The sequence below is a fragment of the Pseudoduganella rivuli genome, from assembly GCF_009674485.1.
GTDB lineage: Bacteria > Pseudomonadota > Gammaproteobacteria > Burkholderiales > Burkholderiaceae_D > Rugamonas > Rugamonas rivuli_B.
In genome coordinates, this window is record NZ_WKJJ01000007.1 from 1 (window position 1) to 56684 (window position 56684).

The window sequence follows — 56684 nt, forward strand, 5'->3', positions numbered from 1 at the left end:
GCCAGCAAGGCTGGCACGTCGGCCAGCCCGGCCAGCGCGGCGGCCTGCGCCAGCACCGCTTGCAGCGCATCGGCTACCGGGATGCCCTGCGCGCGGGCCAGGCGGCGCGCGGCGACCTGCTCATTGTGGAAGGCGAAACTGTCGGCGCTGGCGGTCATTAGGCTTGGTTCGGGCGAAAAAAAACCGCCATCGTAGCAGATGGCGGCAAGGGCAAAGAATGCGGACGCAAAGGATCCGGACTTAACGGCGGCGCGGATTGTCGGGATGCTCGTCGTAACGGTTCGGTACGCCGTCGCCATCGCGGTCGCGGTCATAGCGGTTCGGGACGCCGTCATTGTCGCGGTCGCGGTCGTGGCGGTCGGGGATGCCGTCGTGATCGCGGTCGCGATCGCGGCCATGGCGTTCATAGCGGTCGGGAATGCCGTCGCGGTCACGGTCACGGCCGTTGTAGCGGGCATGGCGCTCATAGCGGTCCCAGCGGCCATCTTCACGCACCCAGCGGCCATCCCGTTCGGTCCAGCGCGGCGCCGTATAGACAAAGCCCGGGCGTTCCGCCAGCCAGTGGCCTGGCACCCATTCGTGGCGGTTGCCGCGCCATTCCCAGAAACCGGCGCTCCAGACATAGCCCGGGCGCGGTGCCGGAATCACTTCATAGCGGGGCGGTGGCGGCGGCACGGTCGCGTAGTCGACGCGGACGTTGCCACCGTTGAGCGAAATCCACGTGCCTGGTTCCATGCGCCAGCCATCGGCTTCACGCACCCAGGTGCTGGGACGGTATTGGTAGCCCAAGCGCTCCGGTTCCCAGTGGCCGGACGTCCAGACGTGGCGATGGCCGTTCCAGTTCCAGTAACCCGGCACCCACACGTAGCCACGGCGCGGCTGGGGAATGCTCTCGAAGCGGGGTGGCGGCGGCGCGTTGCCGATGACAAGGTTGACGTCGACCTGGGCCAGCGCCTGCGCCGGCGCAAACGCTGCGGAGCTGATTGCCAGCAACGCGCATGCATAAAGGGTTGGCTTGATCATAGTCTTCTCCAGTGTGGTTGACGCTAAGTTCAATATAGCAAGCCACAATCCCGCAGAGAAAAAGTGATGCAACTTATTACAAAAGACACAGCGGCGCCACAAACATGTGTGCGCGTGCGAACAGACGAGTTGGGGAGGGGAAACCGGGGAGCGGACGGGAAATCAGGTTCGCCTGCTACGCGCGCTGTGGCCGGGCGGGCAGCGGTGCGTGCAGGCGAATGTCTTGGCGCATCATCGTTCAGATACGGCTGGTTGCCGGCGCGGAAGCCCTGCGTTCTTCTTGCAGCGATTGCATTTTTTGCTCGGCAGTCAGGCGTTTGGCGCTGACCACGATCACTTGCGTCTCTTGCGGCGCGGCCATGGCCAGCGTGGCAGGCGCTGCGGCGCGGGCCGTGACGGGCTGTTCCGCCGGTTCGCTGTCGATCACGTAGTTGGCGGCACAGGCCAGGCCCAGGGTCACGACAAACAGGGCTTCAAAGTTTTTCAGGACGTTCATGATGATTCCTTCCGTGTGGGTTGATTAATGTCTTGCTTGCTGCTGCGTTGCCGTCTTTCGATGGTTGTACTTTAGCGAGCGCAACCTCCAGTCGCCACGGGATTGCGACGAGCTGCAAATTTGACGGAGCGAGTTGCACGTAACGCAGATAAAGCGCTTTTTTCCTCCCCCCCCGCTAGGCAGGGAAAACATCCACGCGGGCGGGGCGCATGCGACATCCATTCCATCGACTGACAGCGGCGCTGGCCGCATGGGCCGTGCGTGCGCGGCGCTATCGCAACCGGCCTGCCGGGGCGCCGCGCCAAGCGGGGCCGTTACGCATCGGGCCGCGCATCCGGCTGCCGCGCTGGCCCGCCGCGCTGGCGCTGTTGCTGGCTTGCGCCGGCGCCGCGGTCATCGTCAGCCATGCGATGCGGCTCACCGCGATTGACGATACGGCGGTTGGTCGTGAAGATGGTTCGCCGTATCGGAATGCGTTGCCGGGCGCCGTCATCGACGTGCCCGCGCAGCCCGGGGCACACGTGGCGGCGGTGTCGGGCGGCGCGGTGCTGGCGCTGAACGGCATGCAGGGGCAGGAACCGGTGCGTATCGGCCTGTGCGGCCAGTTGCGCGCGGATGGCCGCTTGCAGGTGCTGCGGGTAGGACGCCGCTTCGACGAGCTGGCTGCGCGCGGCATGCCGCTGCACCATCCGCTGCTGGCGGCCGATGACGTGCCGGCCGTGCGGGTCGATGGCGCCGGGCTGGATGCGCCATTGCGGCTGAACTGGCGCGGGCAGGAGGCGGCGTGGGTGTCCGATGATGCATCCACTGCCGGCCAGATGCGCCGGCACGGCTGGCTGGCGTGGCGCGGCGGCGCCTTGCATTTTGAACGCCGTGCCGTGGCTACCTGTCCGCAGGCGGGTGAACTGGTGGTGCAACTGTACCGGCCGGCTGCTCCGGCAGCGGCGCGCTGCTGCATGGTGATGGCGTTTCCCGAACATGGCGAAGCCATCGCGGGTTGGCTGCCGCCTGGCCGCCACCGTATTCCCGCAGCCGAGATCGCGTTCGCCCGTGCGCAGGAAGACCAGTTGTTGTTCGATGCGCTGGTGGCGCACGGTTTGCTGCGGGTCGATGCCGGCGGTGCGCTCGACGTGGCGCCGCGCGATTTGCCGGCGTGGGTGGCGGCGGCGCCGCAGGACCGGGCCGCGTCCACCGCGCCATGGGAAGCGGCGGCGCGCAACGCGGATGCGATGCGGGTGCTGAAGCGGCTGTACCGGCAAGCCGATGGGGCGTATGTGCTGCGGCAAATCGCTGTCTATAACAGCGAGCTCCAATGGCTGGGCTGGCGCGTGCCTGCCGCCGGCGTCAACACAGCCACGACGCCAACCGCTGCAGTCACCAAGATGGCGGATGGCTGGCAATTGCGGGCCGATGGCGCGCCGCTGCCCGTCACCGGCGCCATGCCCGGCGCTGCCGCGCGCCTGTTCTCCGAGCTGCCGGCCGGGTGGGCGCCGTGGCGGCGCGCGGCGGGCTGGGCGCAGGGCGCGTCGCTGTCGCTGGTGCATCCCGGCGGTGGCGGCCCCTTGCGGGTGATGGTGGCGGGACGTATCGACGCGGTGCGCGGCGCGCGGATACTGGCGCGGCGCGACGCGTGTACCGGCAATGGCTGCACGGCGGCGGGCGACGTGACGGAATGGTTGCTGGAACCCGACGGCGGCGGCGACGTGGCGCTGGCCGTGCGTCCGCTGGCAGGCAGCGTGGCGCAAGGCGATGCGCGCTATCGGCACATCGTCATCGAACAGGGCAAACCGGCCTGGCGCACCTTGGCGGAGCGAAGCACGCGGCACGGCGCGCTGGCGGCGCGGCCGGATGCGGCGCCGCAGGCATTGCCTGCCCGGCAGGTGCGCATCGCGGACCGCAATGGCGTCGTGCTATGGTCCGATGGCGCGGCGACGCCGGAGGCGCGGGCAGCGGGACTGTCACCCATGCTGGGCGTGGCGCCGGAACACGCATCCGGCGTTGCCGGCATGCTGGCCCGTATCCCCGGCGGCGGGCCGCAGATGGCCGGCCTGACACTGGATTTGCCGCTGCAGGCGCGGGCGCAAGCCATCGTCGATTGCGTCGCGCTGCGGCGCGGCCGCTGGGATGGGACGGCGTGCAGCGGCGGCGCGGCGCCGCCGCCCGGGCGGCAGGCGGGCCTGGTGCTGCTCGATGCGCACAGCGGCGAGATCCTGGCGGCGGCCGGTGCGGGCAATGCGCCGGCGGGCGCCTTCAACTGGGCGGAAGTGCGTGACTTCGACCGCGCCAATCCTGCGCGCAGCCCACTGCGCATTCCAGCCTGGCAGCATGACGGCGGCGTCCACCGCAGCCCCGGTTCCACGTTCAAGGTGGTCAGCGCGCTGGGGCTGGAACTGGCGGCGCGCAACGACCGGCAACTCGATGCGCTGCTGGACGGCATGGCGCCGTCCGAGATCAACCGCATGGCCCGTGGCCGGGGTTATGACTTTGGCACGGCGGCGCCGGTCTATCCGGTCAACGGACGGGCCCATATCACCAATTACCGCGAGCAGGGCCTGGAACACCGCGCGCAGGATGGCAAGCTGGGACTGCGGCAAGCGCTGGCCTACAGCCAGAACACGTGGTTTGCATGGGCTGCGGAATGGAGCGACGGCACCCTGCTGGGTTTGCCCGAGGGCGGCATGCCGGACGTGCAGGCGCTGGAACCGGGCGCGCTCGATGCCGTGCGTCCCGTGGCGGCCGCCGCGCGCAGGCTGGGCTTCGGCGCCGCCATGCGCCTCGACGGCGGTTTGCTGCCGCCGGACTTCCGCTGGTCCGCCTACGATGCGCTGCAATCGACACCATCGCATATCGATCCCGTGCAAACCCGGCATGAGGTGCGGCAAATGGCAATCGGCCTGCGCATGCAGGCCACGCCGCTGCAAATGGCCGCCGTCGCGGCGGCCATCGGCGAAGGGGCGGCCGCCGCGCCCCGTTTGCTGGCCTCGCTGAATGGCCGGGACGCGCGGGCGCCAACGCCTGAGCCGCTGGACGCGCGGCTGGACCGCATCCGCGCCGGCATGAAGGGCGTGATCGACAGCGGCACGGCCGCCGGCGCGTTCGGCGGCCCCGCGCTGGCGTCGGTACGGCGTGGCCTGTATGGCAAGACCGGCACCGCGCCCACGGGGGAGGACACGGCCACGGTCTGGTTCACCGGCTGGCTGGAGCCGGGGACCTTGCCCGGCCAGCAACACCGGCTGGCGTTTGCCGTCTTCGTCAGCCATTCGGCAGCCAGCGGCGGCGAACACGCCGCACCCGTGGTGGCGGCCCTGCTGGCGGATGGCACAGTGCGCGCCCGCATCGCCCATGGCGAGGCCGGGGCAAACCCGGGAAAAGAAGGGAATATTGCCGTGTATCCATAGCATCGGCGCCGTGGCCAACATGGCATCATGGTGCAGACTCCGCCGCAGTCTGCGCGCCTCGCGCATGCCGGCGGGGCGCAAGGACAGGACATGCGGTTGCCGGGGACACGATATCAGGAACATGGATGGGAGCACGTGCGCAAGTTGCTGGGCCGCTGCTCGCTTGCCGTGTTTCCCGGCTTGCCGATGGAAGCGCTGCTCGATGAAGGTCGCCGGCAGGACGCGCTGGACGATTATCTCGATGCGATGGCGGTGCAATTGCGTGCGCCGCGCCACCTGGCACAGGCGGCCATGCCCGGCAACAGCTATGGCGATACGGCGGGCGAACTGGCTTGCGCGCTGCTGTTTGAATTGCGCGTCCAGCCCGCGTGCTGGGACAGCCTGTGCATGGCCGTGACGGCGGAGCATGCGCGGCATGGCGCGTTCTGGCGCACGGAGGCGGGCGGCGCCATGCTGCGAAAAAAAGCCAACGACATGTACGCCGTGTTGCGCGACAAGGCCGATGCGGATGCCTGCCAGGCCGCCACCGGCCATCCCTGTTCGGCGAACCGCATGTACACCTACCGCATGCTGGACATGGCGTACGCCGACATCGCCCGCGTGTTTGCCAACTGGCGCCATTGCGAAGCGCAGGTCGCCGACATCCTGGACCGCGCGCCCGGCGGCATGCTGATCGAGGCGCGCCAGATGCAATCGATCGCCGATTGCCGCGCCGAGTGGGTGATACGGTGGAGCGCATCCCTGGAACGCCACACCGGCAAGGCGGGGCCGCTGCACACCCGCTCCAAGCGCTTTGCCAGCCTGAAAAACCAGCCGGAAGCCATCGCCGCCATGCTGCAGGAAATCGGCGGCTATGAAGCGCTGTCGTCCAACATGGATGCGCTGGGCGCGGCGCGCCGCGACGAAGGAGAAGCCGCGCTGTGGCTGGAAGACTATTGGCGCGTGCTGGCCGAATCGGAAGCGGCCGAGGCGGCGGGGACATCCGACCCGGAAGAATTGCTGGAAGCCCCGGAGCCGGACTTGCTCGATTGCTTGCTGGCGCCACCCGATGGCGGCTTGCCGCACGATGACGGGGACGAGGACGATGGCGAGGCTGATGCGGTCGATGCCGCCGTCACGGAGGACGCGCCGGAAGACGATGTTTCCCATTCCCCCAGCTTGATTGACCGGGAGGAACCCGGCGCGGCGGGACCGGTGGCGGCCATCCTGGCGGGCGTGTCGCTGCCGGTGCGGCTGGCCGTGTACCACGCGCTGCTGGGGCCGCGCGATGACAGTTATCCGGACGCGTGGATCGATTCCGCGACCGGAGAATTGCCGGCATTGCGCCACCTGGCCGACCTGGACGGCATTTCCATGCCGACCCTGCGCAAGCGCCGCAACGAAGCCATGGCGCGGTTGCGGCATGTGGCGGCCAGTGGCGCGTTTGGAAAAGGACGGATGTGATGAGTGACGACAAAGTGTTGGAACAGGCCTTGCTGGCGCGCGCCGTGCCGGGCGACCGGCTGATGCTGGCGGACGCCGTGCTGCTGGCGGCGCTCGACGGCAGCCGCCCGCTGGCGCCGGCCGAACGGCGCGCGCTGCAAGCGTCGCCGTTGACGCTGCGCCGATTCAAACACCTGGCGCTGCAGCGGCGCAATGCCGCAACGTTGCGGCCATCCGCCGCCAACGATGACGCGTGGGATGGCAGCGCCGGCATGTTGCGCGCGGCGGCCAGCGCCATCGCACTGGAAGAACTGGCGACCGATGACGGCCATTGGGCGCTGCACTTCGTCCCGGACGATGCCGGCGGCTGGCAACTGATCCTGAAGCTCGATGCACAGGCGCCGTTTGCCGGACGCCTGCTGCGCGAACGCCCTTTGCTGCGCGTGGTCGACGGCGGCGGCGCCATCCTGTTGCAGGGGCGGCTCGACGCGGATGGCGAATGCGAACGCCCATGGCCTTTCGATTCGGCGCCGGTCGCGCATTTCCAGTTATACGGCGCGACGTTTGCGATCGAGCCATGCAAGTGAAGTGGGCCATGTTCGGTGCGGCTAAAGCCGGCGCCTCAATGCAGGCGACGCAGGCTGCGCAACTGGGCACGGCGCTGGTGGCGCTGCGGCTGGAAGGCCCGGCGCGCCTGCCGCCCGGTTGCGTCGAGCTGGTATTCAGCGCGGCGGGACAGGCGCGGCGCGCGCCTTCCAGCCGCGCCGGCAGAGGCGAGACCGCCTATGCCTACCATCCGGGGCCGTACGAGACGGCATTCGCACCATTTGCCGCCGCGCCGGAAATCGGCTTGCGGCTGCGCTATGTCGCCGACGCCACCGATCCGCGCGTGGCGCAGCAGCGCTTTGACTTGTTCCTGTTCAGCGAGGCGGGGGCGGCGCTGGCGGTGGATGCGCTGCATGGCGCCATTGCGGGCGCGGTCCGCGATGCGCTGGCGCAGGGGGGGCTGGAACTGCCCGCCTGCACGACGCTGGACGAATGGCATGCGTTCCGGGCCGGACTCAATGAATTGCTGTACGTGCGGTTCGGGCTGACAGTGGACGATTGCGTGCCCGTCGACCTGGGGGAGGCGTGCGATTATGCGGACCTTTTGCGGGCGCGGCCGGCGCAAGTGGGCGCGCCGGTTTGCATGCCGGTCGGGACGCCGCTTGCCATGCCGGGCGCTGCCACGCTGCGCACCGACGCGCTGCCGGCCGCGGCGCATGCGGACTCCGGCGCAGCGGGCGCCTCTGCCGCGAAAGACGCGGCAGTCCCAGCGGCCAATGCGGCACCCGCCGCCACTGGCGCCGCGGCCTCCGCAGCTTTCCAAGCGCCCGCCGGCCGCGACCCGGCCGTTGCCTCGTTCCGTGGCGCGGCGCACAGCGGCCACCACATGACAATCTCCCCCAATGATGCTGCCGGCGCGGACGCCCGTGCGCTGCGCCGCCTGTTCCTGGAATTACCCGCCTGGTCCGCCGGACTGCGCGCACTGGCGCTGCCTGCCGGGCAAGCGCTGTTCACCGCACGGCGCGACTTGTTGCAGCGCTGCGCGCTGGCCGCGCTGGATGTCAATACCGTGCCGGCCCTGGCATGGGCGGCGCCGGACCGTCCGCTCGCGCCGGCAATCCAGGCGCAGCGCGCCACGCACAGCATGGCGGCGGCGCAGGTGCTGGACCAGTTGTGGGGCTTGCTGGCGCAGTGGCGCATTGCCGCGCAGGACAGCGCGTCTATCGCCAGCGCCCACGCGCCGCTGCTCGATGACGCCGACCGCCTGACGGCCAACCTGGCCTTTCACCTGGCAGGCCGGCGCGCCATCGTTGAAGAGGCTGCGCCCACGGAACAACGCAGGGAGCCGCACCTGTGACGACCGCCACGCCGATACAGCGCCCCGCCAGCGCCGAATGCCGCACCGTGCTGGCGGACGGACGCATCGCAATCGTGACTGCCAGCCGTCGGCCCCGGGCCAACCGTGCCGATGTCAAATGCGCGGTCCCCGGTTCGCCTGCGCTGGCGGCGCGCATGCAGCAGGTCATCCGGCTGGCGCGCCACACGGAAGCGCGCTTTGACAGCCGCGAACAAGTGGTGGTCAGCATCGATGGCGCGCCGGCCGACAATGACCGCGGCTGGGAACTGGCGGCCGTGCTGGCCGACCGCCTGGTGCGGGGCATCTGGCAACCGGGACCGGGCGCGATTGCCGCCCATGGCTGGTCCGATGCCTGGCACGAAGGCACTGGCATTAGCGGCGGCGCGCACGCGGCGGCAGCGCTGGCGCGCGCATGCCCGGACGCCTTCATCGTCACGGGCGCAATCGCTGGCGCTATCGCGGAGGACGCCGGCGCCAGCGTGGCAACCGGCAATCCGGCCCCAGACTCGCCGGCGCTGGTGCTGCCGCACCTGGGCGCGCTGTCGGGTCACACCGATCCTGCATCCGCCGTCTCCACGGCCCGCGCCTGGTTCCCGCTGCACAGCGGCGGCGTGCACGATGCGCTGGCGTGGGTGGAAGTCAGCGTGGCGCCATGGCCGGCGGATGCGCCAGGCATGGACGAGGAAGAAACCATTGCCGCGCCGGAATTGAATGCCGTGGGTCAACTTGCAATCCGGCAAGTACTGGCCGCCGCGCGCCACTTCGATGGCCGGGCGCTGGGCCGCTGGCGCACGGTCGTGCGTTTCAGCGAAACCCGCTTCCATGGCAATTCCTACGAACTGGCGCTGGTAATGGCGGACCGGCTGGCGCGGGGACGGGAATTCGTGCCGCGCGGCAGGTTGATTGCCACCGGTTGTTCCGGCGCGTGGCACACGGGGCGGGTCGATCCGGTGCAGGAATTGCCCGCCAAGCTGGCGTTGATCGTACGGCAGGCCGGTGCGGGCGACCGCATTTTGCTGCCAGAAGGTAACATTCCCGGCGAAATTGCCGATACAGTACTGGCCGGGACGATGGCCGCGATACGGGCACAGGGCGCCACCATGGCCCGCATCGCACGCATCGGCATGATTTGAAGCTGCATGCGCCTGCTAAAATCGGAACAGGCGCGGCACGAGATAAAGTTGCAACAGGGAGACAACATGTTCCGTATGTTTGGATTTGGCGGCGCCAGGTGCCCGCGCTGCGATCACAAGACCGCCGGGGGACCTGACGGCGGATACTGCGCCCATTGTGGCCTGAGCCTGGGGGCGCCCCGCAGCGAACCGGTGTTGCGCGACAACCGGTGGATTCCTGCCGACGATGAATTGGCTGTTTATTTCGGCGTGAACGCGCTGTCCGGCCTGTTCAATAAAGTCTTGCGGGTGCCGGCCGCAACCCGCGCTTATATCCTGCAAGGCGACAAAGCCACCGAAGTGCCGCAGGGTGAATACGAACTGGAAAGTTTCTTTGCGCGCCTGAACAACCTGTTGCGCGACCAGCATGCGGAAATCCTCATCACGCGCAGCGCGCCGCTGCCCGTCGATTTTTCGTTCAGCGACCTGCATACGGCCGAATACCTGAAAATCTCGGCCCGCTTCACGGTGGCGGTGCGGGTGGAAAACGTGCCCGCGTTCGCGCAGCATTTCATGACCACGCCGGGCGCCGTCACCACCTTGCAATTGCATGATTTGCTGGCGCCCTCGGTGCGCCAGGTGGCGGCCGAATTCATTGGCGGCCGCTCGATGCGCGACATGGGCAAGGATGCCGACCTGCGCGCGCGGCTCGACGAGCGGCTGCAATCGGCGCTGCGCCTGCGGCTGGCCGATTTCGGCCTGGCGGCGGTCGAAGTGCATACGCTGGCGCTGCGCCACGATAAATTCGACGCCAACCGGGAACGCATCGGTTCGCTGTGGCTGGTGGCCGATGAACGCCACGTGCAGCTGGAACACGTGAAACAGCTGGACGAACTGTATGACGAAGAAGAATGGCAGGCGCTGCAGCGGGAAGAGCAGAAAATGCGCACCGATTACCGGCGTGCGGAATTGCGCCAGGATGCGGCCGTGGGCAAGGCGGAACTGGCGCTGCAGGAGGCCGAGCGCATGCAGGCCATGCGGGCGCGCGAACTGGACTTGTATGCGCGCATCGCCGAATCGGACAACCGCAAGGCGGCCATCGACAAAGGCGCCGGGGCGGAACTGGCGGCGCTCGAGCATGAACTGGCGCGCAAGAAAATGGGACGGCTGGGCGAAGCCGCGGCATGGGAACAGGTGCGCCAGCTGGCGCAAATCAAGCTGCGCACGGAACTGGAAGTGACGCAGCAGGCGTCGCACGAAGAACGCCAGTTGGCCAAGCAGCGCTTCCATCACCAGCTGCACATGCAGCAAATCCAGAACCAGGTCGCGCAGGCGCTGCTGGTGGAGGATGAAGCGCACCGCCGCGCGCTGTTGCAGCGCTTGCGCCAGGAAGAGCTGGCGGCGCGCGCCCGCGAAGCCGAACTCGACGCGGCGCAGCACATTGCGCGCCTGCAGGGCCTGGAATTCGCCAACGCGGCCCATAAGCGCGAAGCGGAGCGGGTGCAGGAATGGGAAGACCGGCAGCACCTGGCGCACATGCGCGAACTGGCGCGGGCGGAAGAGGTCAAGGATGCGTCCGGCGCCGTCCAGGTGGCGGAAGTGCAGCGACGCCTGGACCAGTTGCGTCGTGAAGGGGCCTCGCAGGATGCGATTGCGCAGCACGAAAAGCTGTTGCGCACCATCGATGCCGACGGCATCCACGGGCGGCAAAACCAGGCGCTGGCGCACCAGGCCATGCTGGACCAGCTGGCCATCGACGAGCAGCGCCAGGCGCTGGCCCAGCGCGAACGGGAAGCGGAATGGCAGCGCGAATTGCGCATGCGCGAACACGAGCGGGAAACCCAGTTCGCGCAATGGAAAGGGGAACACGATACCTTGCTGGCGCGGCAGGCGCACAGCATGGAACTGGCGCGGCTGGAAGTGACGCGGGTCGAGACCATCGGCGGCCTGTCCGACAGCGGCAAGCTGGCCGCGGCGCCGGCCGAAAATGCGGCGGTGCTGGTGCAGTGGATGAAGGAACAGGTGCGCGCTGGCATGAGCCCTGAGCAATTGCGCGCGATGGCGGAAGTGGTGAGCGCGGAACACAGCGTCAGCCCGCTCGATGCGCTGCGCATGGCGCAGGAACATGCCGCCGCCGAACGCAGCCACCGCGACGCGCAGGAAGCCAAGGACCGCCAGCACCAGTTGCACCTGCTGCAACAGCAAAACGCCGTGCAGGTCCACGCGCTGCAGGCGCAAATGCAGCTGGGTGTCGGTATCGCGCAGGGTGTTGGGGGCGCATCCGGCGCCGCGCAGCCGGCCGCGCCGGTGGCTGGCTATGTCCCTGCGCCGGCGCCGGTTTCCTATGCACACCAGGGTACGCCGCACGGCCAGTTCGTGCCGGCGCACGTGGTCTCCGGCCAGTTCGTCGCCACCCAGTCGGTGCTGGCAACCACGGCGGCCGCCGCCGCGCCGGCAGTGGGGGCGGGACAGCGCCTGTGCGCCCATGGCCACGTCACGCCCGCCAGCCGTCCCGATGCGAAATTCTGCGCCGAGTGCGGCGCGCCGCTGCCGCCGGTGGCATAAACGATGCAGACTGCCAGGGAAAAAATCCGCGAACTGCGTGCGCTGCACGAAGACGGCTTGCTGAGCCGGCAGGAATTCGACCGCCGCAGGAATGCGATCCTGGATGCGGAGTATTCGCCATTGGGGGGCCATTCCGCCGCGCCGGGCGAAGGTCAGTCCGCGCCGCCGGAACCGGCAGCCGCGACGGCGGCGCGTGGCGGCGCGCATGCGGGACAGGCGCCCGGCGTGCCCGGTGTGGCGCCAGCCGGCGCGTATGGCGATGCCGTCGCTGTCGCGCGCGCCCACGCGCAGCCCCGCCAGGGCACGGAACTGGGTTTGATGGCGGGCCAGGAAATCGGCCCGCAAAACCGCCGCTACCGGCTCGAGCGCCTGATCGGCGTCGGCGGCATGGGGCAGGTATGGCAAGCCACGGACCTGGCGACCCATGCGGAACTGGGCCACAGCGACCAGGTGGCGTTAAAAATCCTGCCGCCGCAATTGACGCAAAGCGCGTCGCTGGCCAAGTTGCTCATCGAAGAGGCCACGCAGGCGCGCCGCCTCGCCCATGACAGCATCGTGCGCGTGTACGACTGGGCGCAAGATCCCGCGACGTCCAGCTATTTCATCATCATGGAATGCCTGGAAGGGCAAGACCTCGACGCGTGGCTGGCGCACAGCGGCAGCGCGCCATGGGAGCGCATCGACCAGTTGCTGCGTCCCGTGGCCAATGCACTGGACTATGCGTGGGATAAATTCCGGCTGGTGCACCGCGACATCAAGCCGGGCAACGTCTTCCTGACCAGCCGGGGCGACGTCAAATTGCTGGACTTCGGTATTGCGTTGCGGGCGCGCAATGCGGGCAGCACCGTGGGCGTGCAAACGCCGAACGCGGGCACCAGCGGTTACCGCGCGCCGGAAGCGGGCGCCAGCCAGCGCCAGCCCAGCCCGAGGCTGGACGTGTACGCCGTGTCAGTGATGATTTACCAGATGCTGGAAGGGCGTATGCCGTTCGACGGCGCGCGCACCGCGCAATTCCTGCCGTCGCCGCCGGCCGGGTTGAATGCCGCCCAATGGCAGGTGCTGCAGCGCGGCTTCGCCTACGTGCAAGACCAGCGTCCTGAATCGGTGACGGCATTGCTGGACGCGCTGCACGCCGCCAGCGACGCGGCCGCCGCCCAGTCCAGCGCACAGGCCGAGCGCGAGCGTGCCCTGGCGCAGGAACAGGCCCAGGCGCAGGCTGCCGCGCAGGAGCGGGCGGAACGGGAAGCCGCGCAGCGCCGCCAGCAAAGCGAACAGCAGCAAGCCGAACGCGCCGCGCAGGCGCAGGCGGCGGAACAGGCCCGGCAAGCCGAACTGGCCGTCCGGCGCAAGCTGGAAGCGCAGGCCGCCGCCGCGGAAAAAGCGCGGCTCGACCAGTTGCGGCGCGAACAGGAACGGGAACAGCGCAAGCGCGCCGAACAGGAAGCGCTGGAGCGCAAGGCCCGCTTGCGCGAACAATTGCTGGCGCGGCGCGACGCCGATGCGGCGCAGGCGCGCCAGGCGCAGGAAGAACAGCAGCGCAAGGCCGCGCAACTGAAGGCCGATGCCGCCTACCGCGCGGAACAGGAACGCCACCGCAAGGAGCAAGCCGCCCGCAATGCGGCGGAACTGGCGGCATTGATGCCGTCGCCGGGCAGCGCCGTGGCCGACGCTTCCGGCGTGCTGCGGGACCGTTTCCTTGATGGCGCCGGTACCGGCCCGGACCTGGTGCTGATTCCCACCGGCCGATTCCAGATGGGCTCGTCGGAACATGAACGGCAGATTGCCGTCAAGGCCGGCTCCAGCAAACAGTGGCTGGACCGGGAAACGCCACAGCACTGGATCGGCATCGATTACCCGTTTGCGCTGGGCCGTTATCCCGTCACCGTGGGCCAGTGGCGCCAATTCGCGCGCGCCACCGGCTGGGAATCGCAGTCCGATACCGACTGGTCCGCGCCCGGCTTCGCGCAGCAGGACGACCATCCGGTGGTGGGCGTCAGCTGGTTCGACGCGCAGCGTTATGTGGCGTGGCTGTCGGAAAAAACCGGCCAGCAATACCGCCTGCCCAGCGAAGCGGAATGGGAATACGCATGCCGCGCCGGTTCCAAGAGCGCCTTCAGTTTTGGCGACGACATCAGCACGGACCAGGCCAACTTCGATGGCAATTTCACTTATGGCAGCGGGGTGAAAGGCGTGTTCCGGCAAGGCACGACGCCGGTCGGCAGTTTTCCGCCCAATGCGTGGGGCTTGTTCGACATGCATGGCAATGTATGGGAATGGATGCAGGACGTCATGCACGCCACTTATGAAGGGGCGCCGCTGGATGGCAGCGCCTGGATGGAAGGAGGCGACCAGGCGCGCCGCATGCTGCGCGGCGGCGCCTGGCTGTATCCGCCACGCTATTTGCGCACGGCGCTGCGCAACGCGTATTCCGCCGTGCTGGCCAATGACGTGGTGGGCTTGCGTGTCGCGCGCAAGCTGGTGTGATGCTGACGCGTGCGCTTCATGCCAGCCGGCGCAGCTTGTCCAGCATGGCCAGCGCGGGCGCATCCAGCGCATCGACCGCCACCCGCGCGCCGCGTCCCGTGAAGCGGTAGCGCCGCCCGGTTGATTTGCCGGTGACGACGAGTTCGCCGGCGCCATCGTGTACGAATACGGCGCTGCCGCGTGCGCCGCGTTGCACCGCTGCCGCCGTCGCCGCGGCGGCTGCGCTATCGGTCGGGCCGGACAATGTGGCCGGGCCGGCAGTTTCCCGCGGCGTGCGCGGCGCCGCTTGCGCATAGGCGGGGGCGGCATTGCGCGCCGCATCGAGTCGTTTGCTTCCACAGCACATGTCAAGGCTCCTTGTGTGACAGCGCGGCGCGCGCCGCTTCCAGCATGATGGCGGCGCCGGACAGGGCCAGCCACAGCAGCACGCCGCGCCGCCAGTCCGGCGCCAGCACAGCGGCGAATGGCGGCGCCACCCACAGGCTGAGACAATAAAAACAATCCATGGCGCGCCCGGCGGCACTGTCGCCGGCCAGGCGCCGCAGCGCGGCGATGCTGTCCCATGGTCCATCCTCGGCATACAGCAGGTGGCATACCCGCCATACGCCGAGCACCGCCAACAGCAGTTCGTACCATGGCGTCATTGCAGTGTCATCCCATGTTCCCGGCCGGCGCGGGCAGGGCCGGCGCCTGGTTGCGGTCGCGGCAAATGTCGGGACACAGTTCCGGCCGCAGCACCGTGAACGCGAACTCGAACGTATTGTGGTGCACGTAGCGCGGATCGCTGCAGCCATCGGTGGTGCGTTTCCAGGCCCGCAATCGCAGCAGGTAGGCGCAGCACACGGGGAAGTCGCTGCCCCGCAGCGTGACCTTGTAATCGCCGCCATACCAGTGCGGCCTTGGCGCGCCCTGGCCCAGTGCCGACAGGTAGTCCGGCCCCACTTCGAACGTGGGGTCCGGCGCAAAGGCGCCGTGCAGGCCGGTGCCGATGTCGAACGCCAGCGATACGCCGTATTCCGCCGCCAGCGTATAGCCGCCAAGGTGGCCATCCTGCGCGGTGGCCGGCACGCTGACCGTGAAGTGGATGGTCAGGGTATCGGACTCGGCCAGGCGCAGGATGTCGCACGCGCTGATGCAATACTGGGCCGGCGTGCCTTCATTGATGCAAATCTTGCGGATATAGCAGTCCGGCTCGTTCGTGCACAGGTGGACGCTGCCGGGGCCGCACGGGTGGAGCGGCGTGGGCGGCATGTGCGCCATGGCCTGGTTGTCGATGCGGATGAACACGGATTCCGTGCCGTGCTGGCCGCAACCGGGCAGCAGGCGCGCGGACGACAGGATCAGGTCGTCCGCCGCGTTGGCGGCATAGCCGACAAAGCGCAATTCGTACAGCGCATCGGGCGTCAGGGCGCCGCTGGCCAGCGTGTTGAAATAGAACAGCGTGTCGTAGTCGAACCAGATCACGCTGCCGCCAAAGCGGGGCAGGGCCGGATGCAAGTCTTCGTAATGGCGGCGCGTGATGATGACGGTTTCGCCGTTTTTCAGGATGGGCGTGAAGGCTGGCGCGGGCGCCGGCACCGGATTGCTGCCATCCCAGTAACTGCGGGAAAAACCGGCAAACGCGGGCACCGGCAAATCGTTCCATGGCCCGCCGTTGCGCGACACCTGCACCTTGAAGTAATCGACGTCGCTGCCGACCGCGCCCCGGATTAGCAGGTTGCCAAGGAACGGGCGGTCCCCGGCGCTGGCGGCCAGCGCATAGCCGCGCAAGTCGGGCGGCCCGGCCGTCACCCCGATCTGGTTCACCGTGGTGCAACCGACGAACGTCACTTGCAGGCATTCAGGGCATTCCGGGTCGCGGCATACGGGCAGGCAGCACGCCAGCTGGTTGGCCAGCAGGGTCACGTGCAGGCTGGTGGGGATATCCCAGCGGGTTTGCGCATTGGTTTCACTGTGAATCACGCGCACCTGGCCGTCGCACAATTGCGTGACGCGGAACACCACGTCGGGCGCGCAGTCGGCGCGGTCCCACCACGGCCACACGTGCAATGCCGCCAGTTCCGCCGATGGCGGCAGCACGGAAAGCAAGTTTTCCGCCGAGACCGGTTCGCCCGCCACGCCCGGCACCATGGCGGCGGGCGCGCGCTGCGCCAGGCCGGCTTGCGCGGCGATCTGCTGCAGGTACACGGGGTCCGGGTCGGGGCCGGGCGGCAGCGGCGGCAGCGCAATGCCGTGCCGGTTCAGCAACGCATGGACCTGCGCCACGAGGTCGGGGTCGATGGCCCAGTGCTGCAACAGCCACGGCCACCAGCGCAGGCAGCACCAGCGGAACCGTATCGTGAAGTTGCCATTGATGTCGGTGACGGCGGAAGCGATGAAGTCGCGCCGGTACCAGATGAAGAAGCGGTCGACATCGTAGGCTTCCACGGTGGCGCCGGGCACCGGCGCGTCGCAGAAGCGGTAATGTCCCGTGTGCGGATCGTAATACCAGTGGCGGCAAACCATGCGGCCCCGGATCGTGTACGTGCGGCAGCAGAACAGCCAGCAAAAGTACAGCGCCGGCGTCACGGCCAGCGCACCGACGGACAGCGGGGCAAGCGCAATGTCTTCCGCGGCGCCGTCGTTGTCAGATTCCTTGCCGGATTCCGTGGCGGATGCGTCCGCCCGGTCCCGGGCCCGTGGCGGACCGAGGTCGACCTCGATGGCGACGGTATCGATGGCCATCAATTCCATGTCGCTGATGTCCGGCCCCACCAGCAGCCGCACGGGGCAAGGCCAGCGCGCCCCCGGCAGCCGCACCGGCTCGAAGCGGACGGAAAACGGCAGCGCCGCGTCGGGTGCTTGCGCCGTGACCGTGGCTGAACCCAGCACCATGCCGTCGCGCACCACGGCCACGCGCAGCGCCAGCGTGGCGTCGAAGTCGCCGGGGGGAATCCCGCTCAGGTCGATGGTCCCGTTGATTTCCAGTGTTTTGCTCATGGCCCGCTCCCGTCAATGGCTGTCGATAACTGGAATCTAGGTGGGGCGGTGCGGCGCGGCCAGCCGATTCTCGCGGGCGCTTGATGCGGGTCATACGCCAATCTGTCGAGTTCGCTTGCCGCACTCCCCTGGATGGGGTAGGCGGGAGCGGCGCAAACGGTGTACATTGTGGTTTCTCAGACTTAAGCTTGCCAGGATCACCATGACCATTACAGTGAAACGCGACCAGTCGCTGGCCATGCGCCATATTGCCCACGTGCGCAATCACATCATTTCCGTGGACGGTACCGTGGAAGAGGGCGGCGATGACGCCGGCCCCGGCCCGCACGACCTGTACGACGCCGCGGTCAGCGCGTGCAAGGCGCTGACCGTGGTGTGGTATGCCAAGCGCAAGGGCTACCCGGTGGAAAACGTCGAAGTCACGACGGAGCGCGACGCGAGTGACGAGCGCAAGGGCGTGTACCGCCTGGCCACCACCTTGCACCTGACGGGCGACCTGACGGAAATCCAGCGTGCGGAATTGCTGTCGGCGGCGCAAAAGTGCCCCGTGCACAAGCTGATGACGGCCGTCACCACGGAAATCACCACGACGCTGGCGGAGGCGCCATGAGCGTATCGACCGTCCTCAAAGGCCACGAAAAAGACCTCGGCGGCGGCATGATGGTGCGCCGCTATTTGCCGTCCGGCGCCAAGCAGGCCGTGGGCCCGTTCATTTTCTTCGACCATTTCGGCCCGATGGATGTGGCCCCCGGCGCCAACCATGACGTGCGTCCGCATCCGCATATCGGACTGGCCACCGTCACGTACCTGTTCGAAGGCGCGATGGACCACCGCGACAGCCTGGGCACGTTCCAGCGCATCGAGCCGGGCGCCATCAACCTGATGACGGCCGGTAAAGGCATCGTGCATTCGGAACGCACGCCGCAAGACCTGGTGCAGCAGCCGCACCGCACGCATGGCCTGCAATTGTGGCTGGCGCTGCCGAAGGCGTTCGAGGAGTGCGAACCGTGCTTCGAACACACGCCATCGTCGGCGATTCCATCGTTCGACGTCGATGGCGCCAAAGTTCGCGTGCTGATCGGCACCGCGTTCGGCAAGACTTCACCCGTGAAGACTTATGGCCAGACGCTGTACCTCGACGTGGCGCTGCAGGATGGCCAGCAACTGGGCCTGGCGGGCTTGCCGGAAGAAGCGGCGATTTACCCCATCAGCGGCGAGGTCGACATCGACGGCGTGCCGCTGGCCCTGCACACGATGGCGCTGCTCGATACCGGCACGGCGCAGCGTGTGACGGCCCGCTCCGGCGCGCAATTCGTCATCATCGGCGGCGCCGCGCTGGATGGCCACCGTTCGCTGTTGTGGAACTTCGTGTCGTCGAGCAAGGAGCGGGTGCTGCAGGCAGCCGAGGATTGGGAAGCTGGCCGGTTCCCCCAGGTGCCGGGTGAAACCGAGCGGATTCCGTTCCCGAGGCGGACGCCTGCCTGATATCGGCTTCGCCGTACTGCAGGGAAGTGCGGGAAGTGCGGCGGTCAGGCCGCCGTCATGTCGGACGCCGCCACGGTGCTGTGCAGGTCGTCGGCGCCGGTGCAGATGATCCAGCTTTCCGGATACGGTTCGGCGGCAAAGCGCGTGTGGCGGGGAACGCGGCTCAATTTATCGAGCGTGGTGGCGGGCGCCAGCGCGGTTTCCTTGCCGGACAATTGATCCATGTGCCAGAAGCCGCCGTTATGGTGGACGATCAGCGGCAGCGCGCCGGCCTGCGGCGTGGCGATAAACGGCGGCATCGGGTAGCCGGGATGGGTGTCCGGCATCAGGATGTAAAAGCATTCCGCATGGCGACCATGGTCGGTGCGGTGCAGGATCACGCCGTGCGGCATGATGGCCGACACTTCCAGCGTCACCACGCCCTTGATGCTGGCCGTCAGTTCGATGCGCATGCCCTGGCGCAGCCGCACGGGCTGGTGCTTGCCGGGCCAGACGCCGTCCAGCAGCACGCCATAGCGCGACACGTCCTCGATGTCGAAGCCGCCCTGCACGGCGCGGCGGATCACCGCATGGCGGCCGGACACGCGGCGCGTCAATCCGTTGGGGTGCTGGCCGTCTTCGGCATAGTGCGTCAGCAGCACATGGGCTTCCGGATCCACCAGTTCGAAACGGCCGATCACGCATTCGTCCATTGCAAACAGGCGGATATGGCGCTGCGCGCCCGCATCCGGCGCCGCGTTGACGAAACTGGCCATCCGGGACGGATGCGGATGGGCGGGCGCCATGCGGGGCATGGCGATTTCAATCAGATCCTCGTCCCACGCGATGGTGGAAAAGCCCAGGTCGACCTTGCCCTGCGGGGCATCGAGGTTGACATGGGCGATGCCGGCGTTGCGCGCCGTGACGTCGATATCGAGACTGTCGCCGCCTTGCGCGTGCACGCGCGCAATCGATGCGTCGTCGGCCATGACGCGCACGTTTTTATGCGTGCTGAGGAAAATGCGGTGAATTTCCGTCAACGTGGCGTCGGCACGGGGGACCAGGATGACAAACACGGATTCCCAGCGGCGCGCCGGCACGCCATCGGCCATGCTGGTGACGGTCACGCTGATCTGGTACTGGCCATGCTCCTTGCCGCGCGATGAAAATTCGACAAAGACGGGCCGCCAGCCGCCGTCGGCGGCGCGGGAGAATTGCTGGCGCGTGGCGCCGGCGTTGCCGGTGTTCTGGATCAGTTCCGAGCGCACTTCGATACCGAGTTCCGTGCCCGGATGCTGTGCGCAATCGGCGGGCATGCCGCGCAACTCCATCTTCAGCGTTTGCCGTCCGCCGGCTGCGCGCGGATCGAAGCCGCTGATGTGCAACAGGGAACGGGCTTGTGGTTTCGCCATCAGGCCCGGCATCAGGTCGGGCGGGGTGGTGGTGGCCAGCGGCGTGGCCTGCATCGCCTGGACGTGACCGTGCGCCGTGGCGGGACCACGGGAACGCATGGCACTGAGTAATTCGTAACTGGTTGGCGCGGCGGGCGCAGGTTGTGCGTGTCCACCCGCGCAGGCGGGATCGCCTGGCAAGACCCAGTACGTGCAGTGCGGATGATCCGGGTTACTGCATTTGTTCATGGCTGTTCGACCGACGACATACCCCAGAGTGTATGTGGTTTATGCGGCCGGTGGCAACAGCAACAAGGCCGTTTTTCTCCCGTTGTTCCACGGATTGACGCGAGACCGCCACGTTCGCGCGCCGATTGCCATGTTGGCAACTCTTGTCAGCGCTGATTATCGTGTTCGGCCATGCGCCGCAGCCACAGGCTGCTGACCCAGCCCGTCAGTTCGCGATCGCCGCTGTGCGACCTGACTTGCCACCAGTCGCCATGCCTGGCCCCGGTGGGCGTCAGCAGCGCGCCGGCCGGGATCACCGCCAGGCGCACCGATCCGACATCGGCGTCGGCGCGCAAGTTCAGGCTGCGGTGGACGCGGAACGGGCGATTGACGGCGGCGTTGGCCGGCGCGGACAGGGCGGCGGCATCCGCCATGGCTGGCGTGACTGGTTGATGTGACAACGCCGGCGCGCCCAGGCCCGCCGCCAGCGCCAGCGCGCTGCCGCACGCCCACGTGCCGCCCGCCACGATGAACAGGCCGCGCACCGTGGGGCGGCGCCACCAGCCGGCCGGCGTCACATGCGCGGCCAGCACCAGTGTCAGCGCCAGCCCGGCGACGTAGCACAGCGCGGCCATCGGCTTGGCCCATACGGCGCCGCACAGCATCAAGAGCAAAAGCAGCAACATGGCGGCCTCACGCGTCGAACCGCAGCACGTAGTGGCCCGCCGCCACGTGGTGGCCGGGCGGCAGCAGGTAGGGCGCTTCCGCGCTGGCGGCGCCGATCGATGCGACGAATTGCAGCTGGCCGTCCAGGTGGTACAGTGCCTGGCTCGCGGCCAGGCGGGCGATGCGCACGCCCTGCGGCGACATTTCAAAGCTGAACGCTTCGCGCGACAGGCCGATGCGGTCGGCGCTGGCCTGCGTGCCGCCGCAATGCAGCAGGCGCGGCGAATCGAGCAGGCGGAGTGGCGCCAGCGCAGGCGCCTGGCGGCCAAAGCGGTGCCGTCCCGCCAGCGGCAATTGCACGCTGGCCTGTTGTGATAATGGCAGCAATGCGCAATAGCGGTCCGCCATGGCGGCGGGCGGCGCCAGCACGTGGATGGCGCGGCCGCCCGGCTGCTGCAGGGTGGCGGGCGCCGTCACGGCCTGGTGCCCGCCCGGCGTCACGGCATGCAGGGCGTCGTCGGCATCGATGGCCAGGGCAACCCCGTGCTCCGGCCCCTCACCCAGCGGGCCCAGCGGGATGTCGAGCCGCCGGGCGCCCGTCTCGCGGTAGCGGCTCAGGCGGGGCAGGGCCAGCGCCGCCAACGTCACGCGCTGGCGCGCCATGGGCACATAGGTGGCGTCCGATGCTTCGGCCACGGCTGCGGCGGCGCGGGGCGCTGCCGGGGACACAGGTTGCGGCAGCGCGGTGGCGTCGGCGGCCGCTTGCCAGGTCGGGACCTGGCGTGCCAGGGCGCCGTCCGGCTGGTCCGCCGCAGGGCGCGGCTGCCAGACCGCATGGCCGCGCTCCGGCGCACTGCGCGCCGGACCCGTCGCCGCGTCTTGCGCTGTAACTGTGGCAACGGCGGCCGGTGTGGCGGCCGGGCTGGCAATGCCATTGCCCGCAGCGTTATCGCGTCCGTCAGCATGTCCACTGGCGGGAGTATCCGCCATGCGGTGCGCGGCAGCCGGCACGCTGACCCGCAGCAGCAACTGCCCGTCGGCGCCCTGGCCAGCCGCCATGCCGGCACGGGGACGGACCGCATAGTGGCCGTGCGCGGCGTCGAAGCGGCATTCAAAGGCGTCGCGGGGGCGCGCCTGGACGATCGGCTGGGCGCCGGGGCCGTCGTTGAGCAGCAGGATGGCGCCGCCGGGCGCCGGCGGCGGTTCGCCGGGGCAGACGGCCCATCCGGCATCGGTGCCCAGCAGCGCCAGCCGCTGGCCCGCATACACGGGGCACACGGGTTTCCACGTCACGCCGTCGCGCGACACGCTGGCGCTGAACGCGATTTTTTCCCCCTGCGCCGGCAGGTAGACGGCATGGCCGAAGCGCACGGACACGGCGCCCGGCGGCACATCGTCGCTGCCTTGCACCAGGTAGCGCACGGCGTCGCCGCCCAGCAGGTCGGCGAAATCGCGCTGGTGCAGCGCCGCCAGCGCCTGTTCCAGTTCGCGCGCGCGGGCGCCGCGCGCCAGGTGGTAATCGTCGTCGATGTCTTCCTGTGGCAGCGTGACGATCACATGGGCAAAGCAGCGCGTGGCGGCGCGTCCACGCTGTTCGCGCGGGCTGCGCTCGAGCAGGTCGCGCAACAGCGGGCGGCGCGAAAACAGCGCGAAACCGGGCGCCTGCCAGATGGCTTCCGCGCAAAACAGGTCTGGAATCGCTTCCAGGGTGGCTTGGTGGGCATAGACAGGCATGGCATTCTCCTTACGACGGTTGCACGGCATCCATGCTGACCGCTAGCAGGGGGCACAGGAAAAACAGGACATGGCTGCCGCCGGCCGACATGAAACTCATCGGCTGGCCCATGACGGGGAAGATCGCCAGGTTGGTGCCCCACGACAGCAGAAAGTGGCCAAACAGGAAAGCCGCGCCGCCGCACAGCAGGAAACAGTGCAAGCGCTCGCGCCACGCGGGGCGGAACCCTTGCGCCAGCACGGCGCGCCGGTGGCAGGCCATGGCCTGGCGCAGCAAGCCGCCTAGCAGCGCGGCTTGCACGGCCCACAGCAGCAGTGCGCACAGGAGGCCGTGACGGTACATGAAAAAGGACGGTGCAAAATCGTCCTGCACGGCGGGGATGCCGGCTGCCGCGCCATCGGGCATGCCCGCCGTGCGCAGGCCCAGCATCCGGTCGGCGCCCAGCCAGCCGCCCGCCGCGATGGCGCGCGCGCCTTGCAGCCACTGCTGCCCCGTGTGCGGGTGGTCGGCGGGCGCCAGCCAGACCTGGAAGCGGTCTGCATAAAAACTTTGCGGCAGGCGCGCCAGCACGCCGGGGCCGCCGCTGTGCAGCGCCCAGATGCCAACTGCCAGCGCCAGCGCAGCCGCCACCAATCCGCACCCGAGCAGCACGCGCCGTGCGGCGGCGGCATAGGCCAGCCCGATACAGCCAGCCCATACGGCCAGCAGGATCAGGGGAGAATAATCATCCACATACACCAGCGCCATGGCCAGCAACGCGCAAAACAGCAGCGCGGGCGCGGCCAGCGCCAGCCAGCGCCAGCCCCGCTCCGGCCGTCCGCCCAGGTGCAGCGCCAGCCCGTGCGCGGACAGCGCCGCCAGCGCCAGCTTGGCCAGTTCCACCGGCTGCACGTCGAACACGCCTGTTTCATCGCCCCACAGCGCTTGTGCTCCCAGCGCGGCCAGCGCAATCGCGGTCAGCGCCGCCAGCGCCCATTCGGCGCTGCGCTGGTCCAGTGCCCGCGCAAAGCGACGACGCCACAGCCGCCACAATGCCGCGATGGCGCTGCCGACGGCCAGCAAAGCGGCGGTTTTATGGTAATGGCGCAGCCCCGCCAGGTCCGGCGCCGCCAGCCCCAGTTCCAGTTGCATCAGCAAGCCCGCCATCGCCAGCACCAGCGCGGCGCCGACCGGCGCGGTGATCCGTCCCGGCGGCGCCAGCCACAATGCGGCGCCGGTCACCGCCAGCAGCAGCGACAGGGCGGGGGCGGGCGGCGCGCCGCTGCGCTGCGCCGCCATGGCTGCCACGCCCGCCGCCAGCACGGCGATGGCTGCCGCCGACAGTACAGCCATCCGCTCCGCCATCGGGCCGATGGCGGCGGCAGATGACGGGACCCCGGCCAGTGCAGTGGCCGGCGCAATGACCAATGCAATGACTATTGCAACGGTCAACGCACCGGCGGCCAGTCGTCCCTGCCCGGTCCCGGCTTGCCACCATGGCGTGCGCTGCCGCCAATGCCAGCTGACGGCGGGCGAGGCGGTATCCGGCGTGCGCGCTTCGCTGTACAGCGCAACGTGGCGCGCCGGCGCCAGTGTCAGGACCTCGCCGGACAGGTCGCTGACGGTATAACGGGTCCCGGCCACCGACAACGACGCCACGCCGGCCAGCGGGACTTCGACGCGCCGGGCATCGGTGACGCCGGACGGGCCATGCGTCAGCAATGCCGCGCCGCCATCGTCGAACGGCCCGGCGGCAAACCGCAAGTGGCCGTTGCTGCGCGCCACGGTGGCGGCGCCCGGCGGCAGTGCGGGCACGCCGATCCGGTTGCCGCAATGGACATGGCCGCCGACGGCCAGCGGCGTGGACAAGGTGGCAAAACGGGGAACGGCCCGGTTCCACAACGCTGCAATGCGCGAACCCAACGCGGCATCTGCGCACGGCGGCTGGGCGCCGCCATCGCGGTACAAAGTGGCGCCGTCATAGCGCCATCCATGGCCGGCATACTGAAAAATGATGAATGCGGGCGTCGCCTGCTCGACGGTAAATACCGCGCCACCCGCCTGGAACGCCGCCGCGCCCGACAGCAAGGCGCCCGCCAGCCTCACGTCAACGCCGACCCGCTGGACGCCTGCCGGGCGCCCGGAGCTCAGGTTCAGCACATGCCACGCGCCAGCCGCATCGCGGCGCAACTGGAGGTGTGCAGCGTCGGCGCGGGTTGCCGCCAGGTCGGCCGCACCCAGTGTGACGGCGCCGCCCGGCGCAAGCCGGACCTGGATCGCATCGGGATACCAGGCGGCAGGCGCCTGCCACAGGGCCCAGGCTTGCGCCAGTATCAATGTGCCCAGGGCGGCGATCAGCGGGGCGCGCGCGATGCAGGATGCCATTCCCCGGGCGGCAGCCATGGCAATACCGAAGGCTGGCCGCGCCGTGACGGGGAAATTGCGGCGCTTGCCGATGCCGGTGGCCTTTGCTGCAGGCATTGTCGTTACGGCAGGCAGGCGCACCATGCGCCCGTTCGGCCGCATCCGGGCCAGGCGCGATTGCAGTGATTGCAGCAACGCGGCGCATTTCGCATGCATGGCGTGGCTGCCAGAATGACCCCGTGCAGCCGCCCTCACAGCGCGCTCCCGCGGGCCAGGGCCTGGCGGGCCGGCGGCATGGCGTATGCCAGATTCGCTATCGCTGTCTCGGCCATAGCGCCCGAATGCCCGGCCGCAGCGGCAATCGCGGCCAGCGCGCGGCTGATGTCGAGCGCATGGCGGGGGCGGGCGGCGGGATCGGGATCGAGCAGGCGGCGCAGCAAGTCCAGCGCTGGTTGGGCGGCCGCACCGCAAGCCTGGGCAAACGCCGCCATTTCATCGGGAAGCAGGGTAGGCGGCGCCACGCCGCCATGGCGCGCCAGCACGATGTCCGCCGCGGCCCGGGGATCGTCGCGCCGGGCCTGCCCGCATTCGCTGCCGTATTGCAGCGGCACGCCACCGGTCGCCATGTAATAGAACAGCGCGCCCAGCGCAAAATAATCGCTGGCGGCGCCGGTGCGGTAGCCGCCTCCGGCGGCGGGAAAGAATTGTTCCGGCGCCTGCCAGTTGGCGGTCCCCGCATAGCTGTGTTCCTGCGCGGCGGCCAGCCGCCGGTTGGTGCCGAAGTCGGCCAGCTTGACCAATCCCAGCCCCGTATCGGCCAGCACGTTGCCGGGTTTTAAATCGAGGTGGCGCCAGCCATATTGATGCACTTTCCCCAATGCCTGGTTCAGTTGGCCCATCCATGCCAACACCGTCGCCAACGGCGGCTCGTCGCCGGCGTGGCGCAGCGCCTGCATGTGGCGGCCCAGGTCGCAGCTCATCAGTTCCAGCGCCATCACCGGTAAACCGCGATGGCGGCCGCAATCGAGCAGGCGCACGATGTGGCGCTCGTCCCACGGGGCCAGCGATTCCAGGAAATCGATTTCCGCTTCCGCGCTGGCGATCCACCGTTGCCGCAGCGCGGGGTGGGCTTGCGCCATGTGCGCTTCATTGACCAGCTTCAGCGCCACGTCGCGCGTGCCGGCGGGGGCGGCGGCGCGCCATACGGCGCCGTAGGCGGAGCCGCCGATCCGTTCAATCAGCCGGTAATGTCCCAGTTCCAGGGGGATGATGGTGCCGCAGCCGTCCATGACGCTCCTTTTGCGGCGGTGCGCCGCGCATGGCAATGGCTAGCGGGGGGAATGAAAAACGGCCTGGCGCTCGAAAGCGGCAGGCCGTAATTGCAGTATCGACGGTCCTGAATGGACCGGTGTCAATCAGTCGCCGTGGCGGCGGTGACCATAACCGTGACCATGGCCACGGCCGTGGTGGTAGTAGTAGTCGCGGCCGCGGTACTCGTTGTAGTACACGACCGGGCGGGCCGGTTCCACATAGACCACGCGGGGCGCCGGACGGTAGTAATAGCGGGGCGCCGGTTCGTAGTAGACGGGGGCCGGCTCATAATACACCGGCGCCGGCTGGGCATACACGCGGGTCGACACGTAGCCACGGCCATGGCCGCCGCTCAGGCTGTTGCCCACGGCTGCACCCACCAGGCCGCCGACCACGGCGCCGCCGGAACCGCCATTCTGGCTGCCGATGGCGGCGCCGATGACGGCGCCAGCGGCGGTATTGAAATCACGGTCGCCCGCAGCGCTGGCGGTGGACGTAATGGCAACGGCGCCCAGCACGGCAACTGCACTCAAAAATTTCTTGTTCAGCATGATGGTTTCCCCTTTTGCGAGGCCCGGCGGGCCCATTGCTTTCGTCGATGAAAGCACTTTACCTGCTGTAGGAAAATTCGCCCACACCTAATACATATTCTTACAAAGCATCGCGGCTTTGTAACGCCAGTTTTTCCCACTCTTGCCGCAGCAGGCTGAACACCTTGACGTCCTGATAATGGCCCTGAATGAAGAATGCCTGGCGCAGGATGCCTTCCTCGGTAAAGCCGCATTTTTGCGCGATGCGCACGGAACCCGTATTTTCCGGCGCCATCAGCAATTCCAGCCGGTGCCACACGTGGACGTTGAACAGGTAATCCACCAGCAGCTGCGTCGCTTCCGTCATGTAGCCGCGCCCGGTCAGCGCGGGATCGAACAGCCGGTAGCCGATTTCACGGGTGGTTGGCGTGCGGCTCTTGAAATGCGTGATGACGCCGACGATGTGGTGCGCCAGGTCTTCGACCACGAACAATTCGCTGTCTTCCGTGACGAAGCCGTTTTGCATGAATTCCTTGCGCATGGTTTCCGGCGACTTGAATTGCGACGAAAAATAATCGCCCCGCGACGGCAAGTCATTGGCCAGCGCAATAAAGGTATTCAAGTCGGCCGTCAGCAGGTGGCGCACCGTGCACAGCTTGCCTTTGAGCATGTCGTGATCCGCAGTAGAACGTGACTTTATAGTATGACAACGGCGTGCCGCTGGCAACGCGGCGATTTTTCAAGGGGCCTCTGCGCAACATTGATAAATCGGTTATTGTTTTGGTCCCTTTCACTAAGGAATCCCATGAAATACGCCGTATTGACCACCGTCTTATGCAGCACGCTGGGCGCCGCCACCGCAGCCCCGGCCATTGACCCCGCCACCCTGGGACAGATCCGCGATACCGCCATGAAAAGCGATTACGCTTTCGAGCGCCTGGCCGACATGACCGACCTGATCGGCCCGCGCCTGTCCGGTTCGCCGGGCGCCGCCGCCGCCGTCGAGCAGGTGGCCGACGCCATGCGCAAGCTGGGCGCCAAAGTCACCCTGCAACCCGTGAAAGTGCCGCACTGGGTGCGCGGCGTGGAAACCGCAGAACTGGTCGACTATGCGGGACGTCCGGCCGGCCTGTCGCAGCGCGTGGTGCTGACCGCGCTGGGCGGCTCGGGCGCCACGCCCGCCGCCGGTATCACGGCGCCGGTACTGCTGGTGAAGAATTTCGATGAACTGAAAGCGCGCGCGGCCGAAGCCAAAGGCGCGATCGTGCTGTTCGACGTGCCGTTCGACCAGGGCATGGCCGACCGCGGCCTGGCCGGTCCGGCCTATGGCCAGGGTTCCAATTACCGCACCAACGGTCCGCGCGAAGCGGCCGCGCTGGGCGCGGTGGCGGCGCTGGTGCGCTCGGTCGGCGGCGCCGATTACCGCATCCCGCATACGGGCGCCACCCGCCTGAACGACGACCAGCGCATTCCCGCCGCCGCCGTGACGGCCGAAGACGCCATGCTGGTAGGGCGCCTGCTGAAGCGCGGCCCCGTGAAAATGCACGTCACCCTGACGCCGCAAAACCTGCCGGACGCGGACAGCTACAACGTGATTGCCGATTTGCCGGGCACGGAATTGCCGGACGAAGTGGTGATTGTTTCCGGCCACCTGGATTCGTGGGACCTGGCCACCGGCGCGCACGACGACGGCACCGGCGTTGCCGGCGCCATGGGCGTGCTGCAAACGATTAAACAACTGGGCCTGAAACCGCGCCGCACCATCCGCATGGTGGCGTGGATGAATGAGGAAAACGGGTTGCGCGGCGGCCAGGCGTACCACGCAGCCTACAAGGATGCGCTGGGCAAGCAGTTTGCGGGCATCGAAAGCGATAGCGGCGGCGGCCGTCCGTTCGGCCTGCGCGCCAGCATCGCGCCGGAATCGGTCAAGTACTTCGCGCCGCTGCAGCAGGCGCTGCAACCGATCGGCGCCGGCGTGTTCCAGCGCCAGGATCACCTGGGCGCGGCGGACTTGAGCTACCTGGAAGCGGGTGGCGTGCCGCTGTTCGAACCCGTGGTCGATACCCACAGCTACTTCCACTTCCACCATACGCCGGCCGATACGCTGGACAAGGTGGAGCCGGACAGCCTCAAGCGTCATGTGGCCGTGATGTCGTCGCTGACGTGGTTCCTGGCGAACATGGAGCAGCCGCTGGGCCGCGCGCCGGCCCTGGTGAAGTAAAACCCGCGTGTAAGACTCAGATGGCGTTCAGCGGAATCTTCAGGTAGCGGACGCCATTGTCTTCCGGTTCCGGCAAATGTCCGGCGCTGATATTGACCTGGATGGCAGGCAGGATCAGCACGGGCATTTGCAGCGTGGCGTCGCGGCGCGTGCGCATGCCGACGAATTCCTGTTCCGTCACGCCGTCGCGGATGTGGATGTTGGCGTCGCGCTGCGCGGCCACCGTGGTTTCCCATGCCGCCGGACGCTGCGCCGGCGGATAGTCGTGGCACATGAACAGCCGCGTCTCAGGCGGCAACGCCAGCAGCCTGCGCACCGAGTGGTACAAGGTGGCGGCGGAGCCGCCGGGAAAGTCGCAGCGCGCCGTGCCCACGTCCGGCATGAACATGGTGTCGCCGACGAACACCGCGTCGCCCACCTGGTAGGCGATATCGGCCGGCGTATGGCCCGGCACGTGCAGCGCGCAGGCACGCAGGTCGCCGATCATGAATTCCTCGTCCGCTTCAAACAAATGATCGAATTGCGAACCGTCGCGGGCGCCCGCGTGCTTGAAGTTGTAAATGCCGGAAAACGCATGCTGCACGGTGCGGATGGCCGCGCCGATGGCAATCCGTCCGCCCAGTTGCTGTTGCAGGTAAGGGGCGGCCGATAAATGGTCGGCGTGCGCGTGCGTTTCCAGCAGCCACGCGGTTTGCAGGCGGTGCGCGCGGATGAAGGAGATGACCTGGTCCGCGCTGTGCGTCGCCGTGCGGCCGGACTTGGGGTCGTAATCGAGCACGGAATCGATCACGGCGCATGCGCTGCCTTCGCCCGCGTGGACGACGTAGGTGACGGTGGATGTGGCGGGATCGAAGAAGGCCTGGACTTGTGGGTTCATATGAGTTCTGCGGTTTTGTGGCCGCGTCATTATAATGAAAATTCATATCGCCACGGTAGTGGCTGGGTTGCTGCTGCTTCTGCCATGATACCCCGCGTGCTATGCTGCGGCCATGCCGACCGAAGACGACTCCCTCACATTCCCCTTCCTGTATGTCGCGAAATGGACGCTGATCGCCAGCCTGGTGGCGGGGCTGGCCGGCAGCGCGTCCGCCCTGTTCCTGTTCGCGCTCGATGCCGCCACCGCGGCGCGCACCGCGCATCCCGGGATCATCTGGCTGCTGCCGCTGGCGGGCTTTGTCGTCGGCTGGATTTACCTGCGCTTCGGCCGCTCGGTGGAGGCGGGCAATAACCTGCTGATCGACGAAATCCACGATCCGAAACAGGTGGTGCCGCTGCGGCTGGCGCCACTGGTGCTGGGCGCCACCGTCGTGTCGCACTGGTTCGGCGCCTCGGTTGGGCGGGAAGGAACCGCGGTGCAAATGGGCGGCGCGCTGGCGGACCAGTTGACCCACGTGTTCCGGCTGCGTCCGCATGACCGCCGCATCCTGCTGATGGCGGGGATCAGCGCCGGTTTTGCATCCGTGTTCGGCACACCGCTGGCCGGCGCGATCTTCGGGCTGGAAGTGCTGGCCATCGGCCGCATGCGCTATGACGCGATTTATCCGTGCGCGGTGGCCGCCATCGTGGCCGATCTGGCCGCCACCGCGTGGGGCGTACACCATGCGCATTACAGCGCCGGCCCGGTGCCGCCATCCGGCGCGCTGGCGCTGCTGGCCGTGGCGTTCGCGGGCATCGTGTTCGGACTGGCGGGCATGGCGTTTGCCCGCTGCACCCATGCCTTGTCCGCGCAATTCAAGCGCCGCATCGCGTATGCGCCGCTGCGGCCGCTGCTGGGCGGGATCGTGGTGGCCACCGCCGTGTGGGCATTGGGGACCGACCGCTACATCGGCCTGGGCTTGCCCGTGATCGTGGAATCGTTCCACGTGCAGCAGCCGCACTGGGACTGGCTGGGCAAATTCGTGTTCACGGTGGCTTCGCTGGGCAGCGGCTTCAAGGGCGGCGAGGTGACGCCGCTGTTCTATATCGGCGCCACCTTGGGCAATGCGCTGGCGCCGCTGCTGCATTTGCCGTTCGCCATGCTGGCGGCGCTGGGTTTTGTCGCCGTGTTCGCGGGCGCCGCCAATACGCCGATCGCCTCGACCGTGATGGCGCTGGAATTGTTCGGGCCCGCCATCGGGCCGTATGCGGCGCTGGCGTGTGTCGTGGCGTACCTGTTTTCCGGCCACACCGGCATCTATCACGCGCAACGGCGCGAGCATGGCAAGACCGCCACGCCGCCGCTGTAGGGCATGACTGATCAACCGGCGCGCATGGTCTGTGCGTCGGGCGTGCTGATGCCGGCAACTGAGCGGTATGTCTACTGGATGTGCAGGGCGGCCGGGTCAGGAACGGTCAGCTGCGTGACCCCCGCCGGTTCCGCGCTGCATACTGATGCCATCAGGGGCATCAGTAGCACGGGAATATACTTCAAGACAACTCCGCATGTTTGACCTATGCGGACGCACTCTTCTGTCCGGGACAAATCCCGGCGAAGAGCTTAATTGGAGGCGATGGTGCGCGCCACCAGATTGGTGCTCTTGCAGGCGCCGATGGAGGCGGCCTTGGAGCCTGTTTCAGCCGTCATAGCTTCTTGACATGCACCGCTTTGCTGCTGGCGGGCGGCATGACCCGGAGCCATGAGACCGTTAAGTACATAAAAGAAGTAGAAGGCAATAGCTGAGATGGCAAATGTTTTCATTTTTACTCTACCCGTTGCGTCATAGAAAAAATTCTAACAGAAGAGCACTGAGAAGTGTCAAATAAAACGTAAATTTAGTTAACACGGAGAAACTTACGGTGGGAAAAAGCAACACAATTGCCCATCGTACACTCGGTACTTTGCTGCGGCGCAATATTTTTGATTGTAATGGAGCATTTTTATTGCCCCAAAGAACGTTACTGGCACAACACCTGCTTTACCCTTGTTCACGCAGTCAACTGCGTTTGTCTGCGGCTAACTCATCCGCTGCAAGTATCATGGTGCGCACGATTGAAAAATGCAATCTTTACAATTATGCACAGGCTGTTTGATGGGTTGTATTAGACAGACTGATGCGTGATTGCCACGTTGCTTAGAACAAATGCTGCTGTGCAATAGATTGTGGCAATTGTCATTTGCAGGGGAATTGCAATTTGCGATCCGCATCATGCCATAGTTGCTGCCGCGAAAGGTGCGCGTGCGGAAATAGCGGTTATGGCTGTCTGAAGTGCCGGCCGGCGCAGCGCGGAGTGGCTACGCCGCCGAAGGTGGGAGATGGGGTGGTTACGCCAGGGAGATGGCCACGTCGATGTTGCCGCGGCTCATTTTCGAGTAGGGGCAGATCTGGTGCGCGGCATCGACCAAGTCCTGGGCCGTATCGGCTGGCAGGCCAGGCAGGCTGACTTTCAGGCGCGCCTGCAAGAGGAAACCGTCACCGCCGGTCCCCAGGTCGACTTCGGCATCGACTGCGGTGCCTGCCGGCAGGGAAAGGTTCCTGTCTTTGGCGGCGCGTCCCATGGCGCCGATGAAGCAGGCCGACCAGCCGGCAGCAAACAGTTGTTCCGGGTTGGTCCCCGCGCCATGGCTGCCCGGCGGAGACAACTTGATGTCGAGACGGCCATCGTCGCTGTGCGCGGCGCCGTCGCGGCCGCCGGTGGTGCGGGTCTTGCCGGTGTAGAGAACGTTGTCGATCTTGTTCATGGTATTTCCTTTCAGTGGTTTGGTTATTTGTTGGCGGCTGCTGCTTCGATCACCCTGGCCACGGTATCGGGCCGCGACACCATGACGACGTGGGAGGCGCCTTTCACTTCGACGACATCTTTGGCGTTGCTGCGCCTGGCCATGAAGCGCAAGCCTTCCAGCGGAATGTTTTTGTCGGCCGTGCCGTACACGAAATACGACGGCAACTGCTTCCAGGCCGTGCCGCTGGACGTTTCGTTGAGCGCGGCGACCGTCACCGGACGCTGGCCGGCAGCCATCAGCGCGGCCTGTCGCGGCGGCACGTCGGCGGCAAACTGTTGCGCGAATTTGTCTTGCCGGATGTACAGATCCTTGCCGCCATCGGCCAGGGAAACGGGTTCGGCCAGCGCGTCACCCAGTGTGCCGCCGGGGAATTTACCAGCCAGACCGGCGACTGTTTCACCCTGCTCGGGTGCAAAGGCGGCGACGTAGACCAGCGCCTTGACGTCGGGATTGCCTTCGGCGGCCTTGGAGATGACCATGCCGCCGTAGGAGTGCCCAACCAATACCAGCGGCCCCTTGACCGACCCGATCACGCTGGCGGCATATTGCGCATCGCTGGCGACGCCGCGCAGTGGGTTGGCGACACTCAGCACGGGAAAGCCGTGGGCAGTCAGTTTCTTCGCCACGCCATCCCAGCTGCTGGAATCGGCAAAGGCGCCGTGAATCAGCACGATCGTGGGCCTGGCGGCGGTGCCGTCGACGGCGGTAATGGCGCCGCCGGCATGCGCCTGCGGCAGCATGGTGGCGAGGGACAGGGAAGCGGCAATCAGTAATTTCTTTGCAATCATGTTGACTCCAGGTGGGGAACGTTAGAAACAGGTGCAGTCGATCGGCGGCCGTGATCAGAGACGGCCGACTTCGAGCACGGCATTGGCGAAGGCGCGCGGCGCTTCCTGCGGCAGGTTATGGCCGATGCCGCCGGTGACGTGTTCATGCTTGTATTTGCCCGTGAAACGCTTGGCATAGGCGGCCGGGTCCGGGTGCGGCGCGCCATTGGCGTCGCTTTCCATGGTGATGGTCGGCACCGTGATGGCCGGGAACTTCGCCAGCCGCGCTTCCAGTTCGCTGTATTTCGCTTCGCCATTGGCCAGGCCGAGGCGCCAGCGGTAATTGTGGATGGTGATGGCCACATGGTCGGGATTGTCCAGGTTGGCGGCGCTGCGCGCGAACGTGGCGTCGTCGAAGCGCCATTGGGGCGACGCGGTTTGCCAGATCAGTTTGGCGAATTCGCGGTGGTTCTTTTCGTAGCCGGCGCGGCCGCGCTCGGTGGCGAAGTAGAACTGGTACCACCATTGCTGCTCGGCGGCCGGCGACAACGCTTGCTTGCCGGCTTCCTGGCTGCCGATCAGGTAGCCGCTGACGGACACCAGGCCCTTGACCCGCTGCGGCCACAGTGCCGCCACGATACCGGCCGTGCGGGCGCCCCAGTCATAACCGGCAAGGACGGCCTGGTCGATCTTCAGCGCATCCATCAGCGCGACGACGTCGACCGCCAGCGCGGCCGGCTCGCCATTGCGCAACGCATTCGGGTCGAGGAAGCGCGTGGTGCCGTAGCCGCGCAGGTGGGGCACGATCACGCGGTAGCCGGCCTTGGTCAGCAGGGGGACCACGTCGATGAAGCTGTTGATGTCGTACGGCCAGCCGTGCAGCAGGATGACGACCGGGCCGTTGGCCGGGCCTTCGTCGACGTAGCCGACGTTGAGGTCGCCTGCATTGATTTGTTTGATGGACTGGAAGCCGGCCACACCTGGGCTTGCCGTTGCGGTCACGCTTGCCGCGGCGGTGGACGCCTGGGCGTGTGCCGGCAGTGCGAATTGCGCGCCGGCAACGGCGAAGGCGGCGGCAAGGGTGAGGCGGCGAAGGGTGGGGTAGTGGCGCATGTGCTTTCTCCAGTGAACAGTGGGTGGGTTTCGGGTTCCTGCTGCGTTCAATTACTTATCGTCGTAATCATTATTGAGATAACTTTATCCGAGCTTTCGCCAATTTTCAAGTACGATAATCATTATCGTGATAAATAAATTTTTGGGGATATCAAATGAGTAACACTTCCACATCCAGGCAAGACGTTGCCAGGCTCGGCGACTTCATGTGTTTTGCCGTCTACTCGACCAACCTGGCTTACTCGCGCGTCTACAAGCCCGTGCTGGAAAAGCTGGGACTGACGTACCCGCAATACGTGACCATCATTTGCCTGTGGGAAGAGGACAACCAGACCGTCAAGGGCTTGAGCGAAAAACTGTTCCTGGAGCCGAGTACGATGACGCCCATGCTGAAACGCCTGGAAGCGATGGGCTACGTGCAGCGCACGCGCGATAGCGAGGACGAGCGCAGCGTGCGGGTGTCGCTGACGGAGGCGGGGCGCACGTTGAGGGAAAGCGCGTTTGCGTTCCGCGAGGTGACGGCCAGGGCAGCCGGCCTGGCGCCGGAAGAATTCCGCGTGCTGCAGAAAGCCATCGTCAACCTGCGTACCAACCTGATGCAGGCGTCCGGCCAGTAAGTCGGCCAGGACGCCGGATCGCTATAACACGACGACCTTGTCCGGCAATTCGTTCCGGCCGGCGCCGTGGGCGGGAAAGTGTTGCGACAGCAGTTCGTTCACGGCGCGGATGCCGTCGATGACGCCCTGCTCATAGCGGCCGGCGCGAAATGCGGCTTCCATGCCGCGGCAAATCCGCTCCCACTCCGCCGTCCCTGCCTTGGCATGCACGCCGCGGTCCGCCACGATTTCCACCGCATGGTCTGCCAGCAGCAGGTAAATCAGCACGCCGTTGCGCGCATCGGTATCCCAGATCCGCAATTGGGCAAACAAGTCGATCGCGCGCTCCCTGGCGGGTTGATCGAGGTAGAGCGCCGGACCGGGCAACGCGGCTTCCACGGCAAAGCGGATTTCACCGGTATGGCCCGCTTCGCTGGCCTTGATCGCCTGTTTGATCGCGGACAGGGCCGCTTGGGGAAATGCGCGCCTGACTTGCCAGTGGGTCGACATCAGGTGGCGGACGATGCGCTTGACGTTGAACTGCATGATTACCACCGCCCCGAGGCGCCGCCGCCGCCGAAGCTGCCGCCGCCCCCGTGAAAGCCACCGCCGCCTCCGCCACCGAATCCACCCCCGAAGCCGCCACCGAATCCCCCTCCGAATCCGCCCCGGTGATGCCCGCCAACCAGCCCGCGCATGCCCCCTCCAAACAAGGTGAACAGGAGTGCCAGCACCCCGGCAAGCAAGGCAAGGGACAGCGCGCCCGCCAGGGTCCAGGCAACAAGGGCGACCAGGCCGCCCGTCACCAGTGCGCCGGGAAACCTTCCCAGCAGCGACCGCAGGATGCCCCCCACGATCAGCGACAGGATGAGGATCACAGGAAGATACGATCCGAGACCGGAAGCGCCGGCATCCTGCCCCCGCGACGGCGATTGCGCCGGCGCCGGCAACGCTTCGCCCCCGGCCACCCGCATCATGGCGCCGACGCCGTCCCGGATGCCGCCATAGAAGTCGCCCTGCTTGAATTTGGGGGTAATGACGTCACTGATGATGCGTTTGCTGACCGCATCGTTCAACGCGCCTTCGAGGCCATAGCCGACTTCGATGCGCATGACGCGATCGTCCTTGGCGACGATCAGCAATGCGCCGTCATCCACCTTCTTGCGGCCCAGTTTCCATTGCTCGACGACGCGCAAGGAATACTGCTCGATGGTTTCCGGCGCGGTCGACGGCAGCATCAGCACGCCGATCTGGCTACCCTTGCTGGCTTCGAAGTCCCGCAAGCTGGTTTCCAGCGCAGCCTTCTGCTCTGACGTCAATGTTGCAGTCATGTCGGTGACGCGCGCCGACAGTGGCGGGATGGTCACCTGCGCGCCCGCGATCAACAGCCACCCCAGCGCCAGGGAAGCGAGCAGGGCCCTGGCGAAGTGCAGCGCTTTCACTTGCCGGCCCCGGGGGCAGCGGGCGGCGCACTCGCGGCCGGCCCGAAATCGACTTTGGGCGCCGTGGAGATGGCCCGCTCGTTTTCCACGGTGAAGTTGGGCTTGACCTTATAGCCGAATGCCATCGCTGTCAGGTTGGAGGGGAATGAACGCACGGTCACGTTGTAATCCTGGACCATCTTGATGTACCGGTTGCGCGCCACGGCAATGCGGTTTTCAGTGCCTTCGAGCTGGGACTGCAAATCGCGGAAATTCGCATCGGCCTTGAGTTGCGGATAATTTTCCGACACGGCGATCAACCGGGACAAGGCGCCGGCGAGTTCGCCCTGCGCGCGCTGGAATTTCTCGAATGCCTGCGGATCGTTGAGCACTTCGGGCGTGACCTGCATCGAACCGACCCGCGCCCGCGCTTCCGTGACCTGCGTCAGCACGTCCTTCTCATGCGCCGCGTAGCCCTTCACGGTATTGACCAGGTTGGGGATCAGGTCAGCGCGCCGCTGGTATTGATTCACGACTTCCGACCAGCCCGCCTTGATCTGTTCATCCTGCGTTTGTATCGTGTTATAGCCGCAGCCATTCAGGCTGAGCAGCAGGGCCGCCACCGCGATGATTTTCCCGTTGTTCATGTGTTCCTCCGGCCAAGTATTCCGAATTACACCAACCGCGCAATAAGCGGCTTGCCCATCCTACCTGCGCGTGGCGATGTTCGGCGCAGCATTCAATTGCTTCATGATATTGATGCAGATCCAGGAATTCTTTGATGCAAGTCAAGTACTGCACTGGCCTTGCCAGCGCCAGTGCAGCACTTCCGGCATGTCCACGCCATGTTGCTCGATGTAGCAGCGGTGCTCGGCAAGTTTGTCCGCGACGAACGACGTGACACTGGCATGGTGCGGCTGGAGCGACGGAATCCGCCGCACGGCCGCGGCAAACAAGTGAAAGCGGTCCAGTTCATTGAGCACGACCATGTCGAACGGCGTGGTGGTGGTGCCTTCTTCCCGGAAGCCGTGCACGTGGAGGTTGGCGTGGTTGGTGCGCCGGTAGGTCAGCCGATGGATCAGCGTGGGGTAGCCGTGGTAGGCGAAGATGACGGGCTTATCGGTGGTGAACAGAGCATCGAACGCCGGGTCGCTCAAGCCATGCGGATGCGCGTGGGGCGGCTGCAGCGTCGCCAGGTCGACCACGTTGACAAACCGGACCTTGACGTCGGGAAAATGCTCGTACAACAACTGCACGGCGGCCAGCGCTTCCAGCGTGGGAACGTCGCCCGCGCAGGCGATCACGACGTCGGGTTCGGCGTTGCCGGCGTTGCCGGCCCATTCCCACCGTCCTATGCCGGCGCGGCAGTGTTCGGCGGCGGCGGCCAGGTCCAGCCACTGCTCGGCGGGCTGCTTGCCGGCCACGATGACATTGATCAGGTTGCGGCTGCGCAGGCAGTGTTCCGTCGTGCACAGCAGCGTATTCGCGTCGGGCGGCAGGTAGACCCGGACCACCTCGGCTTTCTTGTTCATCACATGGTCGATAAAGCCCGGGTCCTGGTGGCTGGCGCCGTTATGGTCCTGGCGCCATACATGGGAAGACAGCAGGAAATTGAGCGAAGCGACCGGTTCGCGCCACGCCAGCGCGCCTGCCGCCTTGAGCCACTTCGCGTGCTGGTTGACCATCGAATCGACGATATGGGTGAATGCCTCGTAGCACGAGAACATGCCGTGGCGGCCCGTGAGCAGGTAACCTTCGAGCCAGCCTTCGCACTGGTGCTCGCTCAGCATCTCCATCACGCGCCCGTCCATGGCGACATGGTCGTCGCCCGGAAGAATGTCGGCGACCAGGCAGCGCCCGGTGACGTCGAAGATGGCGTCCCACCGGTTGGACGCGGTTTCGTCGGGACTGAAGATGCGGAAGTTGTGCATATTGGCGCGCATCACGTCCCGCAAGTACTGACCCTGGATACGGGTGGATTCGGCCACCAGCGCGCCGGGACCGGGAAGCGCGACGGCGTACGGTGCGAGCGGCGGCAATTGCAGCGCGCGCAGCAGGGCGCCGCCATTGGCGTGTGGATTGGCGCTCATGCGGCGCTCACCTATCGGTGCGAGCGCCCGCAAGTCGGGCCGCAGGCGCCCGCCGGCATCGAACAAGGACTGCGGGGCGTAACTGCGCAGCCATTGTTCAAGCAGGGCAAGCCGCTCGCGGCTGACGATGTTGCCGATCGGGACCTGGTGCGCGCGGAAGGTCCCTTCGTTCGGCTTGCCGTCCACCTGGCGCGGGCCGGTCCAGCCCTTGGGCGAACGCAGGATGATCACCGGCCAGCGCGGCCGCTCGCGCAGGCCGTGCAGACGGGCTTCGCGCTGGATGGCGCGGATGCGCCCGAGCGCCGTATCGAGCGTATCGGCCATCAGGCGATGCATGGCGGCCGGATCGTCGCCTTCGACGAAGAGCGGCTGGTAGCCGTAACCCGTCATCAGCGCGGCAAGTTCCTCGCGCGGGATACGGTCCAGCAGCGTCGGCCCGGCGATCTTGTAGCCGTTCAGGTGCAGGATGGGCAGGACGGCGCCGTCATGGACCGGGTTCAGGAACTTGTTCGAGTGCCAGCTGGTGGCCAGGGCGCCGGTCTCGGCTTCGCCGTCGCCCACCACGCAGGCGACCACCAAATCAGGATTGTCGAACGCGGCGCCAAAGGCATGGACCAGCGAATAGCCGAGTTCCCCGCCTTCATGGATTGACCCCGGCGTCTCGGGCGCGACGTGGCTGGGAATGCCTCCGGGGAAGGAGAATTGCCTGAGCAGGCGGCGCAGGCCGTCGGTATCCTGCGTGACTTGCGGGTAGATTTCGCTGTAGGTGCCCTCGAGGTAGGCGTTCGCCACCATGGCCGGCCCGCCATGGCCCGGCCCCGCGATATACAGCATGGACACGTCATGGGCGACAATGGCGCGGTTCAGGTGGACGTAGATGAAGTTCAGCCCGGGCGTGGTGCCCCAGTGGCCCAGCAGCCGCGGCTTGACATGGGCCAGGTCCAGCGGCGCCCGCAGCAGCGGGTTGTCCAGCAGGTAGATCTGGCCCACCGACAGGTAGTTGGCCGCGCACCAGTATTCGTGCATTTGTTGCAGCAGTGCGTTGCTGGCGGGGAGGACGTCGCTCATGGAAAGATTCCCTGTTCAGGTGAGATGCGCTTGCGCATAGGTGGCAAGCATCCGTTGCTCGTCGGCCGGCATGACCCGCACGCGGACCCTGGCGGCGGGCGCCGAGATGACTGCCGCGTGTGCGGCGTTCCGGGCCGGATCCAGCACCACGCCCAGGTGTGACAGGCCGGCGCAAACCTGCTCGCGCACGGGCGCCGCGTGTTCGCCGATGCCGCCGGTGAACACCAGCGTATCGAGTCCGTCGATGGCGCCCGCCATGGCGCAGATGGCTTTGCGCGCGTGGTAGCAGAACAGCGTCACGGCTTCGGCGGCGTGCGCATCGGTGGCTTGCCGGTCCAGCAGTGTGCGCATGTCCGCGCTGGTTCCCGAGACCCCCAGCAGTCCGGATTCGTGGTTGACCAGATGGTGGAAGGCGTCGGCATCCATGCCCTCACGGCGGGCCAGTTCCCATGCCAGCGCGGGGTCGAGGTCTCCCGAGCGCCTGGCCATCATGATGCCGCCCGCCGGACTCAATCCCATGGTGGTGTCGCGGCTGCGCCCCTGTTCGATGGCGGTGATGCTGGACCCGCTGCCCAGGTGCGCCACGACCAGCTTGCCCTGCGCGGCCTTGTGTCCCGCCACCCTGGCCAGTTCGCCGACGACGTAGTCGCACGAAATGCCGTGGAATCCATGCCGCTTCAGGCCCAGGGCCTGCAGGCGGCGCGGGATGGGCAGCATCGATGCGGCCGCGGGCATGGTGGCGTGAAAGCCGCTGTCAAAGCAGGCGACGTGGAGCGCGGACGGATAGCGCCGCTGCAGCGTTTCGATCAGCGCGGTTTGCAGCGGCAAGTGGTCCGATGCGCTGTCCGACGTGGCGCGCAACGAGGCCAGCATGCCGGCGGTGACGATGGCCGGCGCGGCAAAGTCCGGATGGGTGGATACGACGCGGTGGCTGACCGCCCGCGGCGCGATGGCGGGGAAGTGTGCGTCCAGCCAGCCGGTCAGGAATGTGACGGCGCACGACGTTGCCCCGGTTTCGGGCGCGCCACCGCCCCGAAGGGTCAGCGTCAGCTGGCCGCTGCCGCTGGTATCGATGGCGCCTTCGGCAACCGCGGCGAGTCCCGCCGCATGGCGGTACAGGCTGAATTTGAGGCTGGAAGAACCTGCGTTGATTGCCAGGATCAGGTTGTCGATTGCACGGCTCATGCGCCCCCCCTTCGGAATTGCACCGCTCATGCCGCGTTCCGCATGCGCACGCCTTCCGGCAGGCGCAGCGACGGTACCTGTGCCAGCACGACCACGCTCAGCAGGGCGGCGAAAAAGCACCATACCGACACCAGCCAGGTGGCATAGGCCCACCATGTCAGGATGAATGCGGCCAGCACCATCAGGCCGAACCTGCGTACGCGGGGCCAGGATGAGGCGAACAGCGCACCCGCCGTAACGGCAACGTAGAGCGCCATGCCCGTGCGGGGGAAGTAACGCGTCATCCGGTATTCGATATGGCCGGCGCTGGGCACCGCGCTGACCGGGACGATGGCCATGCGCAGCAGGTAATACGCCGCCAGGGCAGTACCGGCCAGGACCAGGCAGGCCAGCAGTGTCTTGCGCCTCGGCTGCGGCTCCAGCAGCAGCACGGTGAGCGGGATGTACAACGGCCACAGGACGTGGGCAGACAAATTAAAGACCAGGCTCATGGCGGCCGCGAGCGACGGCATGTCGTGGGCCAACGCCAGCCAAAGCAATCCCTCCGCCAGTTGCTGGGCGGAGAACAGTGCGGGAAGGGCCGCATAGGGGAGCATCCGGGGTTCCTGGCAACGGATGATTGCACCCGCGCCCAGTGCGCCCAGGATGGCCGCGGCGCTCAGGCTGGCCGTTGCGGAAAAGCACATGGCACAGGGCGGCGGAAGGAGGTGGCCGCCGCAGGAACTGGCATGACGGCGCCGGCACGGTCCTGGCGGGGCTGTTGCGGTTGGGCTGGCACGTGGCACCTCCTGAGTGAGTGTTTCTTCCAGCTTAAGATCACTGGCGCCCTAATGCCATGGCGCAATTTGATCCAGATCAAGAATGGCTGGAAATCGCCTCATGACAACCTGGACCGTTGATTAAGTAATGCTTGATCTGGCGCAAATTCATTAAATAAAACGTCGTTATACTCCGGAGGGGAGATTTTCGATGTTTGCGAGGAATACCCACATGAAGCCATTGCAACGCCATGTCGCCGCCAGCAGTTTTTATCACCTGGCCGGCAAGACCCTGGATGGCTGCGCCTGCAACGGCCTCGCATGTTTCGCGGCCCGCGCAGACGACCCCGTGCGCTGGGCAACCGCCAGCCGGCAGGCCGTGCCCGTATATTGCCTCGGCAAGTGCTATGCGTCGCCCGCCGATGCCGACCACGATGTCCGCCCCTATGTCGCAAGCCACAGCCGTGGCAGCGTCTTGCTGGAGAACGTCCGCCATGGCGGCGTGCGCGCACTGGCAGAATACCAGCGACGTGGCGGCGGCGCGGCGCGCCTGGCCGCGCTGGCCATGGCGCCGGCGGACGTGGTGCGTCTGGTCCAGGCATCGCAATTGCGCGGCCGTGGCGGCGCGGGTTTCCCCGCCGGGCGCAAATGGCAGGCGATGGCGGCGCAGGCGGCGCCACGTAAATACCTGGTGGTCAACGCCGACGAGGGCGACCCCGGCGCATTCTCCGACCGCTTTTTGCTGGAAGACGACCCGTTCCGGCTGATCGAAGCGGCCATTATCGCCGCCCATGCCACCGGCGCCACGCACGGCTACATCTACCTGCGCAAGGAATACCCCGCCGCTGCGGCAGTGCTCGCCAGGGCGCTGGACGAGGCGCGCGCGGCGCGCTGGCTGGGCGCCGCATTCGATCTGGAATGCGTGATCGGCGAGGGCAGTTACCTGTGCGGCGAAGAAACCGCGCTGCTCAACGCCCTGGAAGGCCGCCGCCCGGAAGTGCGGCTGCGGCCGCCGCAACTGACCGAATGCGGCCTGTATGGCCTGCCGACGCTGGTCCAGAATGTTGAAACGCTGTGCGCCGTGCCATGGATCGTGGCCAACGGGGCGCACGCGTATGCCGCGCTGGGTTTCTCGCAAAGCCGGGGCACCAAACTGTTGTCGCTCAATTCGCTGTTCAACCGGCCGGGTCTCTACGAAGTGGAGTTCGGCATGCCGCTGGCGGCGGTCGTCGATGAACTGGGACTGGGCTTGCGGCGCGGCCGGCTGGCGGGCGTCATGGTCGGCGGGCCGCTGGCCGGCATCGTGCCGCCGCCGTTGCTCGGGACCCGGCTGGGCTACGAGGAAATGCAGGCCATTGGCTGCGCCGTCGGCCATGGCGGCGTGATCGCGTTTGCCGACGACACGCCGCTGGCGGCCATCGTCGCCGAGGTATTCCGCTTCGGCGCGCGCGAATCCTGCGGCAAATGCACGCCCTGCCATCTGGGCACGCCCAGGCTGGCCGCGCTGTTCGGCGCCGTGCAATCGGGTACGGGGCGCGCCGGGACGGGCGAGATGGCGCAATGCGATGCCTTGCTGGACGCGCTGGAGGCGACCAGCTTGTGCGGGCATGGGCGCGGCTTGGCCGAATTCGCCCGCGCCGTCCAGTTGCATTACCCTGGGGAGTGGTCGGCATGGCTCGGATAACCATCAACGGCACGCCCCATGACGTCGACGCCGGCGCCTTGCTGCTCGATGCGCTGGCGCAGGCCGGCGCGGCGGTGCCCCATGCCTGCCATGATCCGCGCCTGGCCCCGGGCGGCGCCTGCCGGCTGTGCGTGGTGGAAGTCGAAGGACAAGGGCGCCCGGTCGCCAGTTGCGCCGCCACGGTGGAAGAGGGCATGCAGGTGCGCACCCACACGCCGGCGCTGGAGGCGTTGCGCCGGACTAACCTGGCGCTGATGGCCGCGCACTATCCGTCGCAAGCGGCGGCGTCGGAGCCATCGCGGCCATTCCACCAGTTACTCGCGCACTATGGCGTCCAGGCGCAGGACGAACCCCGCCATCACCAGTTCCGCGATGACAGCCATCCGTACATCGGCGTGGCGATGGACCGCTGCATCCATTGCGCGCGCTGCGTGCGCATCTGTGAAGAAGTGCAGGGGCAGTTCGTCTGGGAGACGCTGCAGCGCGGCGAACACACCCACGTCGCGCCCGGCAAGGGCGCAACCCTGCTTGAAGGCGGTTGCGTGAGCTGCGGGGCGTGCGTCGACACTTGCCCGACCGGCGCGCTGTTCGACAAGCGCAGCCCCGCCGTCCCTGAGACGTGGACGCGCACCACCTGTGTCTATTGCGGCGTCGGTTGCCAGATGGACGTGGCCAGCGCCGGCGGCAAAGTCGTCGCGGTACGGCCGGCCGACCATCCAACCAACCGGGGCCACCTGTGCGTCAAGGGGCGCTATGCCTACGAATTCAACCACGCGCCGGACCGCGTGACGACACCGATGATCCGGCGCGATGGCGCGTGGCGCGAAGCCAGCTGGGACGAAGCACTCGATTTCATCGCCGACCGCCTGCGCGCGATCATTGCCGAATCGGGGCCGGATGCCGTCGGCGTGCTGGGCTCGGCCCGCGCCAGCAACGAGGAAAACTACCTGGCGCAGAAATTCGCCCGCGTGGTGCTCGGCACCAACAACGTCGATTGCTGCGCCCGCGTCTGCCACACACCCAGCGCCAAGGCGCTCAAGGCCATGCTGGGCACCGGCGCCGCCGCCAACTGTTTCGATGACATCGAGATTGCCGGCGCCTTCCTGCTGTGCGGGGTCAACCCGACCGAGAACCATCCGGTGGTGGGCGCCCGCATCAGGCAGGCGGTTTTGCGCGGGGCCAGGCTGGTCGTGGTCGACCCGCGCCGCACCGAGCTGGCCGAACTGGCCGACGTGCACCTGGCGCTCCGGCCGGGTACCAACGTGCCGCTCTTTAACGCCATGGCGGCGGTGCTGATCGAGGAAGGCTTGCTCGATCAAGCCTTCCTGGCGGAACGCGTCACCGGCTTCGACGATTTCGCGGCATTCGTGGCCGCTTACGCGCCGGAACGCGTGGCCGGCGACTGTGGTGTCAGCGCCGCCGACATCCGCGCCGCCGCCCGGATCTACGCCGGCGCCGGAGCGGCCATGTGTTTCCACGGGCTGGGCATGACCGAGCATTTGCAGGGCACCGAAGGCGTGATGACGCTGATTAACCTTGCGCTGTTGACGGGCAATCTCGGCAAGCCGGGCGCGGGCATCAATCCCTTGCGCGGCCAGAACAATGTGCAGGGCTCGGCGCAAATGGGCTGCGATCCGGCCACGCTCACTGGTTCGCAATTGATCAAGGATGCCGGGCCGCGCTTCGAAGCGGCCTGGGGTTGCCGCTTGCCGGCCACGCACGGGCTGGATCTGCTGCAGATGATGGATGCCGCGCGCGCGGGCAGGCTGAAAGCCTTGTGGGCGTTCGGTTACGACATTTACCTGTCGCTGGCCAACGAAGCCGCTACCCGCGATGCGCTGGCCGGGCTCGACCTGGTGATCGTGCAGGACCTGTTCCTCAACGAAACCGCTCGTGCCTTTGGCACCGTGTTCCTGCCGGCCGCGTCGTTCTTCGAAAAAGACGGCACGTTCATGAATTCGGACCGGCGCGTGCAGCGCATCCGCGGCGCGGTGCCGCCGCCCGGCCAGGCCCAGCCGGACTGGTGGATCATCCAGGCGCTGGCGGGGCGCCTCGGCCATGCGCAAGGCTTCGCATTCGACAGCCCGCGCGCGGTCTGGGACGAAGTGCGCGCGCTGTGGCCGGATGGCGCGGGCCTTTCCTATGAGCGGATCGCGCGGGAGAGCCTGCACTGGCCGTGCCCTGACGAAGACCACCCGGGCACACCGGTATTGCACCAGTCCCGCTTCCCGATCGGCCAGACCGCCGCGCTGGCCCCCATCGGCTTCGTGCCAACGCCTGAAACCACCGATGAAACCTACCCGCTGCTGCTGACCACGGGCCGTACGCTGTACCACTTCAACGCGGGCACCATGACCGGCCGCACCCCCAATACCGCGCTGCGCCCGACCGACACGCTCGACATGGCGCCGGCCGATGCCGCGCAGCTGGGACTGGCCGACGGCGAACCGGTGCGGGTGCACAGCCGCCACGGCACGGCCACGCTGCCGCTGCACGTCACCGCGCAGGTTCAGCCCGGGCAACTGTTCGCCACCTTCCACTGCCCGGAACTGTTCGTGAACCGCCTCACGTCAACGGTGCGGGACCGGCAGGTGCGTGCGCCGGAATACAAGGTCACGGCGGTGCGGGTGGAGCGGGGTTAGGGATGCCACGGTGGCCGGCCGGCATCGGCGATATCCGCCGGTGCGGCTTGCTGTTAATGCAAGATTTCGATTGCCGCTGGTTGCGCGGCTTGCCATCGTGCTGGCTGTCCGGTCGGTCACGGCCTGCGCCGTCTGCGGTACCGGCTGGCGGCTGACGGCCAGTGACCGCCCGTGTCCGGCAACAGTGGACTGGAGGAAGGGCAAAGTTGAAAGTATGGGCGGGAGGGCCTGTAATTTGCCGAACCCGGTGCGCTTTGCGGAACTGCTTGGCGTTCAAAAGCTAGTGAGTACTTCGGCTGCAAGCCTTTAGGAATGCGTGGTGCTCCGAGCCGGAATCGAGTCGCTAGGATTCATGCGGGTTTCCGGCTCGCGTGGGGAAATTATGGGGAGTTCGGATTAATTTTTCTCGCGATGCTTCTGCGCCCACTCGATTACCTCTTTGGCATTATACAGCGGGTGGGCGCGCGTTTTTGTCGGCAACCGGATGGCCTTCGGGAAGGACGGGAGACAGGCGATGGTCTGGCGCACGACTTGTGGGTCCCGCTTAAAATACGCCGCCACCATGGCCATGTCCCACAGGTCGACCGCCAGCGGGATGGCGGGTTTCAAGTGCTCAGCGACTGCGGCCGCCAGGCGCTCAATCAGGTCGGTTTCACTCATGGTTTGGTTCCTTGCTTTCGGTATCGGTTTGGTTCCTGATTTCCTGCGGTTGCACACACGCGCAGCGCTTGCCGAAGGCCGTGTGCGTGCCGGCGCAGATGGGGCACTCGGCGGCCGGCGCGGGCGATCCAGCTGGCTGTTGGTAAAACAACTCGTGCAGCATGCGGTTGTTGATGACCATGCCGGCTTCGAAATAATTTTCACCGGCGTCGATTTTGAACTGCTTGTCATCCGGGTGCGGTCGCAGCACGAGATCGATGGCGCATGGAAAGCCCCCGGAAGTGCCGTCGATGATGTTCAGGATGGAAAAGGCCAACCCTTCGCAGCGCTCGAGCGGACTCTGGTTCGGTTGCTTCGCCCAGTAGCGCGCCAGGTGGCGAATGTGATCCAGGAATTGGTCACGAGCTTCTTCTTCGGTATATGCACGGCTCATTGGATTCAGCCTTTCAGTCGTTTGTATTGCTCCAGCACGTCGCGGCCGGTGGCGATGATGGTGGAAACCGGGCGCAGCTCGGCGACCAGGTTGTCGACGCTCTGGCGCAGGGCCGCGACTTCGGCGGCCAGGTCGGCCGGCAACTGCTCAAATTCAGCAGGCGACAGCCTACGCAGGAAGTCGGGTATAGGGCGTGGCGGCGCGTAATCTGGCGTTGGCATGGTTATCCTTTCGTTGTGCATTGCATGGCATCCACGACGTAGGCGAACAGTTCAGCGGGTGAAAGCTGGAAGCGGTCGAAGTCATAATGAAAATCGACACCTTGCTTGCACACGCTGTTCGCGTGGATGGCCATTTCGGCGTGCTTGGTAATCACCGTGATGACCACGCCTTCAGATGGGGTGTGGTGATACTCCATGGCCGGCATGAAATATTCTTGACCCGCCTCGTACCGTTCCACTTGGCGAAGATGCACGTTCACGTCGGCCACTGGGTAGCTCAGGCGACCACCCTTGTCGCTGCGCGGTCCGTTGTGGCTGATCAGCGCGTGCGTGCCGGCGCCTGGCTTCACGATCTCCAAGTCGCAGCGCTGGTTGATCTGGACGCCCTTCAGCACGCGGGACGTGAACGCGAAGCGGTGGTTGTGAATAGCCGAGTGCTCGTAACAATCGCGGCGCGGCAGGTCGGGGTGCCAGACATGCATGCGCTGGTTGCCATCCAAGATCAACTGGATAAAGCCCAGGCCATGCAGGCTGATGGTTTCCTTGGTGGGGGTAAAATCTCTCATGCGGCACCGCCTTCCTGCGCTACCTGCTGCGGCAGCGTGGCGGCTGCAAGCACCTTCGCACGGCAGTCGTTAAATCCCCTGCGATAACCCTGGCCGAAGCTCAAGTCATCGACTTCAGGGCCGCATATCTCGGATGTCCATTCATCCGGCACAGCCACCGCCTTCGCCTGCCCTGCATTGGCCACAGGGGCGGCGATGTCGGCACGGATGTATCGAACGTCCATGCGGTCAACGCTTTCCCAGCACCATGTAATTTCTTGCCTATGCTCGATATCGGGCCATGGCGTGCACATGTCGGAATCACAGTCGCCCATGTTCAGCCAGATTTCAGGTGGGAACGTCGCGGCGTGTGGGTTTGCCTGTTTCGCCACCGGCTCCCCAGCAGGCGCGGCCTTCAACAACGGCACGACGATATGCGCAATCCGCTCGCGCAGTTGTTGGGCATCATGGAACTTGACGGCCACATCGCGCAATGCGTTCACCGTGTCAGCGATGCGGCGATCATCCACTGGCGCGGCAGGCTGGGCGGCCAGAGCGGCGCGCAAGCCGGCGGCCGTGGCTTCCCATTTTCGAATTCGGCCAATGCTGCCGTCATTCTCGGCGCTGTCGCGCGCTATGCTGATTGCCTCAAATAATCGATCAGCCAAGCAGCCGGGGAGCGTTGGCAGGGTCTTGATGGGTTCCATGGGTTATCCTCAGTGAAGTTCTTTTATCGAGACGTCGGGCGCTTCCGTTTGCACTTCCGTCAGTGCGCTTTGCAGCCAGCCCAGAACGAATTCGTCGCCCTCAACAGTGCGCAGCAACTTGTAAGAAATGAGCAAAAGTGCGCTCAGGTACGAAGATCGCTCGTCCGCATTCAGGCGAGGCAGGATTGACACGGCTTTCATCGCTTCTTCCATCATTTTCGTGTCGGTCTTTTTGGTATCGCTCACGCAGTACTCCACATTCTGTAAATAATCACCAGGGCGCCGGCGACGCAGCCGGCCGCTGCGCACAGCAACCAGAAAAACAGCGGGTCAGGGTTCTTGCTCACGAGCGGCCTTTCTTCTTTTTCAGGTAGGGGCGGGCGCTTTGCCAAGGCGGCGTCGCCGGCATTGCCAATCGCGACTCCAGCACTTCGACCAGCGGTGCCAGGTCAACTGCCCGGCTCGGTCCCGTGCCGGTCACCTGGGTAATCACGCCGATCTTTTCGCCGTTTGCCGCCAGCATCTGGCCAATCGCCCATGCGCCGATGCCGCCGCCGGTGACAAGGATGTGCACCTTGCCGCTCCGGCTACTCGGCATCGGCTCATCCAGCGCTGCAGCCATTGCCTGGATGTCGGCGGGGTCATCTTGGATAAACTCGCGCAAAACGTCCTGCGCGGCCTGGCCGGGCGGGGGAGGCATGGCGCGCGCCGGTTTGTCGGGTGGCGAGAAATCGTACGGTGCCGGCTCCATCTTCGTGCCGGTGGCCCGTTCCATCCGGTCGACCACGCGCCGCACTGCGAACCAGCCGTGGCACACCTTCGTCGGCCGGCCGCGCGCGTCCAGGTGGCAGTGGCACATGAAAGGCACGTCCTCGGCCACAGCCTTGGCGACGTCGAGTTGCGTCTGGATACAGCCGTTCGGCACGGTGCCGGCGCGGAAGGCGCAGCTCTTGCAGCGCTCGTCTTCCTCGCCTTCCCGGGACAGCGTGGCGCACTCGGCATCAGCAATTCGGGCGAAGTTCCGGCCCAGGGCTTGGCCTTCCGGGCTTACGCGGTGGTGATCTTGGATTTCTTTCATGCCGCCTCCGGCTGCGCCACGCGCTCAAAATAAAAGGTGATGAGCTTGGGTGTTTCTTGCAGCAATCCAAAGCGCCGTGCATGCCGGTAGGTGGGCTGACTGCGCGCCAGGACGTCGAGCGATCGCGAAAGTTTCCCGCGCCAATCCTCCAGCGACATCATGTGCTTGTCGATGTTGCAGGGCGGGCAGGCAGGCATCAGGTTGGCAATCGTGTCGTTCTCGGGGCGATAAAGTTCACCGGTTGGAACCAGGCCTTTGCCGCGCACGTGTTGCAACTTACGTTCAACCGGCAGGACGTGGTCGGCGTGCCAGCGTTCGCCCAGCGGCTCGCCGCAATAGGCGCATCGGCCGCCAAACATTGCGTGCAGTGTCGAGCGCTGCGCTTTCGTCAGCTTCATGGCGTCACCCGTTTGAATTCGATCACCCACACCCATGGATTGGCCGCCCAACTGCCGGCGCCGTTGATGGATTCCCACAACTCCCGGTGCGCCCTGATCGCAGGCGGAAGGAATTCGCCAGCACAGTAGCCACCCATATGGCGATCTTCGATGGTCACACCCTCAGCGCGCGCATCCGCTTCCCTGATGGCCTGTAGCCGCTCAACGCGCACGCCGGTAATTTGCAGCGTGATGCGGCTGGCCGCGCGCGGCATATGGATGGACGGATGCCACGCGGAGCGTGGTTCGCCGCCACCATCATCGTCCCCAGCCCATTCGTGGGCACCATCGGCCGCGTAGATCACGTGGCCGGAGTAGTAGCCTTGACCGAACGGAATTTCGTGGATCGCCGTCGCAGGTCGGTCCGGAATCCAGTCGATCAGGTTGCCGTCGTCGTCCCAGTCATTGCTGACCACGCTCCATGTCTCGCGGCTCCAAAGGCGGTCGCCGGGCTGGCCGTAGGGGCAGTAAATTTCTTCGCTGATGCATGCGCCGCCACCAACTGCTTCGGCGCTGAAGCGTGCGGGGGCCGGGCCACAGTCGCGCGGGATGCGGAACCCATCGAATTCCACGCCGGCCGCGCCGCCTTCAAAGTAGTTGCCGGCAAGCTGCTGCAACTTCACCACGCGCCGCGTCTGCGTCTTCGTTCCGTCGAGAATGGCGCGCACCATGGCGCCGTTGAACAAAATCGGGCGCTCTTTCATGCGACCTCCGGGTATTCGTCATGCAGCACGCCGTCGAGCAGGCGGCCAGCGGCCCTCTTGCCGACGCGGCACACGATTGCCCAACCCGGCGTGCGATTCAGCGCAAAGGCCTCCAGCGGGCGATACTCAATGCGGCCATCGACATGAATGGCCACGGAATCCACGCTTTCACCGTGACTGTCTGGGGCGTGGTCTGCGCTGGCTTGCCATTCGCCGTTCTGCTTATGAAGGAACGCGACACCGGCCGCCGCGCAATGGTCACGCAACCTGCGTGGCCACGCGGGATGCATTGGGCGCGAGCCGACGCCGGATTCGCCACCGGACACCACCCACTTGATGCGCGGCAGGTCTGGCGTCGAATTGCCGTCGTCATCCTCGCAGCAGGCCGTGCCGGTCAGTGGATAGATTTCGCGATGGCCGTCGATGTCGATCGTGCGCAGGTCGACGGGGCCCAGCAGGGGTTCGGCGCTGATCCAGTGCACCGCCGCCGGCGTGTCGAGCAAGACAGGCACCCGGGCGTCCGCCGCTGCCTGATCCTCGACGCTGACGCCCAGCCAGACGTTCGGCAACGGCCAGACGTCCCGGCGCCCGAAGTGCAGCGTCGACGCTGGGACTTGCCCGAAATGGTGTTTCAGCGCCTGCAGCGTGAACCCCGGAATCGTGCTGACGCCGTCGGCGCCGGTGCAACTCGGAATCAGGCGCGCCCACGAGAAGTTCTTGCAATACTGGCGCATGCGCTCCGGGCGCTTCGTCAGCACCTGGAACACGTGGCGCGGCGCCAGCGCCATGACGGCGAACACCTGGTCAATGAAGCTGTCCGGCACGGCATCGTGGAACAGATCGCTCATGCTGTTGACGAAGATCTTGCGCGGCCGGCGCCACGCAAGTGGCCGCCCCAGCATGTCGGGCACCAGGGTGATCTTGCCGTTCCACTTGGCGCCCTGCGTGGTTTTCATCGTCAAGCCCTCGTACGGCAGGCCTGGGCCACTGAAGCGTGCCGCGACGCCCATGGCGTAGCAGTGCGTGCATCCGGCGGAAACCATGCTGCAACCCCTGACGGGATTCCATGTCGCGTCTGTCCAGGAAATGTTGGTCTTGTCGCTCATGCGACCTCCCTATCATCGATCGGAATTACCTTATTTGGAGCAACACGCCATCCTGCGACCTCTGTCGCGGTGAACCGGCCGGCCTTGCTCCGATCGTTCGTGTATCCGCAAAAATTCGCGCAGTGGAACAGCCTGTGTTCGTCATGCCAGACGTTGAATAGGGCCGGGTTGCCCGGGAATAGGACGTTCCGCAGTACAGCGGCCCGTTCGAAGTTCATCTGGGCGATTGCTTTTTGCAATTCCCCTTCCAGGCGCTTGCGGCGTTGGTGCGAGTTGCGCTTTACCCGCGGGTCACCCGGGCACTCGATCCAGATTTGCTTATGCCACACCCGCACCAGGTCGTAGCGCCCGGTCACCACCTGCCATTGGCCGTTGAGGTCATAAAACGCCACGCCGGTGATGATGCGGCCGCACCGATCTTGCGCGTAGACGCGCGTGCCGTTCTCCAGTTGATAGCCGTCTGCGGACTTATCTTCTCCAACGTTGCCAATGCGTGCCCGATCTAACGCTGCAACGTAATGCCCCGTTGTGCGGCGGCGGTGTGCCGCATATTCCAGTGCGGTGACACCGTCAAACCCCAGCTTTGGCCTTGGCTGCTCAAAGCGGTACCCAGTAAAGATGTTGCAAAGGCAATCTCGAATTCGGCGGCGCGTGCGTTCCATTTCCAGCCGCATCACGTACGGCATGTGCTTTTCTTTGTCGTCCTGGTAGCGTCCGTCGTTATCTGGGCGATCTGGCGCGTTCACGTTCTGGAACATTTTCAGTTCGACGCAGCGACCACTGATCTCGAGGTCAGCTTGAAGGTCGCCTTTACGGCAATAGCGCCGGTTGCGCGCGAAGCTCATGCCGTACTGCTTGATCATTTCCGGCGGGATGACGCAAGTCCAGCCCAAGCGATTCAGCGTTTGGACGATGCGTAAGAAAACGTCACGTTTGAACTGGCGCTCCCATTCGTTGGCGCCTTTCCAGCCGCCGGCGTTCCGCGCAGCAGCGATGCCTTCTTCCCATATAGACAGGCTGGCATCGTGGAAGCAGATACGGCCTTCTCGATCGATGCGTCCGATAGTTTGGCTCATGCCACATCCCCAACAGGTTCAGTTTCCACGCTGACATCGCCGTCGAACTCGATGCGCTCGGTCGACACCAGCTTGATGCCTTCGGATCCGTCGAGCAGCGGCCAGCCTTCCACGCCGCGCACGGTGAAGTCATGCAGCGCGTTCAGGGAGGTCAGGTCCTCATACAGCGCGCGCCGGCACAGCATCTCCAATACGGCCAGCACCACGTCGCCGTCCGCTTCTTTAATGCGTTCATCGGCGCCGCTCCAGAAGCCGTTGATTTCCGTGCACAGCGCCACGGTTTCGGCGCTGGCGGGCTCACGCACGTCGACCACCACGTCGCTGCAGGTGTCGTCGTAAGTCAGGGTGTAGCGGGTCCAGTTGCTCATGGTTTGCTCCTTTGCGTAGTGGTGGGGCCGGAATGGCTCAGCATTGCCCTATACGACGCCAACGCCTGGGATCGGTCGCGGCCTTGGGTTTCGTGCTGGCGAAGGCACTGGTGGTATCGTCGGCGCCCGTAGGCGCCAACAGAAATGTGGTTCGGCCACACGATATAGCCCAGGAACGGCACGCCGGCCGCCACCGGCGCCAGACGGATCTTGCGCGGATTGATCGCGAGCCCGTCCTCGGCCAGTCTGGCCACGACCGCGGCGCTGATGTCCAGCAGTTCGGCGCGCGTGCCAGCCAGGATCACCATATCGTCCACATAGCGGACGTACGCTTTCACGCGCAGTTCCTGCTTCACCCAGTGGTCGAACTCGTTCAGGAAGATGTTGGCGAACAGTTGGCTGCTCAAATTACCGATGGGCATACCCTTGTTATAGGTGCGGCGGTATGCGCTATCCGCCGCGAACAGGTGGTCGTGCTGGCTATCGGTGCGGTATGAATCCACCAGGCTGACCAGTAGCGCGCGGATGTCTTGATCGCCGATGTGGCGCAGTATGCGCGCCTTCAACAGCGAGTGGTTGACCGAATAGAAATACTTCGAAATGTCGATCTGCAACGCCCAGGCATTCTTGGGGGAGCGTGCAAGATCAGCCACCCGGCGTACGGCGGCGTGCGTGCCGCGCCCGGGCAAGTTGCCGAATGTGTCTGCGATGAAGCGTGGCAGCCAGATTGGCAGCATATAGTCGTACAGCATCCAGTGGACGATGCGGTCCTTCATCGGCGCGTCGACCACTTGGCGGAATTTCTTTTCGCGCACGACAAATTCCTTGTATGGACCAAAGGTGTAAGCGCGATCCCGAAGCCGCTGCTGCACCACCATCAGGTAGTGCAGAGGATCGTCGCCGAAACGCTGCACGCGCAGGCTGCGCGACTTGTTCTTGCGCGCCTGGCGCCAGTAGCCGAGCAGCGCGGTCAGGCTAGTGCGCTGCCAGAAGTCGGAACCGGCATTGCGACCGTGCTCCGCTGCGGCACCCGTAGGCCCCGCAGCGGTTCCCGGATTGGCCAATGGCCGTGCTTTCGGGTTTGCCCCAGGAAGATCTCGACCAAGAATGTGCGTTACGCGGGCGTGCCCGTGATCGACGCGTGATATTTTTGGGTCAGCGGAAGCCGACATTGTCGTTGCGGTTGTCGGGCGAGTCGTTGTTGAGGTTGAACACGCCGGCATTGTCGCCGTCGTTCCAGTAGCCGCCGCGCACGAGCGCATTGCCGGACACTTCAGAGATTTCCCTTCGTTGATCATGGCTGCACCGCGTTCGTGCGGATAAGACCGCCCACCAGCCGGCCAAGTTCAACGGCTAAGCCAGCTCGGTGCTCGAATTCGGCCTTGAGTTTGCTTAGCCGTTGGCCCTGCACCAGGTAATGCTTCACCAAGTCGACATCCGCCGAAATACCCTTTAAGAGCTGCGTCTTGTTATCCTCGAGGCCATAGGCGAAGACGCCACGCATGATGCGCGCCATGCACGCGCGAAGATTCTCCCCATGTGTCGCACGCAGGTCGCGCGGCATGCGGATGATGTCCTGCAGCAGCTGCAAGTCGAGGTCTTGCGCCTGCGATTTCAGTTTGAACACCGACGTGTCCGGGTTTGCCAGCAGAGCTTTGGCGCTGGCCTTGTTCAGCGCGCCACGTTGCTGTAAGTCGTGAATGACCTCTGCCACAACCGCATCCGAAACGGCTGTCAACACGGCGCTGTCCAATTCCGGGTGCTGCGAAACGTAGACGACGCGTCCCTCGGCCTGGCTGCCCAGGGAAACGACATAGGGGATGCCAAATTCCTGCACTAATTGCCACAGGCGGCGGTTGAAATTCCCGATCGGGAAGCCCACACGGATGTGTGGTTCGCTGGTCGTTCCCACCAGCTTCAGCTTGTATTGTTTGAGCGTGTACAGCGTGTAGGCGGTGCGGTCATAACCCTGCAGGAATTTTCCGGACTGAATCAGGATCAGGTGACCCGGGTATTTCTGCTCCAGGGTGCGGGCAATCGTCGCGCCGGGGTCATCGTGGCCCAGGCCGACATCAATGCCTTTGTATGCGCGGAGGGAAAACTTCGTGCTTTCTTCGGCAGTTGGCGCAGTGTGTTGTAGTTCGTACATTTCGTATTGTTTCAAAATGGTTGAGGGGCAGGTTGGTCACCGCTCACGCAGTGACCGGAAACCAGTGACCAGAATCCCGGGCTACTTGGTGCAGCGGAAGCCGACAAGGCCGTAGCGGTAGCCGGGCGAGCCGACGCTGAGGTAGAACACGCCGGCAACGTCGCCGTCGTTCCAGAAGCCGCCGCGCACGAGCGCAAAGCCGGACCAATTTGAGCCAGCGCGAGGGCGCCATCCCATGCCTTTTTGCATCGAGGGATAAGGAGCCGTGGTGATGGACGCGGAATTCTCCGCAAAGGCATGCGCGACCACGCCTTGCAGGTTTCCTTGCACGTCGTCGAAGATCCAGGTATAGGCGTTACCGGCGAAGTCGTAGATACGCTCGCCGTTTGACAACTGGTGCCAGCGCCGCTCCTGCTCCTGGCGGGAAACATATTCACCGGGTTGCGGCGTGCGAACCGTGCCCATGTGCAGCCCCTGGAAGACGTTGCCTTCGCCGACCTTGCCGCCGGTCCAGTTGATGTCCTGCTGCACGATGTCATACGCGATGGCCAGGTATTCCAGCTCGGTGATCAACTTGCCGCCGATGGCCGCGCATGCGCGCTGCGACTCGCTGAAATTGATCCGCGTCCACGGTTTGATGTGGGGAGCGATGGAAACTTCTCCATCTGGGTCTTCGCCGCACAGATACTGGCCAACCTGAAATTCCGGCATGGCAACGCCATTTGGCAGCGTGATGGCCGGCACATTGATGAAAAGGATATTGGGCATGGTGATCCTCAAATTGGGCGTTTCGAAGTGTTTGGGTGGAGGCCACCGCTTACGCGGCGACCCGGGACCAGGGGCCAGAGCCCCGGGCTACGTGGTGCAGCGGAAGCCGACATCGACGCTGCGGTAGTCGGGCGAGC

General features: G+C 66.2%; 53 protein-coding genes (1 of these 53 running past the window's edge). 14 read left to right on the forward strand and 39 right to left on the reverse strand.

The window, feature by feature from the left end:
• Positions 1-240 precede the first annotated feature (240 nt).
• Both GJ700_RS35410 and GJ700_RS12240 read right to left on the reverse strand, forming a co-directional pair.
• The gene (locus GJ700_RS35410; RefSeq protein ID WP_229506955.1) at positions 241-1023 is read right to left on the reverse strand and encodes a YXWGXW repeat-containing protein; all 783 of its coding nucleotides are present in this window, start codon (positions 1021-1023) and stop codon (positions 241-243) included.
• Between the two features lie 238 nt (positions 1024-1261).
• Complete coding sequence (locus tag GJ700_RS12240; protein WP_154374111.1) at positions 1262-1519, reverse strand: hypothetical protein; 258 nt, start codon at positions 1517-1519, stop codon at positions 1262-1264.
• Between the two features lie 209 nt (positions 1520-1728).
• Here GJ700_RS12240 and GJ700_RS12245 point away from each other — a divergent pair, with 209 nt between their 5' ends.
• The 7 genes from GJ700_RS12245 to GJ700_RS12275 all read left to right on the forward strand — a co-directional run bounded on the left by GJ700_RS12245 (position 1729) and on the right by GJ700_RS12275 (position 14403).
• Positions 1729-4917: a penicillin-binding transpeptidase domain-containing protein gene (locus GJ700_RS12245; protein WP_154374113.1), complete on the forward strand. Its 3189-nt coding sequence runs from the start codon at positions 1729-1731 to the stop codon at positions 4915-4917.
• Between the two features lie 27 nt (positions 4918-4944).
• Complete coding sequence (locus tag GJ700_RS12250; RefSeq protein WP_229506956.1) at positions 4945-6360, forward strand: hypothetical protein; 1416 nt, start codon at positions 4945-4947, stop codon at positions 6358-6360.
• The gene (locus GJ700_RS12255; RefSeq protein ID WP_154374115.1) at positions 6360-6926 is read left to right on the forward strand and encodes a hypothetical protein; all 567 of its coding nucleotides are present in this window, start codon (positions 6360-6362) and stop codon (positions 6924-6926) included. The genes GJ700_RS12250 and GJ700_RS12255 overlap by 1 nt, the downstream gene beginning before the upstream one ends.
• Positions 6917-8242, forward strand: a complete 1326-nt coding sequence (locus tag GJ700_RS12260; protein ID WP_154374117.1) for a hypothetical protein — start codon at positions 6917-6919, stop codon at positions 8240-8242. The genes GJ700_RS12255 and GJ700_RS12260 overlap by 10 nt, the downstream gene beginning before the upstream one ends.
• Positions 8239-9375 (forward strand): hypothetical protein, encoded by a 1137-nt coding sequence (locus GJ700_RS12265; protein ID WP_371867929.1) that lies wholly within the window; start codon positions 8239-8241, stop codon positions 9373-9375. The genes GJ700_RS12260 and GJ700_RS12265 overlap by 4 nt, the downstream gene beginning before the upstream one ends.
• Positions 9376-9441: 66 nt before the next feature.
• Positions 9442-11919, forward strand: a complete 2478-nt coding sequence (locus GJ700_RS12270) for an SPFH domain-containing protein (RefSeq protein ID WP_195763872.1) — start codon at positions 9442-9444, stop codon at positions 11917-11919.
• A gap of 3 nt (positions 11920-11922) precedes the next feature.
• Positions 11923-14403 carry a bifunctional serine/threonine-protein kinase/formylglycine-generating enzyme family protein gene (locus GJ700_RS12275; RefSeq protein WP_154374119.1) on the forward strand — a complete coding sequence of 827 codons (2481 nt, stop codon included), beginning with the start codon at positions 11923-11925 and terminating at the stop codon, positions 14401-14403.
• Positions 14404-14419: 16 nt separating this feature from the next.
• On the opposite strand, the gene GJ700_RS12280 is transcribed toward GJ700_RS12275, so the two are convergent.
• Genes GJ700_RS12280 through GJ700_RS12290 form a run of 3 tightly spaced genes read right to left on the reverse strand, consistent with a single transcriptional unit; the run spans position 14420 to position 17382 of the window.
• The gene (locus GJ700_RS12280; RefSeq protein WP_154374121.1) at positions 14420-14749 is read right to left on the reverse strand and encodes a hypothetical protein; all 330 of its coding nucleotides are present in this window, start codon (positions 14747-14749) and stop codon (positions 14420-14422) included.
• A gap of 1 nt (position 14750) precedes the next feature.
• A complete protein-coding gene (locus GJ700_RS12285; protein WP_154374123.1) occupies positions 14751-15047 on the reverse strand; it encodes a DUF1360 domain-containing protein in 297 nt (98 codons plus the stop codon).
• Positions 15048-15054: 7 nt separating this feature from the next.
• Positions 15055-17382 (reverse strand): hypothetical protein, encoded by a 2328-nt coding sequence (locus GJ700_RS12290; RefSeq protein ID WP_154374125.1) that lies wholly within the window; start codon positions 17380-17382, stop codon positions 15055-15057.
• A 202-nt stretch (positions 17383-17584) separates the two neighbouring features.
• Between GJ700_RS12290 and GJ700_RS12295 the strand changes: the two genes are divergently transcribed.
• Both GJ700_RS12295 and GJ700_RS12300 read left to right on the forward strand, forming a co-directional pair.
• The gene (locus tag GJ700_RS12295; protein WP_154374127.1) at positions 17585-17992 is read left to right on the forward strand and encodes an OsmC family protein; all 408 of its coding nucleotides are present in this window, start codon (positions 17585-17587) and stop codon (positions 17990-17992) included.
• Entirely contained in the window at positions 17989-18867 is an 879-nt protein-coding gene (locus GJ700_RS12300) for a pirin family protein (RefSeq protein WP_154374129.1), read from the forward strand. The genes GJ700_RS12295 and GJ700_RS12300 overlap by 4 nt, the downstream gene beginning before the upstream one ends.
• A gap of 44 nt (positions 18868-18911) precedes the next feature.
• Here the strand turns inward: GJ700_RS12300 and GJ700_RS12305 are convergent, their stop codons facing one another.
• From GJ700_RS12305 to GJ700_RS12335, 7 genes are all read right to left on the reverse strand, one after another.
• The gene (locus GJ700_RS12305; RefSeq protein WP_154374131.1) at positions 18912-20486 is read right to left on the reverse strand and encodes an FHA domain-containing protein; all 1575 of its coding nucleotides are present in this window, start codon (positions 20484-20486) and stop codon (positions 18912-18914) included.
• Positions 20487-20632: 146 nt separating this feature from the next.
• On the reverse strand, positions 20633-21151 hold the full coding sequence (locus GJ700_RS12310) for an SH3 domain-containing protein (protein WP_229506957.1): 519 nt from the start codon (positions 21149-21151) through the stop codon (positions 20633-20635).
• A gap of 7 nt (positions 21152-21158) precedes the next feature.
• Positions 21159-22865, reverse strand: a complete 1707-nt coding sequence (locus GJ700_RS12315) for a hypothetical protein (protein WP_154374132.1) — start codon at positions 22863-22865, stop codon at positions 21159-21161.
• 10 nt (positions 22866-22875) lie between these two features.
• Positions 22876-25425, reverse strand: a complete 2550-nt coding sequence (locus GJ700_RS12320) for an FtsW/RodA/SpoVE family cell cycle protein (protein ID WP_229506958.1) — start codon at positions 25423-25425, stop codon at positions 22876-22878.
• Positions 25426-25460: 35 nt separating this feature from the next.
• Positions 25461-26498 carry a protein kinase domain-containing protein gene (locus GJ700_RS12325; protein WP_154374134.1) on the reverse strand — a complete coding sequence of 346 codons (1038 nt, stop codon included), beginning with the start codon at positions 26496-26498 and terminating at the stop codon, positions 25461-25463.
• Between the two features lie 126 nt (positions 26499-26624).
• Complete coding sequence (locus tag GJ700_RS12330) at positions 26625-27071, reverse strand: hypothetical protein (RefSeq protein WP_154374136.1); 447 nt, start codon at positions 27069-27071, stop codon at positions 26625-26627.
• 100 nt (positions 27072-27171) lie between these two features.
• Entirely contained in the window at positions 27172-27720 is a 549-nt protein-coding gene (locus tag GJ700_RS12335; RefSeq protein WP_154374138.1) for a GNAT family N-acetyltransferase, read from the reverse strand.
• Positions 27721-27855: 135 nt separating this feature from the next.
• On the opposite strand from GJ700_RS12335, the gene GJ700_RS12340 reads away from it, so the two are divergent.
• Positions 27856-29271 carry a M20/M25/M40 family metallo-hydrolase gene (locus tag GJ700_RS12340; protein WP_154374140.1) on the forward strand — a complete coding sequence of 472 codons (1416 nt, stop codon included), beginning with the start codon at positions 27856-27858 and terminating at the stop codon, positions 29269-29271.
• Positions 29272-29287: 16 nt separating this feature from the next.
• Here GJ700_RS12340 and GJ700_RS12345 read toward each other — a convergent pair whose 3' ends face one another.
• Positions 29288-30148, reverse strand: coding sequence for an MBL fold metallo-hydrolase (locus GJ700_RS12345; RefSeq protein ID WP_154374142.1), 861 nt, complete (start codon positions 30146-30148; stop codon positions 29288-29290).
• A gap of 112 nt (positions 30149-30260) precedes the next feature.
• Between GJ700_RS12345 and GJ700_RS12350 the strand changes: the two genes are divergently transcribed.
• Positions 30261-31496, forward strand: coding sequence for a voltage-gated chloride channel family protein (locus GJ700_RS12350; RefSeq protein ID WP_154374144.1), 1236 nt, complete (start codon positions 30261-30263; stop codon positions 31494-31496).
• A gap of 251 nt (positions 31497-31747) precedes the next feature.
• On the opposite strand, the gene GJ700_RS12355 is transcribed toward GJ700_RS12350, so the two are convergent.
• The 4 genes from GJ700_RS12355 to GJ700_RS12370 form a co-directional block, all read right to left on the reverse strand.
• Positions 31748-31948 (reverse strand): hypothetical protein, encoded by a 201-nt coding sequence (locus GJ700_RS12355; protein ID WP_154374146.1) that lies wholly within the window; start codon positions 31946-31948, stop codon positions 31748-31750.
• Between the two features lie 564 nt (positions 31949-32512).
• Entirely contained in the window at positions 32513-32929 is a 417-nt protein-coding gene (locus GJ700_RS12360; RefSeq protein WP_154374148.1) for an organic hydroperoxide resistance protein, read from the reverse strand.
• Between the two features lie 23 nt (positions 32930-32952).
• Positions 32953-33759 (reverse strand): alpha/beta fold hydrolase, encoded by an 807-nt coding sequence (locus GJ700_RS12365; RefSeq protein WP_229506959.1) that lies wholly within the window; start codon positions 33757-33759, stop codon positions 32953-32955.
• A gap of 54 nt (positions 33760-33813) precedes the next feature.
• The gene (locus GJ700_RS12370) at positions 33814-34851 is read right to left on the reverse strand and encodes an alpha/beta fold hydrolase (protein ID WP_154374150.1); all 1038 of its coding nucleotides are present in this window, start codon (positions 34849-34851) and stop codon (positions 33814-33816) included.
• Positions 34852-35006: 155 nt separating this feature from the next.
• Between GJ700_RS12370 and GJ700_RS12375 the strand changes: the two genes are divergently transcribed.
• Positions 35007-35468 carry a MarR family winged helix-turn-helix transcriptional regulator gene (locus GJ700_RS12375; RefSeq protein ID WP_154374153.1) on the forward strand — a complete coding sequence of 154 codons (462 nt, stop codon included), beginning with the start codon at positions 35007-35009 and terminating at the stop codon, positions 35466-35468.
• 21 nt (positions 35469-35489) lie between these two features.
• Here GJ700_RS12375 and GJ700_RS12380 read toward each other — a convergent pair whose 3' ends face one another.
• From GJ700_RS12380 to GJ700_RS34970, 6 genes are all read right to left on the reverse strand, one after another.
• Positions 35490-35993, reverse strand: a complete 504-nt coding sequence (locus tag GJ700_RS12380) for a TPM domain-containing protein (RefSeq protein ID WP_154374155.1) — start codon at positions 35991-35993, stop codon at positions 35490-35492.
• Between the two features lie 2 nt (positions 35994-35995).
• Entirely contained in the window at positions 35996-36889 is an 894-nt protein-coding gene (locus GJ700_RS12385; RefSeq protein WP_371867930.1) for a TPM domain-containing protein, read from the reverse strand.
• Positions 36886-37515, reverse strand: coding sequence for a LemA family protein (locus GJ700_RS12390; RefSeq protein ID WP_154374157.1), 630 nt, complete (start codon positions 37513-37515; stop codon positions 36886-36888). Before GJ700_RS12390 ends, GJ700_RS12385 begins: the two co-directional genes overlap by 4 nt.
• Positions 37516-37656: 141 nt before the next feature.
• Positions 37657-40026, reverse strand: coding sequence for a phosphoketolase family protein (locus tag GJ700_RS12395; protein WP_154374159.1), 2370 nt, complete (start codon positions 40024-40026; stop codon positions 37657-37659).
• A gap of 15 nt (positions 40027-40041) precedes the next feature.
• Positions 40042-41211 (reverse strand): acetate/propionate family kinase, encoded by a 1170-nt coding sequence (locus tag GJ700_RS12400; RefSeq protein WP_195763873.1) that lies wholly within the window; start codon positions 41209-41211, stop codon positions 40042-40044.
• A gap of 26 nt (positions 41212-41237) precedes the next feature.
• The gene (locus GJ700_RS34970; protein ID WP_195763874.1) at positions 41238-41897 is read right to left on the reverse strand and encodes a DUF6629 family protein; all 660 of its coding nucleotides are present in this window, start codon (positions 41895-41897) and stop codon (positions 41238-41240) included.
• 304 nt (positions 41898-42201) lie between these two features.
• Between GJ700_RS34970 and GJ700_RS12405 the strand changes: the two genes are divergently transcribed.
• A complete protein-coding gene (locus GJ700_RS12405; protein WP_229506960.1) occupies positions 42202-43653 on the forward strand; it encodes an NADH-ubiquinone oxidoreductase-F iron-sulfur binding region domain-containing protein in 1452 nt (483 codons plus the stop codon).
• Positions 43641-46295 carry a formate dehydrogenase subunit alpha gene (gene fdhF, locus GJ700_RS12410; RefSeq protein WP_154374164.1) on the forward strand — a complete coding sequence of 885 codons (2655 nt, stop codon included), beginning with the start codon at positions 43641-43643 and terminating at the stop codon, positions 46293-46295. Before GJ700_RS12405 ends, fdhF begins: the two co-directional genes overlap by 13 nt.
• Positions 46296-46691: 396 nt before the next feature.
• Here fdhF and GJ700_RS12415 read toward each other — a convergent pair whose 3' ends face one another.
• The 16 genes from GJ700_RS12415 to GJ700_RS12490 all read right to left on the reverse strand — a co-directional run.
• Complete coding sequence (locus GJ700_RS12415; protein ID WP_154374165.1) at positions 46692-46955, reverse strand: hypothetical protein; 264 nt, start codon at positions 46953-46955, stop codon at positions 46692-46694.
• Positions 46948-47388 carry a hypothetical protein gene (locus tag GJ700_RS12420; RefSeq protein ID WP_154374167.1) on the reverse strand — a complete coding sequence of 147 codons (441 nt, stop codon included), beginning with the start codon at positions 47386-47388 and terminating at the stop codon, positions 46948-46950. The genes GJ700_RS12415 and GJ700_RS12420 overlap by 8 nt, the downstream gene beginning before the upstream one ends.
• Before the next feature lie 5 nt (positions 47389-47393).
• The gene (locus tag GJ700_RS12425; RefSeq protein WP_154374169.1) at positions 47394-47609 is read right to left on the reverse strand and encodes a hypothetical protein; all 216 of its coding nucleotides are present in this window, start codon (positions 47607-47609) and stop codon (positions 47394-47396) included.
• A 2-nt stretch (positions 47610-47611) separates the two neighbouring features.
• Positions 47612-48175: a hypothetical protein gene (locus GJ700_RS12430; RefSeq protein WP_154374171.1), complete on the reverse strand. Its 564-nt coding sequence runs from the start codon at positions 48173-48175 to the stop codon at positions 47612-47614.
• Positions 48172-48861: a hypothetical protein gene (locus tag GJ700_RS12435; RefSeq protein WP_154374173.1), complete on the reverse strand. Its 690-nt coding sequence runs from the start codon at positions 48859-48861 to the stop codon at positions 48172-48174. The genes GJ700_RS12430 and GJ700_RS12435 overlap by 4 nt, the downstream gene beginning before the upstream one ends.
• Positions 48862-48870: 9 nt before the next feature.
• Positions 48871-49107, reverse strand: coding sequence for a hypothetical protein (locus GJ700_RS12440; RefSeq protein ID WP_154374175.1), 237 nt, complete (start codon positions 49105-49107; stop codon positions 48871-48873).
• Positions 49108-49204: 97 nt separating this feature from the next.
• Positions 49205-49939, reverse strand: a complete 735-nt coding sequence (locus GJ700_RS12445) for a hypothetical protein (protein WP_154374177.1) — start codon at positions 49937-49939, stop codon at positions 49205-49207.
• Positions 49936-50337, reverse strand: coding sequence for an HNH endonuclease signature motif containing protein (locus GJ700_RS12450; RefSeq protein WP_154374180.1), 402 nt, complete (start codon positions 50335-50337; stop codon positions 49936-49938). Before GJ700_RS12450 ends, GJ700_RS12445 begins: the two co-directional genes overlap by 4 nt.
• Complete coding sequence (locus GJ700_RS12455) at positions 50334-51080, reverse strand: hypothetical protein (RefSeq protein ID WP_154374183.1); 747 nt, start codon at positions 51078-51080, stop codon at positions 50334-50336. Before GJ700_RS12455 ends, GJ700_RS12450 begins: the two co-directional genes overlap by 4 nt.
• The gene (locus GJ700_RS12460; RefSeq protein ID WP_154374185.1) at positions 51077-52186 is read right to left on the reverse strand and encodes a DUF5131 family protein; all 1110 of its coding nucleotides are present in this window, start codon (positions 52184-52186) and stop codon (positions 51077-51079) included. The genes GJ700_RS12455 and GJ700_RS12460 overlap by 4 nt, the downstream gene beginning before the upstream one ends.
• Positions 52183-53262, reverse strand: a complete 1080-nt coding sequence (locus GJ700_RS12465) for a UvrB/UvrC motif-containing protein (RefSeq protein ID WP_154374187.1) — start codon at positions 53260-53262, stop codon at positions 52183-52185. The genes GJ700_RS12460 and GJ700_RS12465 overlap by 4 nt, the downstream gene beginning before the upstream one ends.
• Positions 53259-53630 (reverse strand): DUF2528 family protein, encoded by a 372-nt coding sequence (locus GJ700_RS12470; protein ID WP_154374188.1) that lies wholly within the window; start codon positions 53628-53630, stop codon positions 53259-53261. Before GJ700_RS12470 ends, GJ700_RS12465 begins: the two co-directional genes overlap by 4 nt.
• Positions 53627-54694, reverse strand: coding sequence for a reverse transcriptase/maturase family protein (locus GJ700_RS12475; RefSeq protein ID WP_229506961.1), 1068 nt, complete (start codon positions 54692-54694; stop codon positions 53627-53629). The genes GJ700_RS12470 and GJ700_RS12475 overlap by 4 nt, the downstream gene beginning before the upstream one ends.
• A 230-nt stretch (positions 54695-54924) precedes the next feature.
• Entirely contained in the window at positions 54925-55779 is an 855-nt protein-coding gene (locus GJ700_RS12480; RefSeq protein WP_154374191.1) for a four helix bundle protein, read from the reverse strand.
• Between the two features lie 81 nt (positions 55780-55860).
• Positions 55861-56547 carry a hypothetical protein gene (locus GJ700_RS12485; protein WP_154374193.1) on the reverse strand — a complete coding sequence of 229 codons (687 nt, stop codon included), beginning with the start codon at positions 56545-56547 and terminating at the stop codon, positions 55861-55863.
• Between the two features lie 87 nt (positions 56548-56634).
• Positions 56635-56684, reverse strand: partial view of an SUMF1/EgtB/PvdO family nonheme iron enzyme gene (locus tag GJ700_RS12490; protein ID WP_154374195.1) — the end only. Its footprint extends 856 nt past the window's final position; 50 of the gene's 906 nt are visible here — the last part of the coding sequence; its start codon lies off the right edge, out of view; its stop codon occupies positions 56635-56637.

Excerpts from the sequence above, each read along its gene's own strand:
- GJ700_RS35410 (WP_229506955.1), bottom strand. The coding sequence starts at position 1,023 with ATGATCAAGCCAACCCTTTATGCATGCGCGTTGCTGGCAATCAGCTCC.
- GJ700_RS12240 (WP_154374111.1), bottom strand. The coding sequence starts at position 1,519 with ATGAACGTCCTGAAAAACTTTGAAGCCCTGTTTGTCGTGACCCTGGGC.
- GJ700_RS12245 (WP_154374113.1), top strand. The coding sequence starts at position 1,729 with ATGCGACATCCATTCCATCGACTGACAGCGGCGCTGGCCGCATGGGCC.
- GJ700_RS12250 (WP_229506956.1), top strand. The coding sequence starts at position 4,945 with ATGGTGCAGACTCCGCCGCAGTCTGCGCGCCTCGCGCATGCCGGCGGG.
- GJ700_RS12255 (WP_154374115.1), top strand. The coding sequence starts at position 6,360 with ATGAGTGACGACAAAGTGTTGGAACAGGCCTTGCTGGCGCGCGCCGTG.
- GJ700_RS12260 (WP_154374117.1), top strand. The coding sequence starts at position 6,917 with ATGCAAGTGAAGTGGGCCATGTTCGGTGCGGCTAAAGCCGGCGCCTCA.
- GJ700_RS12270 (WP_195763872.1), top strand. The coding sequence starts at position 9,442 with ATGTTCCGTATGTTTGGATTTGGCGGCGCCAGGTGCCCGCGCTGCGAT.
- GJ700_RS12275 (WP_154374119.1), top strand. The coding sequence starts at position 11,923 with ATGCAGACTGCCAGGGAAAAAATCCGCGAACTGCGTGCGCTGCACGAA.
- GJ700_RS12280 (WP_154374121.1), bottom strand. The coding sequence starts at position 14,749 with ATGTGCTGTGGAAGCAAACGACTCGATGCGGCGCGCAATGCCGCCCCC.
- GJ700_RS12285 (WP_154374123.1), bottom strand. The coding sequence starts at position 15,047 with ATGACGCCATGGTACGAACTGCTGTTGGCGGTGCTCGGCGTATGGCGG.
- GJ700_RS12290 (WP_154374125.1), bottom strand. The coding sequence starts at position 17,382 with ATGAGCAAAACACTGGAAATCAACGGGACCATCGACCTGAGCGGGATT.
- GJ700_RS12295 (WP_154374127.1), top strand. The coding sequence starts at position 17,585 with ATGACCATTACAGTGAAACGCGACCAGTCGCTGGCCATGCGCCATATT.
- GJ700_RS12300 (WP_154374129.1), top strand. The coding sequence starts at position 17,989 with ATGAGCGTATCGACCGTCCTCAAAGGCCACGAAAAAGACCTCGGCGGC.
- GJ700_RS12305 (WP_154374131.1), bottom strand. The coding sequence starts at position 20,486 with ATGAACAAATGCAGTAACCCGGATCATCCGCACTGCACGTACTGGGTC.
- GJ700_RS12310 (WP_229506957.1), bottom strand. The coding sequence starts at position 21,151 with ATGTTGCTGCTTTTGCTCTTGATGCTGTGCGGCGCCGTATGGGCCAAG.
- GJ700_RS12315 (WP_154374132.1), bottom strand. The coding sequence starts at position 22,865 with ATGCCTGTCTATGCCCACCAAGCCACCCTGGAAGCGATTCCAGACCTG.
- GJ700_RS12320 (WP_229506958.1), bottom strand. The coding sequence starts at position 25,425 with ATGCATGCGAAATGCGCCGCGTTGCTGCAATCACTGCAATCGCGCCTG.
- GJ700_RS12325 (WP_154374134.1), bottom strand. The coding sequence starts at position 26,498 with ATGGACGGCTGCGGCACCATCATCCCCCTGGAACTGGGACATTACCGG.
- GJ700_RS12330 (WP_154374136.1), bottom strand. The coding sequence starts at position 27,071 with ATGCTGAACAAGAAATTTTTGAGTGCAGTTGCCGTGCTGGGCGCCGTT.
- GJ700_RS12335 (WP_154374138.1), bottom strand. The coding sequence starts at position 27,720 with ATGCTCAAAGGCAAGCTGTGCACGGTGCGCCACCTGCTGACGGCCGAC.
- GJ700_RS12340 (WP_154374140.1), top strand. The coding sequence starts at position 27,856 with ATGAAATACGCCGTATTGACCACCGTCTTATGCAGCACGCTGGGCGCC.
- GJ700_RS12345 (WP_154374142.1), bottom strand. The coding sequence starts at position 30,148 with ATGAACCCACAAGTCCAGGCCTTCTTCGATCCCGCCACATCCACCGTC.
- GJ700_RS12350 (WP_154374144.1), top strand. The coding sequence starts at position 30,261 with ATGCCGACCGAAGACGACTCCCTCACATTCCCCTTCCTGTATGTCGCG.
- GJ700_RS12355 (WP_154374146.1), bottom strand. The coding sequence starts at position 31,948 with ATGAAAACATTTGCCATCTCAGCTATTGCCTTCTACTTCTTTTATGTA.
- GJ700_RS12360 (WP_154374148.1), bottom strand. The coding sequence starts at position 32,929 with ATGAACAAGATCGACAACGTTCTCTACACCGGCAAGACCCGCACCACC.
- GJ700_RS12365 (WP_229506959.1), bottom strand. The coding sequence starts at position 33,759 with ATGATTGCAAAGAAATTACTGATTGCCGCTTCCCTGTCCCTCGCCACC.
- GJ700_RS12370 (WP_154374150.1), bottom strand. The coding sequence starts at position 34,851 with ATGCGCCACTACCCCACCCTTCGCCGCCTCACCCTTGCCGCCGCCTTC.
- GJ700_RS12375 (WP_154374153.1), top strand. The coding sequence starts at position 35,007 with ATGAGTAACACTTCCACATCCAGGCAAGACGTTGCCAGGCTCGGCGAC.
- GJ700_RS12380 (WP_154374155.1), bottom strand. The coding sequence starts at position 35,993 with ATGCAGTTCAACGTCAAGCGCATCGTCCGCCACCTGATGTCGACCCAC.
- GJ700_RS12390 (WP_154374157.1), bottom strand. The coding sequence starts at position 37,515 with ATGAACAACGGGAAAATCATCGCGGTGGCGGCCCTGCTGCTCAGCCTG.
- GJ700_RS12395 (WP_154374159.1), bottom strand. The coding sequence starts at position 40,026 with ATGAGCGACGTCCTCCCCGCCAGCAACGCACTGCTGCAACAAATGCAC.
- GJ700_RS12400 (WP_195763873.1), bottom strand. The coding sequence starts at position 41,211 with ATGAGCCGTGCAATCGACAACCTGATCCTGGCAATCAACGCAGGTTCT.
- GJ700_RS34970 (WP_195763874.1), bottom strand. The coding sequence starts at position 41,897 with ATGTGCTTTTCCGCAACGGCCAGCCTGAGCGCCGCGGCCATCCTGGGC.
- GJ700_RS12405 (WP_229506960.1), top strand. The coding sequence starts at position 42,202 with ATGAAGCCATTGCAACGCCATGTCGCCGCCAGCAGTTTTTATCACCTG.
- fdhF (WP_154374164.1), top strand. The coding sequence starts at position 43,641 with ATGGCTCGGATAACCATCAACGGCACGCCCCATGACGTCGACGCCGGC.
- GJ700_RS12415 (WP_154374165.1), bottom strand. The coding sequence starts at position 46,955 with ATGAGTGAAACCGACCTGATTGAGCGCCTGGCGGCCGCAGTCGCTGAG.
- GJ700_RS12420 (WP_154374167.1), bottom strand. The coding sequence starts at position 47,388 with ATGAGCCGTGCATATACCGAAGAAGAAGCTCGTGACCAATTCCTGGAT.
- GJ700_RS12425 (WP_154374169.1), bottom strand. The coding sequence starts at position 47,609 with ATGCCAACGCCAGATTACGCGCCGCCACGCCCTATACCCGACTTCCTG.
- GJ700_RS12430 (WP_154374171.1), bottom strand. The coding sequence starts at position 48,175 with ATGAGAGATTTTACCCCCACCAAGGAAACCATCAGCCTGCATGGCCTG.
- GJ700_RS12435 (WP_154374173.1), bottom strand. The coding sequence starts at position 48,861 with ATGGAACCCATCAAGACCCTGCCAACGCTCCCCGGCTGCTTGGCTGAT.
- GJ700_RS12445 (WP_154374177.1), bottom strand. The coding sequence starts at position 49,939 with ATGAAAGAAATCCAAGATCACCACCGCGTAAGCCCGGAAGGCCAAGCC.
- GJ700_RS12450 (WP_154374180.1), bottom strand. The coding sequence starts at position 50,337 with ATGAAGCTGACGAAAGCGCAGCGCTCGACACTGCACGCAATGTTTGGC.
- GJ700_RS12455 (WP_154374183.1), bottom strand. The coding sequence starts at position 51,080 with ATGAAAGAGCGCCCGATTTTGTTCAACGGCGCCATGGTGCGCGCCATT.
- GJ700_RS12460 (WP_154374185.1), bottom strand. The coding sequence starts at position 52,186 with ATGAGCGACAAGACCAACATTTCCTGGACAGACGCGACATGGAATCCC.
- GJ700_RS12465 (WP_154374187.1), bottom strand. The coding sequence starts at position 53,262 with ATGAGCCAAACTATCGGACGCATCGATCGAGAAGGCCGTATCTGCTTC.
- GJ700_RS12470 (WP_154374188.1), bottom strand. The coding sequence starts at position 53,630 with ATGAGCAACTGGACCCGCTACACCCTGACTTACGACGACACCTGCAGC.
- GJ700_RS12480 (WP_154374191.1), bottom strand. The coding sequence starts at position 55,779 with ATGTACGAACTACAACACACTGCGCCAACTGCCGAAGAAAGCACGAAG.
- GJ700_RS12485 (WP_154374193.1), bottom strand. The coding sequence starts at position 56,547 with ATGCCCAATATCCTTTTCATCAATGTGCCGGCCATCACGCTGCCAAAT.